Raw genomic sequence first — 57671 nt, 5'->3', positions numbered from 1 at the left:
GCGAATCGATCCGCGTTTTATGACTCACCAGATCGGAAAGCGCCAGCGCCAGCGCCAGGCTGACCAGGAAGCTCTCGCCGCCGGAGAGAGTGCGGGTATCGCGGACCGCATCCGCCTGCCAGGTATCGACCACTTCCAGCTCCAGCGCGTCACTGGCCTTACGCTGCAGCAGATAACGCCCGTGCAGACGGTTAAGCTGCTGGTTAGCAAGCCAGACAAGATTGTCCAGCGTCAGCCCCTGGGCGAACTTACGGAACTTGTCGCCGGTGCTGGAGCCGATCAGCGCGTTCAGGTACCCCCAGTCATCCGCCTGGCGCGCGGCCTCTTCAATTTGCTGCATCAACGCCAGCTGGTGCTGCCGGTTATCGCTGTCCTGCTTAAGCTGCTGACGGATCTCGCCCTGATGCGTGGTGTTCTCGCGAAGCTGTTGTGCCAGCTGCTGCAGCTGGCTTTGCAGCGTGGGTACATCGGCGTTGAGCCCTTGCGGCCTCTGCGCCAGATGAGACTGCAGCTGTTGGTTCGCTTGCCCGCACAGCGCCGCGGCCTGCTGTATCTGGTTTTCCAGCGACTGCTTTCGCTGTTCGAGATGGCGAATGGCATCGTCATCCAGCAGGGCGGCAAGAAACGCGTCCTGGTCGGCAAAGCAGCTTGCCGAGAGCGCCGCGGTGAACTGCGTCTGCGACTGCTGCAGGCGCTCTCGCTCCAGCGCTTCCTGCTGCTGTTGCGCGGTAAGCTGGCTTTGCAGCGACACGCATTCGTCGTGGATGGCGCGCCAGTTATCAGGAATAACCGGTTCGGCGTCTTCGCTGTTCGTTGCCGGAAGCGCGTCGAGCAGTGGCTTCAGGGCGTTTATACGTTCCTGAAGCACGCCGTGCTGCGTTTGTTTCTCCTGCCACTGCGCGAATTCAGCTTCACGGGCCTGAAGCCAGGCGGCTTCCTGACCCTCTTCAGGTGCGTTAAGTGAGAGCGCGAGCAGGGCATGCTCCAGCGCCTGCCGCGTGGCCGCCAGCTGCTGCTGATACTGCTGCTCCTGCGCTTCCTGTTCGCTCAGCTGGTTCTGCAGGGTCAGCCGCTGACTGAGCTGATAAAGCTGGCGCTCGTACTGTTCCTGCTCGTTCAGCCATGGCGCGATATCGTCCTGAATATTCAAAGTAATGTTCAGTGACGTGCAGGCCGCCACCCACTCTTTAGTGAGCGCTTGCTCTTCCTGAGAGAGCGTCTGAACTTCGTCTGTCTCGCGCTGGATCTGCTGAGTCAGGGCATTGACCTGTCCCAGCAGCAGCAGGCCTTCCTCTTTAAGGGCGGCAACCTCTTTTTCCAGGGCATCACGGCGGCGCTGGTTATCCGTCAGCTCAAGCGACTGATATTGCTCAACGGCCGGATGTTCGCAGGAACCGCACAGCGGACAGGGTTTGCCCGCCTCAAGCTGGGAGCGGTAATGCTCCAGCTTCTTAATTGTTGCTTCGGTTTCGCACAGGGCCTTCAGATCCTGATAGTGCTGGTTTTTCTCTTTGTACTGCTGGCGGCGCAGCGTCAGCGTTTCATTAAGCTTACTTTGTTCGGCCTGCGCCTTCTGCACGCTTTCACTGCTCTGGCGCAGGCGCTTTTGCAGCGGCTGATAGCGGGCATGCAGCGACGTCAGCTGCTGGCGCAGCGTGCGTAACCGGGACTGCTGCTCCATGGCCGCGCTGACTTCATCCGCCGTCAGCGTCAGCGCATTTTCCGGCATCGCAGTCAGCCTGTTGCGTAATTCACCTATCCGCGCAGCAAGCGAGGCTAACTGCGTTTTATCGCGGTTAAGCTGTGAGAACTGGGCACGCCAGCCTGCAATCTCCTGGCCTAACAGACGATAGCGCTCGTGCTCCGCCAGCCACTGCGCCAGCGCCGACAGCTCGGCCTGTCGCTGCTCGTGGTCACGCAGGGCGGTATTGCGGATACGCGAACGCAGCGCGGTTCTGGCCTGTAAGCGAGTATTTACTTCGATAATTCGCTGCTGGGTTTGCGTCAGGCGCGCGGTTTGCTCCTGCTGATGCTCCCAAAGCGGCCGAAGCTGGGCGGCGGGGAGAGCAAGCTGCAGTTTTGCCAGCTCAGGCGCAGCGTCCGTCAGCGCCTGTTGCGTCTGCTGCTGCATTGCGGTGACGCGCTGTTGCTCGCGCACGAGCTCATCATGGCGCGTAAGCCACTGAAAATCTTTCTGTTGATTTTGCTGCTGTTCCAGCAGGGTTTTCTCTTCGTCAGTAAGTGCCTGCAAACTTTGCTGTAACTGCTGCTGTTGTTCTTCGCTCAACAGCACGACGCCCGCCGCCTGCGCCTCGCACTTTTCAAGCACGCTGCGGGCGGCTTTGTGTTTCTCAAACACCATGGCGGAAATCTGGCCGTAGATCTCGGTACCGGTCAGCTCTTCCAGCAGCTCGGCGCGATCGCTCGGTTTGGCGTTGAGAAAGGCAGCAAACTGCCCCTGAGAAAGCAGCATGGAGCGGGTAAAGCGTCCGTAGTCCAGCCCGGTGAGCGCGGCGGTTTGCTCCAGCTTATCCGTCACTTTGTCGGCCAGGATTTTGCCATCTTCGCAGCGCGCCAGCTCCACGCGCGGCGCCTGCAGGTTCCCGTCCGGCTGGTTGCGCGCGCGGTTCTGGCTCCAGAAGGCGCGATAGGCGGTGCCTTTTACCTCGAACTCCACTTCCGCCAGGCACTCGGCGGTGTCGCGCGTCATCAGGTCGTTTTGCGCCTGGGAGACCTTCTGCAGTCGCGGCGTTTCGTGATAAAGCGCCAGACAGATGGCGTCGAGCAGGGTGGTTTTACCTGCCCCGGTCGCGCCAGTGATGGCAAACAGCCCGTTGCTGGCAAACGGCTCAGCGGTAAAATCAATTTTCCACTCGCCCTTGAGGGAGTTGAGGTTTTTCAGGCGCAGGCTCAAAATTTTCATGCGTTTTCTTCCTCATCATTGAGCGCATGCAGGGTATGGCTGAACAGCTCGCTGAGCCTTGCGCGCTTCGCCTCGTCGATTTCCTCCTGCGAGAGTCTGCGTTCAAACACCTCTTCGACCCCCAGTTCACTGAGCGTTTCGCGTTGAGCGCTTAACAGGATTTTCTCGCGCTGCTCGCGGCTGCGGCGCACCAGCAAGACCTCAACCGGCAAATCTTCGGTCAGCGCCTGGATTTTTCGCTGCATATCGTGCAGGTAGTCGTCGGTGGTGATTTCGATGTCCAGCCAGATGGGGGGATCTTGCTCGACGCCGCGCCACTGCTCCAGCTGGGCGGTGATGGCATTGAGATCGCCTTTCAGCACTGCCAGCGGCTGGGTGACGGGCACCTCCAGCGTCTCGACGGCGCTGAGTTTTCCGTCGGAGAAGGTCACCAGATGTACGGATTTGGCTTTGCCCGTTTCGTCAAAGCTGAGCGAAAGAGGCGAGCCGCAGTAGCGGATGTGCTCGCAGCCGCCGACGATCTGCGCCCGGTGAATGTGCCCGAGCGCAATGTAGTCGGCGGGCGGGAAGTGCTGCGCCGGAAAGGCGTCCAGCGTGCCGATATAGATGTCACGCACGGCGTCACTTTTACTGGCCCCGACGGTGGTGAGGTGCCCGGTCGCAATCACCGGAATCGACTGGTCACCGCGCAGGGCACAGGCTTCGGCGTGCTGCTGGTGGTAATAGTCGGTGATGGCCTGCAATAAATGTTGCTGCTTTTCCGCGCCCGACAGCCCCGCCTGGCTTTGCACGATGTCGCGCGGACGTAAAAACGGTATCGGACACAGCACCGCCCCCGGCGACCCGTCGCGCTTTTTCAGAATCTGCGGGGCGTGCCCGGCGCTGGCGACGACGGTGGTATTGAGAAACGCCAGGATGTCACGGGATTCATTCAGCGTTGCGACGGAATCATGGTTGCCGGCGACAATCACCAGATGACAGCCGGTTTGCTGCAGATTCACCACGAAGCGGTTATACAGCTCGCGTGCATAGCTCGGCGGCGAGCCGGTATCAAAGATGTCACCCGCCACAATAATCGCGTCCACCTCGTGCGTCCGGGCCGTTTCCAGCAGCCAGCCCAGGAACGCTTCATGTTCAGCCGCACGGCTTTTGCTGTAAAAATTTTGACCCAGATGCCAGTCCGAGGTGTGAAGTATGCGCATAGCTGATCCGTGGCAAAAAAGAGAAAGCGGGATTATAAACCTTCAGAGACGGGAAAATAACCGCTGTAATAAAACAACGGTTTGCCATTTATAGTGGTACTGTTTTTCATAAATCTGTCATAAATCTGACGCATAATGGCGCCGAATTACAAACTTGTAACGTAAATAAGATAAGACAGGGCAAAGTATGGCGAGACGTATTCTGGTCGTAGAAGATGAAGCTCCAATTCGTGAAATGGTGTGCTTCGTGCTCGAGCAAAACGGCTTCCAGCCGGTTGAAGCGGAAGATTATGACAGCGCAGTGAACCAGCTGAATGAACCTTGGCCCGATCTGATTCTGCTGGACTGGATGCTGCCCGGCGGCTCCGGACTGCAGTTTATCAAACACCTGAAGCGTGAAGCGCTGACCCGCGACATCCCGGTTGTGATGCTTACGGCGCGCGGAGAAGAAGAGGATCGTGTGCGCGGTCTGGAGACCGGCGCGGACGATTACATTACCAAACCGTTCTCCCCCAAAGAGCTGGTGGCCCGCATTAAAGCCGTGATGCGCCGTATTTCGCCGATGGCGGTGGAAGAGGTGATCGAAATGCAGGGGCTGAGCCTTGATCCGACTTCTCATCGCGTGATGACCGGTGAAAATCCCCTCGACATGGGGCCTACCGAATTTAAACTCCTGCACTTCTTTATGACCCACCCGGAGCGGGTTTACAGCCGCGAGCAGTTGCTGAATAACGTCTGGGGAACTAACGTGTATGTCGAAGACCGAACGGTTGACGTACATATCCGCCGCCTGCGAAAAGCACTGGAACTGAGCGGCCACGATCGCATGGTGCAGACGGTCCGCGGCACGGGTTATCGTTTTTCTACCCGTTTCTGAACAATGACAGGAGTGTGACGCGTGCTGGAACGTCTGTCATGGAAAAGGCTCGTCTTTGAACTGATCTTATGCTGTATTCCGGCCTTCATTCTGGGGGCCTTTCTTGGACACCTGCCGTGGTTTCTGCTGGCGTCGGTCACCGGGCTGCTCATCTGGCATTTCTGGAACCTGCTGCGCCTCTCCTGGTGGCTGTGGGTTGACCGAAGCATGACGCCGCCGCCGGGAAGCGGCAGCTGGGAGCCGCTGCTGTACGGTCTGCATCAGATGCAGATGCGTAATAAAAAGCGTCGCCGCGAGCTGGGAAGCCTGATTAAGCGTTTCCGCAGCGGTGCAGAGTCGCTGCCGGATGCCGTGATCCTGACGACCGAAGAAGGGACGATCTTCTGGTGTAACGGCCTGGCGCAGCAGCTGCTGGGCCTGCGCTGGCCGGATGACAATGGACAGAATATCCTCAACCTTCTGCGTTATCCCGAGTTCACGCTGTACCTGAAAAAGCGTGATTTCACCCGTCCGCACAATCTCAAGCTCAATAATGGTCGCCATCTGGAGATCCGCGTGATGCCCTACAGCGATAAGCAGTGGCTGATGGTGGCGCGCGATGTCACCCAGATGCACCAGCTGGAAGGAGCGCGTCGTAACTTCTTCGCCAACGTCAGCCACGAACTGCGAACCCCGTTGACCGTGCTGCAGGGCTACCTGGAGATGATGCAGGAGCAAACGTTAGAAGGTGCGCCGCGTGAAAAAGCGCTGCACACCATGCGCGAGCAAACGCACCGGATGGAAGGGCTGGTGAAGCAGCTGCTGACGCTCTCGAAGATTGAAGCGGCGCCAACGCTGGCGCTCAATGACACCATTGATGTCCCGATGATGCTGCGGGTCGTGGAGCGTGAAGCGCAGACGTTAAGCCACAAAAAGCATCACCTGACCTTTGAGGTCGACAACACGCTGAAGGTATTAGGCAGCGAAGATGAGCTGCGCAGCGCCATTTCCAACCTGGTGTATAACGCGGTGAATCATACGCCGGAGGGGACGGATATCGTGGTGCGCTGGCACCATACCCCAACGGGGGCCGAGTTTAGCGTGGAAGACAACGGGCCGGGGATCGCGCCGGAGCATATTCCGCGACTGACCGAGCGCTTCTACCGTGTGGATAAAGCGCGATCGCGCCAGACGGGCGGAAGCGGCCTCGGGCTGGCGATTGTGAAACACGCGGTCAACCACCATGAAAGCCGTCTCGATATTCAGAGTACCCTGGGCAAAGGAACCCGCTTCAGCTTCGTTATCCCGGAACGATTAATTGCCAAAAAGATCGCCTGACGGCGGGCGTGTCATCTTACCTTTCCACGGGTCAGCCATCGCTGGCCCGTTTGCTTTGCAGTCAAGCGAAACGCGGATGAATTTTATACGGCTGGCTGTTTTTTGTTCGCATGATTAGCCATGGGTTTTTCTTATAAACAGCGTATTGTGCTGGTGTGTATTTTCATGCTGGCATATTGTTCTGGTTTTACGATCCCACCTTGCCTTTAAACGTTATAAGCGTTTAAATTGCGCCCCAGATACTGTCAGACCGACTGTATTTGCGTGGTAAATCGAAAAACTATTCTTCTCCACGCCAGGACGGGAGCATTTCCCGCTGAAATTGAGCAAATTTTCGGCTGTATCGTCCCGTCAGGGATATCGAAAATCTCAATGTTTTCAACACCACATCCACAGGCAGTAAGGTTTTATGACCCATCACTTAAAATCGCGTGACATCATCGCGCTGGGCTTTATGACATTTGCGCTGTTCGTTGGCGCAGGCAACATCATTTTCCCTCCAATGGTTGGCTTACAGGCGGGTGAACACGTCTGGACCGCCGCGTTTGGCTTCCTGATTACTGCCGTGGGTCTGCCAGTGCTGACCGTGATCGCGCTGGCGAAAGTCGGCGGCGGTGTGGATAGCCTTAGTACCCCGATCGGCAAAGTGGCTGGCGTTCTGCTGGCAACCGTCTGCTATCTGGCCGTAGGGCCGCTGTTTGCCACCCCGCGTACCGCGACCGTTTCCTTTGAAGTGGGGATTGCTCCCCTGACCGGTGACGGCGCGATGCCGCTGTTCATCTACAGCCTGATCTACTTCGCGATCGTGATTCTGGTTTCCCTCTATCCTGGCAAGCTGCTGGATACCGTGGGTAACTTCCTGGCTCCGCTGAAAATTGTGGCGCTGATTGTCCTGGCGGTGGCGGCCATCGTCTGGCCCGCCGGCCCGATTAGCGACGCGATGGACGCCTATAAAAACGCTGCGTTCTCTAACGGCTTTGTGAACGGCTACCTGACGATGGATACGCTGGGCGCGATGGTGTTTGGTATCGTTATCGTTAACGCCGCGCGTTCCCGCGGCGTGACCGAAGCGCGTCTGCTGACCCGCTATACTATCTGGGCTGGTCTGATGGCCGGTGTGGGGCTGACGCTGCTGTATCTGGCGCTGTTCCGTCTGGGTTCCGACAGCGCCATGCTGGTCGATCAGAACGCCAACGGTGCGGCTATCCTGCACGCCTACGTTCAGCACACCTTCGGTGGTGCGGGCAGTATGCTGCTGGCGGCGCTCATCTTCCTGGCCTGTCTGGTTACAGCGGTTGGCCTGACCTGCGCCTGTGCTGAGTTCTTTGCGCAGTATCTGCCGCTCTCTTACCGTACCCTGGTGTTTATCCTTGGTATCTTCTCCATGGCGGTGTCCAACCTCGGTCTGAGCCACCTGATTCAGGTCTCTATTCCGGTACTGACGGCGATTTATCCGCCGTGCATCGTGCTGGTGGTGCTGAGCTTCACCCGCCCGTGGTGGAACAACTCCTCACGAATTATTGCGCCAGCCATGTTTATCAGCCTGATTTTTGGTATCCTTGACGGGATTAAAGCATCAGCGTTCGCGGAAGTTCTGCCAGCCTGGACACAGCGTCTGCCGCTGTCCGAGCAGGGTCTGGCCTGGCTGATGCCTACCGTTGTTGCGCTGGTTCTGGCGATTATCTGGGACCGTGCCGCAGGGCGTCAGGTCGCATCGAACGCCCATTAATCAACGGCAACAAACTGTTTAACCACGGGGCTTAAGGCCCCGTGGTTTTTTGTTTTTTCGTGTTGAATGGCAAGATTTAAATGGAAAGCACTAACAAACTTAAACGTGGATTGAGCACGCGCCACATCCGCTTTATGGCGCTGGGCTCGGCTATCGGCACCGGTCTTTTTTATGGCTCGGCAGATGCCATCAAAATGGCCGGTCCCAGCGTGCTGCTGGCGTACATCATCGGCGGCGTGGCGGCGTATATCATCATGCGCGCGCTGGGCGAAATGTCGGTTCATAACCCGTCTGCCAGCTCATTCTCCCGCTACGCGCAGGAAAACCTCGGCCCGCTGGCCGGGTTTATCACCGGCTGGACCTACTGCTTTGAAATCCTGATCGTGGCGATTGCCGACGTGACGGCGTTTGGCATCTATATGGGCGTCTGGTTCCCGGCGGTGCCGCACTGGATTTGGGTGCTGAGCGTGGTGCTGATCATTTGCGCCGTCAACCTGATGAGCGTGAAGGTGTTCGGCGAGCTGGAGTTCTGGTTCTCCTTCTTCAAGGTCGCCACCATCATCATCATGATTGTGGCCGGTTTCGGGATCATCATCTGGGGGATTGGCAACGGCGGGCAGCCGACCGGCATCCATAACCTCTGGAGCAACGGCGGCTTCTTCAGCAACGGCTGGCTCGGCATGGTCATGTCGCTCCAGATGGTCATGTTCGCCTACGGCGGTATCGAGATTATCGGTATTACCGCCGGGGAAGCGAAAGACCCGGAGAAATCCATTCCGCGTGCGATCAACTCGGTGCCGATGCGTATTCTGGTGTTTTACGTGGGTACGCTGTTCGTGATCATGTCCATTTACCCGTGGAATCAGGTGGGTACCAACGGTAGCCCGTTTGTCCTGACTTTCCAGCATATGGGTATTGCGTTTGCCGCCAGCATTCTCAACTTTGTGGTGCTGACCGCGTCGCTCTCCGCGATCAACAGCGACGTCTTTGGCGTGGGCCGTATGCTGCACGGCATGGCGGAGCAGGGCAGTGCCCCGAAGGTGTTCGCCAAAACCTCACGCCGCGGCACGCCGTGGGTGACCGTCGTGGTCATGACCGTAGCGCTGCTGTTCTCGGTGTACCTGAACTACATCATGCCGGAGAACGTCTTCCTGGTGATCGCATCGCTGGCGACCTTCGCGACCGTGTGGGTGTGGATCATGATTCTGCTGTCGCAGATTGCCTTCCGCCGTCGCCTGTCGCCGGATGAGGCGAAAGCGCTGAAGTTCAAAGTACCGGGCGGCGTTGCGACCACCGTCGTCGGGCTGATCTTCCTGGTGTTTATCATTGGCCTGATTGGCTACCATCCGGACACCCGCATTTCGCTCTACGTGGGCAGCGCGTGGATCGTGCTGCTGCTGGTGGGCTGGGTGTTTAAATGCCGCCGCGACCGTCAGTTGGCGGAAGCGCAGTAATATTTGTATTACTTGTTCCGTGGAAGGGGATTGCCAGGCAATTTTTAACCTGAAGCGATGCATGTGGTTTCAGGAAAGTGAATGGTTTACAGCGATGTCCTGGTCCGGCTGTAAATCGCCGAAGCGTTTCCGTAAGGCCGGGGCGAGGCGCAGGGATGCGCCGAGAGGGCGTGGCCTGCAGGGATGCAGGCTCATGCCCGACCCGATAGCCTGAAGGAATAAGCTGAGGGCACCGCGAAGCGGCGATTTACCGCCGGGAGCCCGGGTCGCCAGGGTGGTGGCGATTGAGCCACCCTGGCACGTTCACAGGCCATGGCATTACATAGTAGCAAGGAACATGAAGTGAACGGAATTACCCCAATAGCCGCATGTTTCCCCCTCACCCCAGCCCTCTCCCTCAAGGGAGAGGGAGCCGTCCGTGCGGGCATTATTACCTCCTCCCCCGTCCTCCTCCCCCAATAAATCCCATCATGGTGAGCTATCCTTAACCACCCTGTGGCAAGGTGACGTCAATTTCATCAAAGGGGATTCGTGATGTTAAACGCCTGGCACCTTCCGGTTGCCCCATTTGTTAAGCAAAACAAAGACAACCTTGTGATTACGCTCTGGCTGGCGGGGGAAAATCAGCCTGAACGCGTGACGCTCCGCGCCGAAATCGATAACGAAGAGACCGGGCTGAAAATGCACAAGCTGCGCAGCCAGCCGCAGCCGGGGATCACCGCCTGGCGGGCGAATATCGACCTGCGTAGCGGACAGCCGCGTCGCCGCTACAGCTTCAAGCTTTTGTGGAACAACCGTCAGCTGTGGTTTACCCCTCAGGGGTTTAGCCGTTTCCCGCCCGCACGGCTGGAGCAGTTTGCTGTGGATTACCCGGATAACGGCCCGCAGTGGGTTAACGATCAGGTCTTTTACCAGATTTTCCCGGACCGTTTTGCGCGCAGCGAAAAGCGCACTGCCGACCAGGATAAGGTCTACTACCACCATGCCGCGGGCCATGACATTATCCTGAAAGCGTGGGATGAGCCGCTGACCGCGCAGGCGGGCGGATCGACCTTCTACGGCGGCGATCTCGACGGCATCAGCGAAAAGCTGCCGTACCTGAAAAAACTGGGTGTGACGGCGCTGTATCTCAACCCGGTGTTTAAAGCGCCGAGCGTGCACAAATACGATACCGAAGATTATCGCCACGTTGATGAGCAGTTTGGCGGTGACGAGGCGCTGCTGCGCCTGCGTAAGAACACCCAAAACGAAGGCATGCGCCTCATTCTGGACGGCGTGTTCAACCACAGCGGAGATTCGCACGCCTGGTTTGACCGTCATAACCAGTCGATGGGCGGGGCATGTCATAACCCGGATTCGCCGCAGCGCGACTGGTACAGCTTTAATGAGGAGGGGCGTGCGCTGGACTGGCTGGGCTACCCGAGCCTGCCGAAGCTGGATTTCCAGTCGCCAACGCTTGTGAACGAGATTTACGGCGGGGAAGACAGCATCGTGCGCCACTGGCTGAAGGCGCCGTGGAATATTGACGGCTGGCGTCTGGACGTAGTGCATATGCTCGGCGAAGCGGGCGGGGCGCGGGAAAACCTTCAGCACGTCGCCGGGATTACGCGCTCGGCAAAAGCGGCCCAGCCGGAGGCGTTCGTCTTTGGCGAGCACTTTGGCGACGCGCGCCAGTGGCTGCAGAACGATGCGGAAGATGCGGCGATGAACTATCGCGGCTTTACCTTCCCGCTGTGGGGATTCCTCGCTAACACCGATATCTCCTACGATCCGAATCATATCGACGCTGAAACCTGCATGGCGTGGATGGAGAACTACCGCGCCGGTCTGTCGCATCAGCAGCAGCTGCGGATGTTTAACCAGCTCGATAGCCACGATACCGCGCGCTTTAAATCCCTGCTCGGCAAGGATGTGGCGCGTCTGCCGCTGGCGGTGACCTGGCTTTTCACCTGGCCGGGCGTACCGTGCATCTACTACGGAGACGAGGTGGGGCTGGACGGCAACAACGATCCGTTCTGTCGCAAAACCTTCCCGTGGGCGCCGGAGAGACAGGACAAGGTGCTGTTCAGCCTTTATCAGCGCCTGGCGAAGTTGCGTAAGCAGAGTCTCGCCCTGCGCTACGGCGGTTGTCAGGTGGTGTACGCCCACGATAACGTGGTGGTGTTTGCTCGCGTCTATAACCAGCAGCGCGTGCTGGTGGCGATCAACCGGGGCGAGGCCTGCGAAGTGGTGCTGGATGATTCACCGCTGCTGAAGGTGGCTGCGTGGAAGAGCAAAGAGGGCAAGGCGACGATACAGGACGGCGTGCTGGCGCTGCCTGCGGTATCCGCGACCATCTGGTTCGGCAGCTAATGCGCTAATGTTTCCACCTTTTAAGATGGCGCAAATGCAACGATTTGTGTCAATCTTAACGGATCGTTTACGGTGAAGGTGGAAACATGGACGAGCTTTACATCCTTGGCTGTTTATTCCTGGTTTTTGCGCTGCTGGTTGCGCCCGTGCTTGCGGTTATCGGGTTTAATCGCAGTACGGCAGCGCGGCAGGAGATTGCCCGGCTACGCCAGCGCATAGAGGCGCTTGAGCAGCGCGGCGTGCCTGAGAACGCGCCGGAGCCGATGCAGACCGCCGCGCCGGAGGCTATGACCGCGCCGGTGGTGGAGGACGCTCCCGCGCCTGTCGACCCCTGGCGACCCGATATTCCCGCAGCGGTGGCAGAACCCGCTCAGGCTCCTGCGCCAGTGGCAAAACCGCCTTCAGCCTTTGGCGGCATCCTGACGTCGCTGGCGCGCTGGTTCATGCAGGGCAATCCGCTGGCGAAGCTGGGGATCCTGCTGCTCTTCCTCGGCCTCTCTTTCCTGCTGCGCTATACCGTTGAGCATTCCCTGTTCCCGCTTGAGCTGCGCCTCGTGGCAACCGCGCTGTTTGCCATTGTTCTGCTGGCTGTCGGGTGGCGACTGCGGCACAGGCAGCGCGTCTATGCGCTGATCCTCCAGGGCGGGGCGACCGGCGTGCTCTACCTGACGGTGTTTGGCGCCTTCCGGCTCTGGCAAATGTTGCCGATGACGCTGGCCTTTGCGCTGCTGGTGGTGATTTGCGTGGCGAGCGTCGGGCTGGCGGTACTGCAGAAGGCGCTGAGCCTTGCCATGCTGGCGAGCCTCTGCGGCTATCTTGCGCCGCTGCTCTTATCTACCGGGGGCGGCAGCTTTGTCGCGCTGTTCTCTTTCTACCTCCTGCTGTCCATCGGCATTCTTGCTATCAGCATCTGGCAGCACTGGCGCGAGCTGAACCTGCTCGGGCTGCTGTTTACGTTTGGCGTGGGCGGCCTGTGGGGGCTGAATGACTACCAGCCTGAAGATTATTGGATTTGCCAGCTGTTCCTGATTGCCAATACGCTGATATTCGGCGTGCTGAGCGTGGCGCTGTCGCTGCGGGCGCAGGAGAAAGGGAAGCAGATCGTTGACGGCGTGCTGTTGTTTGCCCCGCCGCTGATCGGCTTCGGGATGCAGTACGGCATGACCCGGTACTGGGAATATGGTCCCGCGCTGAGTGCGCTGGGATACGGCGCATTTTATCTCACCCTCGCGTACCTCGCGCTGCGGCGCTATCCCTCCCTCGGACGGCCGCTGGTCATGGCGGCGCTGGCGATCGGCGGCGGGTTTGCCACGCTCGCCATTCCGCTGGCGCTGTCGGCGCGCTGGACGGCAATGGCCTGGGCGCTGGAGGGGCTGGGTATTCTCTGGCTGGGCGTGCAACAGCAGCAGCGGCGGATGAGCTATAGCGGGACGGCGCTGCTGGTGCTGGCGCTCGGCAGCGCGCTGTGGGCGCAAACAAACGGCGTTACGCCGCTGAGTCTGCTCCTTATCTTCGCCATCCTTAGCCTTTGCTGGCTGGCTGCGGCCTGGCTGTGGCGGACTCTCTTCCTGCCGGTCAGCTGGGCGCTGCAGGCAGGTGGTCTGTTGTTCTGGCTCGTGGCGCTATTGGGTGCATCGCGGCTGGCGCTGACGCAGGAATTACCGATTCTGGCGAGCGTGCTGGCGCTGACGGCGGCGTCGGTCTGGGGCTGGCGGCAGGTGGCTGCTCGTCTGGCGTGGCGGGAACTGGATGCCAGCAAATGGCTACTGTGGCCGATTATGCTGCTGATGGTGGGCTATCAGCTCTGGCACCAGCAGATCGTCTCCGCCGGCTGGTCAAACCTGGCCTGGTGCGTTGCGCTTCCTGCCGCGCTAATGCTGCTGCGGCGCGACGGTGAAAGACTCCTGCCGCGCATCGCGATGGGGCTGCATCTGTCGCTGTGCTGGATGATTTTACTGGCGCTGGCCACCGAGCTTTACTGGTTTGCCCGGTCCCTGCCGTGGGGCATGGCGGCCTGGGGCAGCGGACTGGCGATGGCCGCAGGCGGCGGGATTATTATGGCGCTTTCTGCAGCCGTACGGCGTCGCGTGTGGCCGTTCCGGGAGTGGCCTGCGCTCTACGCCTGCCTGGCACCGATTCCCGTAGTCGTGGCGCTGCTGGTATTGCTGGTGGTGACCAATTTCCAGGACGGCGTGGTCTATCGTCAGACCTGGCTGCCGCTGGTGAACCCGCTTGAGGAAGGTGCCGCGTTCGCGTTGCTGGGTCTGGTGGTCTTTTATCGGGCGGTGGATCGCTACTACCCGGCGTGGCTTGCGCAAGCGCGCCCGTGGCCTGCCGTTGCGCTCATGGCGTTTGGCTTCTGGTGGCTAAACGGTGCGTTGATGCGCGCCCTGGCCTGGTACGGCGACGTGGCCTGGAATATGGCATCGCTGTGGGATTCGCGGCTGATCCAGACCAGCTTCGCCCTGTTCTGGATGTTGAGCGCGCTGGTGGTCATGATCCATGCCACCCGTCGGGCTTCCCGGCAGGAGTGGCTCTGCGGTGCCGCGCTGCTGGGTGTGGTGATGGTGAAACTGATGCTGGTGGACAGCGCGGGCGGAGGCGGTCTGTCGCGCGCAGTGGCGTTTATCGGCGTGGCGATACTGGTGCTGATAGTGGGCTATTTCTCGCCGCTACCGCCCAAAACAGGAGATGAAAAATGAAATGGATGAAAGCGGTAGCGTGTACCGCGCTGCTGGCGCTTTCCGGCCCGGCGTTCTGCGACGAGGTACCCGTGGAATCGCCCCGGGACTATGCCTTTGGTCGTTCACTCGACACGTCCGTTCCTTCCCGGTGGTATCGGGTGATGCTGCCGCTTGCCGTCTATGAGCAGAGCACGTCAGCGGATCTGCATGATGTTCGCGTCTTTAACCAGTCGGGCGAGCCGGTTCCCTTTAGCCTGATCGCCGCAACGCGCCCGCAGGACACAGCGCACTCCACGGCGCTGCGTCTCTTTCCGCTGGACGCCTCGCCGCTCGCGGGTGGCTCAGATGCCGGTGACAGCGATAAGATCCTGCTCCGTTCCCGAAACGGCGTTGAGATTGTACTGGAGGGGCAAAAAGCCGCCGCAGCCGGACAACATTACCTGCTGACCTTGCCGGAGCAGACGACGGGTGAGTTGGCCATATCCCAGCTGCAGCTGCTCTGGAATACCCCGCAGTCGCCCTGGCAGGGAACGGCGTCGGTCTATTACAGCGAGGATCTTAAGCGCTGGTATACCCTGCGTGAGGATATGCCATTGCTGGACGTCGTCAGCGGCCAGGATCGTCTTAAGCTCGATCGGATCGATACCGATACGGTTTTATCTCCCGATGCGAATCGCTATCTCATGGTGGTGCTGAGTACGCAGAGCAAGGGGATAACGTTGACCGGCGTAAACGCAATCAGTGCACCTGCGCAGGCGGCTCCGGAAGAGATCAATCTTGAGGGAGAAGGGGAGCAGTTATCGACAAGCGAAGCGCAGTGGCGCTGGGCGCGCCCGCAGCCGCTGAGTGCTGTCAGCATTTCGCTGAACGGTGATGGTGTCCTTCCCGTGGAGATCGCGTGGCGCAGTACAGAAAAAGACGCATGGCACCCCCTGAAAAAAGAGGTGATTTACCGTCTGGAGGGAAAAACGTCGGGACCGGTTTCGCTTAGCGGGGGCCTGGTGCAGGCCGTGAAAATCACGACGCTGAATGCGCGTCTGCCAGAATACCTGCCAAGCGTCACGGGACATCGCGACCGCTATGACCTGGTGTTCAACGCGCAGGGTAAAGCGCCGTACGTGCTCGCCTGGGGCAACGGCGCCGCAAAGCCTGCACAGGTGGAACCTGACATGCTGATCCCCGCCGATCTGCGCAAGACCTATGATATGGCGAACCTGCCGCAGGCCGATATTCTGGATGATGTCGCGTTGGGCGGTGAGGGGCGGCTAAACGCCACCTCTGCAGGCGAGCGGGCGAGCTGGATGAACGCCCTGCTGGTGTGGGGCGTGCTGATCGCGGGCGTGCTCCTGCTGGTGGGCATGGCCTGGCGCATCTGGCGGGAAACGCAGCGCAAGGCATAAAAAAAGGCCCGCATAAGCGGGCCTTTCTCGTAAACCGTGCCGATTACAGGCTGGATACGTTCTCAGACAGGTATTTAGCCACGCCGTCTGGGGAAGCAGCCATACCTTCTTTACCTTTTTCCCACTGAGCCGGGCACACTTCGCCGTGCTCTTCGTGGAACTGCAGCGCGTCAACCATACGCAGCATTTCGTCGATGTTACGACCCAGCGGCAGATCGTTCACAACCTGGTGACGAACGATGCCGTTCGCGTCGATCAGGAAGGAACCGCGCAGCGCAACGCCAGCGTCCGGATGTTCGATACCGTAAGCCTGCTGGATTTCGCGTTTGATGTCCGCAACCATTGCGTATTTCACCGCACCGATGCCGCCTTTGTCGACAGGGGTGTTACGCCATGCGTTGTGTACAAACTCAGAGTCGAAGGAGACGCCAACCACTTCTACGCCACGCTTCTGGAATTCTTCATAACGTTTGTCGAACGCGATCAGCTCAGACGGGCAAACGAAAGTGAAGTCCATTGGCCAGAAGAACAGAACGGTCGCTTTACCGTTGGTGTGCTGTTTGAAGTTGAAGTTTTCAACGATTTCACCGTTGCCCAGAACTGCTGCAGCTGTAAAATCCGGAGCCGGACGAGTTACCAGAACCATATGATTCTCCTGTAGATACTAAGGTTATTTGGAACGCAACGCCGCCCAGTATAGAGAGTGTTCGTTGAGAAGACAAAGAGGCGCTGACAATCGTTCAACAAGCTTTCGCCTATCAAGGTGCATTCAGTCAGAGCTGTTTGTTTTTCGCCTGCGCCATCATGCGGGGATAGAACTGCCAGAAGCGGGTTTCCAGCGCATCATAATGTTCGTCCAGGTCATACCAGGAGTCGCGCAGCGCCTCAAGCCGTGGTCGACGGCTTGCCATCCCGTTCAGCACATTCTGGATGAAGTCCATCTCGCGATAGCGCTCCAGCCAGCGTTCCGACCACAGATAGTTGTTCAGATTCACAAAGCGCGGCGGCGAGTCGGGCAGAATGATCGACACCTGCTGGTGGGCATAGCGCACAAATTCGGGCAGGGATAGCTCCGGCGACAGCTGTTCCCAGTGGCGCGACAGGAAGTGATCCCACATTACGTCGAGTGTAATCGGCGCAACGCGGCGCGTTTCCGGGCGGAACCACGCTTTGGCTTCCGTCACTTCCGGAAGCTTATCCGTCAGCACGTCGATGCGGCGGTGCATAAAAATCCCGTCGACAACCTCGGGAGAATACGCTTCAGCGGGGTTGCCGCGCACGAAATCGGCCAGCAAATTGCCGGAAAGGGAGCTGTCAGCGAGGTGCGCGAGATGCAGGTGAGCGAGAAAATTCATGCGTTTTATTTGTCCAGTGGCGGCTAGTTGTTGCAGCAAAAGGGTGTGAGCACTAGACTATGCCGCCTGTTTTTAAGTCACGAGTATACGTCATGCGCGTCGCCGATTTCTCCTTTGAACTACCTGAATCCCTGATTGCTCACTATCCCATGCCTGAGCGCAGCAGCTGTCGCTTACTGTCACTGGATGGGCCAACGGGCGAGCTGACGCACGGTACTTTCACCGATTTGCTCGACAAGCTCAACCCTGGCGATCTGCTGGTATTTAACAATACCCGCGTGATCCCGGCGCGCCTGTTCGGCCGTAAGGCCAGCGGCGGCAAGATTGAAGTGCTGGTCGAACGTATGCTCGATGATAAACGTATTCTGGCACATATTCGCGCATCCAAAGCCCCGAAGCCGGGCGCGGAGTTGCTGCTGGGCGATGATGAGAGCATCAAGGCGACCATGACCGCGCGCCACGACGCGCTTTTCGAAGTGGCGTTTGACGACGAGCGCACGGTGCTTGATATCCTGAACGCCATCGGCCACATGCCGCTGCCGCCGTATATTGAGCGTCCGGACGAAGAGGCCGACCGCGAGCTATATCAGACCGTGTACAGCCAGAAGCCTGGCGCGGTCGCGGCCCCAACGGCAGGTCTGCACTTTGATGAGCCGCTGCTGGAAAAACTGCGTGCGAAAGGCATTGAGATGGCGTTCGTGACGCTGCACGTCGGCGCGGGTACCTTCCAGCCGGTGCGCGTGGACAGCATTGAAGATCACATCATGCACTCTGAATATGCTGAAGTGCCTCAGGACGTGGTGGACGCGGTGCTGGCGGCGAAAGCGCGCGGTAGCCGCGTCGTGGCGGTCGGTACGACGTCTGTGCGCTCGCTGGAGAGCGCCGCGCAGGCGGCGAAGAACGATCTTATTGAGCCATTCTTTGGCGATACGCAGATCTTTATCTACCCGGGCTACCAGTACAAAGTGATTGACGCGCTGGTGACCAACTTCCATCTGCCTGAATCGACGCTGATTATGCTGGTCTCCGCATTCGCGGGTTATCAGCATACGATGAATGCCTACAAGTCTGCGGTAGAACAAAAATATCGCTTTTTTAGCTACGGTGACGCGATGTTTATCACGTACAATCCGCAGGCTTTGAATGAGCGTGTCGGGGAATAAGTCCGCGGCACCGTGTTACAACGTTGGACTGTTTTTCTGACGTCGGAGAAAAAATGAAATTTGAACTCGATACCACCGACGGTCGCGCGCGTCGCGGTCGCCTGGTGTTTGATCGCGGCGTGGTGGAAACCCCCGCGTTTATGCCTGTGGGCACGTACGGTACCGTAAAAGGGATGACGCCGGAAGAAGTTGAAGCCACTGGCGCGCAGATTATCCTCGGCAACACCTTCCACCTCTGGCTGCGTCCGGGTCAGGAGATCATGAAGCTCCACGGCGACCTGCACGACTTCATGCAGTGGAAAGGCCCTATCCTGACCGACTCCGGCGGTTTCCAGGTCTTCAGCCTGGGCGATATCCGCAAGATCACCGAGGAGGGCGTTCACTTCCGTAACCCGATCAACGGCGATCCGATTTTCCTCGATCCCGAAAAATCAATGGAGATTCAGTACGATCTCGGCTCTGACATCGTGATGATCTTCGACGAATGCACGCCGTATCCGGCCGACTGGGACTACGCCAAGCGTTCTATGGAAATGTCTCTGCGCTGGGCGAAGCGTAGCCGTGACCGTTTTGACTCCCTGCAGAACAAAAATGCGCTGTTCGGCATTATTCAGGGCAGCGTTTACGAAGATTTACGCGATATCTCAGTTAAAGGTCTGGTAGAGATAGGTTTTGATGGCTACGCTGTCGGCGGTTTGGCTGTGGGTGAGCCGAAGGAAGACATGCACCGCATTCTGGAACATGTCTGCCCGCAAATCCCGGCGGATAAACCACGATACCTGATGGGCGTGGGCAAACCAGAAGATCTGGTTGAAGGCGTACGCCGCGGCATTGATATGTTCGACTGCGTCATGCCTACCCGCAACGCGCGTAACGGCCATCTGTTCGTTACCGATGGCGTGGTGAAAATCCGTAACGCGAAGCATAAGAGTGACACCAGCCCGCTCGATTCCGAGTGCGATTGCTATACCTGTCGCAATTATTCTCGCGCGTACCTGCATCATCTCGATCGTTGCAATGAGATTTTGGGCGCGCGTCTCAATACCATTCATAATCTTCGTTATTATCAGCGCTTAATGGCTGGTTTACGTAAGGCTATCGAAGAGGGTAAATTAGAGAGCTTCGTGACCGATTTCTACCAACGTCAGGGGCGGGATGTTCCACCGTTGAACGTTGATTAATTTTAATAATGAGGGAATTTGAATGAGCTTTTTTATTTCTGATGCGGTAGCGGCAACAGGTGCTCCAGCGCAGGGCAGCCCGATGTCTCTGATTCTGATGCTGGTTGTGTTCGGTCTGATCTTCTACTTCATGATCCTGCGTCCACAGCAGAAGCGCACCAAAGAGCACAAAAACCTGATGAACTCCATTGCGAAAGGCGATGAAGTGCTGACTAACGGTGGTCTGGTCGGTCGCGTAACCAAAGTGGCTGAAAACGGCTACATTGCTATCGCCCTGAACGACACCACTGAAGTGGTCATCAAACGTGACTTCGTAGCTGCCGTTCTGCCGAAAGGCACCATGAAGGCGCTGTAATCCCAACTTTTCCCAAAGGGAACTGCCGTGTTAAACCGTTATCCTTTGTGGAAGTACATCATGCTGGTCGTCGTGATTCTCGTCGGCCTGCTGTACGCGCTTCCCAACCTGTATGGTGAGGATCCGGCTGTTCAAATCACTGGCGCGCGCGGTGTCGCCGCCAGTGAGCAAACGCTGATCCAGGTCCAGAAAACGTTACAAGAAGAAAAAATTACCGCTAAGTCTGTGGCTCTGGAAGAGGGGGCAATTCTTGCTCGCTTCGACACCACCGACACGCAGCTCCGCGCACGTGAAGCGCTGATGGGCGTGCTGGGTGATAAATACGTCGTGGCGCTTAACCTTGCCCCTGCAACCCCGCGTTGGCTGGCTGCGATGAATGCAGAGCCAATGAAACTCGGTCTTGACCTGCGTGGCGGCGTTCACTTCCTGATGGAAGTGGATATGGATACCGCGCTCGGCAAGCTGCAGGAACAGAATATCGACAGCCTGCGCAGCGATCTGCGTGATAAAGGCATCGCTTACACCACCGTGCGTAAAGAAGATAACTACGGCATGAGCATCACGTTCCGCGACAGCGCGGCGCGCGATCAGGCTGTAGATTACCTGACCCAACGTCACCGTGACCTGGTGATCTCCTCGCAGGGCAGCAACCAGCTGCGCGCGGTGATGACCGATGCGCGTCTGAAAGAAGCGCGTGAATATGCCGTTCAGCAGAACATCAACATTCTGCGTAACCGTGTAAACCAGCTGGGTGTGGCTGAGCCGCTGGTGCAGCGCCAGGGTGCTGACCGTATCGTGGTTGAACTGCCGGGTATCCAGGATACCGCGCGTGCGAAAGAGATTCTGGGGGCGACCGCCACGCTGGAATTCCGTCTGGTCAATTCCAATGTCGATCAGTCCGCTGCCGCAGCAGGCCGTATTCCGGGTGATTCCGAAGTGAAACAGACTCGCGAAGGTCAGCCTGTTGTGCTGTACAAACGCGTGATCCTGACCGGTGACCATATCACCGATTCCACCTCGAGCCAGGACGAATACAACCAGCCGCAGGTTAACATCTCGCTTGATAGCGCGGGTGGTAACATCATGTCGAACTTCACCAAGGACAACATCGGCAAGCCGATGGCAACCCTGTTCGTGGAGTACAAAGACAGCGGTAAGAAAGATGCGAATGGTCGTGCGGTGCTGGTGAAAGAGGAAGAGGTGATTAACATCGCCAACATCCAGTCTCGTCTGGGTAACAGCTTCCGTATTACCGGTATTAGCAACCCGAACGAAGCGCGTCAGCTCTCTCTGCTGCTGCGTGCCGGTGCGCTGATTGCGCCAATTCAGATTGTTGAAGAACGTACCATTGGTCCAACGCTGGGGATGCAAAACATCCAGCAGGGCCTGGAAGCGTGTCTGGCCGGTCTGGTGGTCTCTATCCTCTTCATGATCTTCTTCTATAAGAAGTTTGGTCTGATTGCGACCTCCGCGCTGATCGCGAACCTGGTGCTGATTATCGGCATTATGTCCCTGCTGCCGGGGGCGACGCTGACCATGCCGGGGATTGCGGGTATCGTTCTGACCCTTGCGGTGGCGGTCGACGCCAACGTACTGATTAACGAACGTATCAAAGAAGAGTTGAGCAACGGTCGCTCTGTTCAGCAGGCGATTGATGAAGGTTATAAAGGCGCGTTCAGCTCCATCTTCGATGCGAACGTAACAACACTGATTAAGGTTCTTATCCTGTATGCAGTGGGTACTGGCGCGATCAAAGGCTTTGCGATTACAACCGGTATCGGTGTCGCAACGTCAATGTTTACCGCTATTGTCGGCACCCGTGCCATCGTGAACCTGCTGTACGGCGGCAAGCGCGTCAAAAAGCTGTCTATCTGAGGAGTGCGTTGTGGCACAGGAATATACTGTTGAACAATTGAACCACGGCCGTAAAGTCTGGGACTTTATGCGCTGGGACTACTGGGCCTTCGGCATTTCAGGTTTCCTGCTGATTCTGTCCATCATCATTATGGGCGTGAAAGGCTTTAACTGGGGTCTCGATTTCACCGGTGGTACGGTCATCGAGATCTCCCTGGAAAAACCGGTCGATATGGACCAGATGCGCGAATCGCTGCAGAAAGCGGGCTTTGAAGAGCCGCTGCTGCAGAACTTCGGCAGCAGCCGCGACATCATGGTACGTATGCCGCCGGTGCACGATGCCAACGGCAGCCAGGAGCTGGGCAGTAAAGTTGTTAGCGTGATTAACGAAACAACCAGCCAGAACGCAGCGGTTAAGCGTATTGAGTTCGTCGGCCCAAGCGTGGGTGCTGACCTGGCGCAGACCGGCGCAATGGCGCTGCTGGTGGCGCTGATTTCCATCCTGGTGTACGTCGGTTTCCGCTTTGAGTGGCGACTGGCGGCCGGTGTGGTTATCGCCCTGGCGCACGACGTGGTGATCACCATGGGCATACTGTCACTGTTCCACATTGAGATTGACCTGACGATTGTGGCATCCCTGATGTCCGTTATCGGTTACTCACTGAACGACAGTATCGTGGTATCTGACCGTATTCGTGAAAACTTCCGTAAGATCCGTCGCGGTACGCCGTACGAAATCTTTAACGTGTCGTTGACCCAGACGCTGCACCGTACCTTGATCACCTCCGGTACTACATTGATGGTGATCCTGATGCTGTTCCTCTTCGGTGGTCCGGTACTGGAAGGCTTCTCGCTGACCATGTTGATTGGTGTCACCATCGGTACGGCGTCGTCTATCTACGTCGCGTCTGCCCTGGCACTAAAACTCGGCATGAAGCGCGAGCACCTGCTCCAGCAGAAAGTCGAGAAAGAAGGGGCGGATCAGCCGTCCATTCTGCCGTAAGGCGACGTTTAGCGCGTTATCGAAATCCCGGTCGGTTGACCGGGATTTTTTTTATCTGCTCCTGACAAACACTCCTGACAGTATGCTGTCAGGAGCCCTGTCGTAGACTCCTTCTGAACCCAAACAACAGGCAGGAGGATGTATGAAAAGCGTCATTAACTGGTTTGAAATTCCGGTCTCGGATATGGATCGCGCGATTAAATTTTATGAGCCGGTCATGCAGCTTGCGCTGCGTCGCGAGAAAATGGACTGCGCGGAGCTGGCAGTTTTCCCGCATGAGGATCCCGCCACCGGAGGCGCACTGGCAAAATTTGACGGCGTTACACCGTCTTTGCAGGGCGCTATTATTTACCTGCATACTGACAATCTGGCGGCCACGCTCGATCGCATCGCCTCTGCGGGCGGCGAGTGCGTGTTTGGTCCGCTGGAACTGCCGCATGGCATTGGCACTATCGCCTTGTTTACCGACAGCGAGGGCAACCGCGTCGGGCTCCATCAACCTGCCTGAGAGCGGACTAAGATATGACCCGACGCGCTGACCGTTTGTTTCAGATTGTGCAGATCCTGCGGGGCAGGCGTCTGACAACGGCAGCGCATCTGGCGGACCGGCTTGGCGTGTCCGAGCGTACGGTCTATCGCGATATCCGCGACCTGTCGCTTTCCGGCGTGCCGGTGGAAGGTGAGGCGGGGAGCGGATATCGGCTCATGTCGGGCTTTGACCTGCCGCCGCTTATGCTGACTAATAAAGAATCTGAGGCGCTGATCGTCGCGATTCGCCTGCTCAAAACCTGGGGAGGGGAATCGCTGTCGCGCGAGCTGGAGTCGGCTCAGGAAAAGGTGTTGGCGATTCTGCCCGAGGAAAGTCGTCGAAAGGCGGAGCAGACGCGGATCTACGCCCCGGATTTTTGCATGCAAAGCCACTCCCGCAGCGACTTTGACAGAATTCATCAGGCGATATCCGCCCAGCAGGTGCTGGCACTGCATTACCGTGATGAAGCAGGACAGTTGTCTAATCGTGAGGTTCAGCCGCTGGGGCTGTTCTTCTGGGGAGAGCGCTGGCTGCTGGCCGCGTGGTGTGAACGGCGCGATGACTATCGCTGTTTCCGGCTCGACAGATGCCTCAATATTGTGACTACGGAAAGGCGGTTTAGCGAGAGTGCGGACAGGTCTTTGGCGGATTTTTTGCGGAAGGTGAGGCAGTAAAAAGCCAGCTTAAGAGCTGGCTTTTTTTGCCCGGCGGCGCTGCGCTTGCACGGGCCTACAGGTTTTGTAGGCCGGGTAAGGCGGAGCCGCCACCCGGCAACAACCACGAGATTAGAAGTTGTAACCCACAACCAGGTAACCACCCCAACCGGTAGAACGGACGTGTTCGTTCATCCATACCAGTTTAGCGTCGTCGTTCCACTGGCCGCCGTTGTGCCAGTAACGTGCCACAACAGAGTAGTGCCAGTGATCGTAGTTCAGCGCCAGGATGTGGCTGGAGGCGATGGAGTCATTGGTACGCTGCTTAATACCGTTCTCTGCGTAACCGCTCTTATCGCCCAGATCTGAACCCCAGTCGAAGTTGGTGAAGCCGATATAGCTCAGGTTACCGCCCCACAGCTGGGTGATTGGCACAAAGTATTTCACTTTGAAACGATAGCCATCCCATTCGTTCTGGTTTTCAGCGCCATAGTTCTGCCACTGATATTTGGCATAGACGTTCAGAGACAGGCTCATTGGCAGGCCGGTGTCGATGTCCGTACCCAGACCCATATACCAGGTGCTCTGACGACCGGACTCGTTGCGGCCCATGTCGTAAATGTAGTTGTTCGCGAAGTACCACTCTTTGAACGGGCCGAAGCTCAGATCGGTGCCGGTCAGCTTGTCGATGGAGAAGCGTGGTTCGATTTCCATGAACAGAGGGGAACCGTGGTTCCAGATACCTTTAGCCTGAGAGTTACCACCGAAGAAGACCGGTGCATCCATGTAGCCGTAGAAATCAAACCAGTCTTTCTTGGCGAATGCTTCATATTCCAGGTAGGTATCGTTACGAATCTGTGGTCCGAAACGCGTGTGGTAGCTGCCGACCACGTTAACGCTCTGGTGCCACCAGTCGGAGAGGTATTGTGGTTTATCGTTTTCCGCTGCGTTAACAGTGAAAGAGGAGGAGAGTGCCAGTACAGCACCCGCTGCGAGTAATGTTTTTTTCATAATCATGCCACTGATTGAAATTCCCTTCCGGGAGTGAAAAATGCGCGAATTGCGTTTCTAAATATTTCGTGTTTCTGCGGTGCCTATTATAGGAATCCCTGCTCACAAAAATATGTGTTGTTTCACATATCTCTCACACGCGTAATCGATTGCGTTCACGTTTGCGTACTTTAAACGGCCGGGATTGTAGCGGCAATCATTTATGTTGCCAATCCATATGAAATGTAAATGTTAGCGAAGTGACATTTCACTCCGCTAAAAAGAAGGGGATTAGTGCGCAGCGGGTTGAATGTCGTGAATGCGGATAAAGCCTAACTGTTCCGGCGCAAGGCCGCTTAACTGAAGCGGAATATCCACATCGCTTGGTGCTAAAACACTGGCCGGGGCGGTGAAGAGCTGATTCTTCACGTTCACCTCCTGGTAATTCTCCGTGGTGCCCTGGATCTGGCCCCACTCGACGGTGCCGCTGAAGGCCGGAAGCGGATCGTTGGACTCTCCCTGGATGCGTAATGTTGCGCGAGTACCATCTGCATTCGCCGCCACATTCACCAGAGACATTTTTAGCGTGCCGATCTGACTATTGAGACGCGCAGGCGTATTCGCGCCCGGCAGCAGATAAACCCCGCTGCTGGATTTGGCATTCAGCGCGTTTTGCTGGGTGATTTTCACCGTTTCTTTGTTCAGCTTGTCCATCGACGTATTGAGCGTATTGACGCTCTGTTTCAACTGACGGACTTCGGTTTGCTGTGCACAGGCGCTAAGGGTGAAGAGGCTCCCCACCAGCAATATTTTCAGGTAACGTCTTGTCATTGCGTTTATTTCCTTGAAATAACGGATCGTCCTAATGGTAGCCAGCATCATTGTGTCAGACATAGATCCTTTGTCTCAAAAAGCTCTTCCTTTGTTGTCAGGCCAGATCAGGGTAAAATGAAAATCAGTTAACCAGATAACAGGGATACCGTATGCATTGCCCATTCTGCTCCGCTGTGGATACCAAAGTCATCGACTCTCGCCTGGTGGGCGAAGGGTCATCCGTACGCCGTCGTCGGCAGTGTCTGGTGTGCAACGAGCGTTTTACGACCTTTGAGGTGGCAGAGCTGGTCATGCCGCGCGTGGTAAAAAGTAACGACGTGCGCGAGCCGTTTAACGAAGAGAAACTGCGCAGCGGAATGCTGAAGGCCCTCGAGAAACGTCCTGTCAGCGCGGATGACGTGGAGATGGCGTTAAACCACATAAAATCTTACCTTCGTGGTTTGGGTGAGCGTGAAGTGCCGAGCAAAATGATCGGCAACCTGGTGATGGAGCAGTTGAAAAAGCTCGATAAGGTCGCCTATATCCGCTTCGCCTCGGTCTACCGCAGCTTCGAAGATATCAAAGAGTTTGGCGAAGAGATCGCCCGCTTACAGGATTAAGCTCATGCAGGATGAGATTTACATGGCGAGAGCCATGAAGCTGGCGCAGCGCGGTCGTTTTACGACCCATCCTAACCCGAACGTCGGGTGCGTTATCGTCAAAGATGGCGAGATCGTGGGGGAGGGGTTTCACTATCGTGCCGGTGAACCGCATGCTGAGGTTCATGCGTTGCGCATGGCCGGCGAGAAGGCGCGCGGCGCGACGGCCTACGTCACGCTGGAGCCCTGCAGCCATCACGGGCGTACGCCGCCGTGCTGCGAAGCGCTGATCGCGGCAGGTATTTCGCGCGTGGTCGCATCGATGCAGGATCCGAATCCGCAGGTAGCCGGACGCGGTCTGTATCGCCTGCAGCAGGAAGGCATTGACGTCAGCCATGGCTTGATGATGCAGGATGCGGAAGCGCTCAACAAAGGTTTCCTGAAGCGCATGCGTACCGGGTTCCCGTATATCCAGCTTAAGCTAGGCGCCTCGCTGGACGGTCGTACGGCGATGGCAAACGGCGAGAGTCAGTGGATCACCTCGCCACAGGCAAGGCGCGATGTGCAACGTCTGCGCGCGCAAAGCCATGCTATTCTCACCAGCAGTGAAACCGTTCTGGCTGACGATCCGGCCATGACCGTGCGCTGGGACGAGCTGAATGCCGATACCCAGGCCCTGTACCCGCAGGAGAACCTGCGTCAGCCGCTGCGTATTATTATTGATAGCCAGAACCGCGTGACCCCGGCGCACCGCATCGTGCAGCAGCCGGGTGAAACCTGGATTGCGCGCACCAAAGAAGATACGCGCGAATGGCCGGAAGGCGTGCGCAGCATTATGGTGCCGGAGCATAACGGACATCTGGATCTCGTGGTGCTGATGATGTTGCTCGGCAAGCAGCAGGTGAACAGCATCTGGGTCGAAGCCGGTCCGACGCTCGCCGGTGCGCTGTTACAGGCAGGACTGGTGGATGAACTGCTTGTTTACGTTGCGCCTAAACTGTTAGGTCACGACGCGCGCGGCCTGTTTGTGCTGCCCGGCCTTGAAAAACTGGCTGATGCACCACAACTCAAATTCAGCGAGATTCGTCCGGTAGGTCCGGATGTCTGCCTCCACTTAACGACAGCGTAATTGCTCCCGAAATAGGGAAGCAGTGCGCAAAGTATTATGATAAAATCCGCCCCCCTGCGGGGCCAAATGAACCCGTAAAGGAAGAGTATGAACATTATTGAAGCTGCTGTAGCTACCCCGGACGCTCGCGTCGCCATCACCATTGCGCGTTTCAACAACTTCATCAACGACAGCCTGCTGGAAGGTGCCATTGACGCCCTGAAACGTATCGGCCAGGTTAAAGATGACAACATTACCGTTGTTTGGGTTCCAGGCGCTTACGAACTGCCACTGGCGGCGGGCGCGCTGGCGAAAACCGGTAAATACGACGCGGTGATTGCGCTGGGTACTGTTATTCGTGGCGGCACTGCGCACTTCGAATACGTTGCGGGCGGTGCAAGCAACGGTCTGGCACACGTTGCGCAGGATGCTGAAATTCCTGTCGCGTTCGGCGTGCTGACTACCGAAAGTATTGAACAAGCCATCGAACGTGCTGGCACCAAAGCCGGTAACAAAGGTGCAGAAGCTGCACTGACCGCGCTTGAAATGATCAATGTATTGAAAGCCATCAAGGCCTGATTTTTTTGTAAGGGGAATTCCGTGAAACCTGCTGCTCGTCGCCGCGCCCGTGAATGTGCCGTCCAGGCACTTTACTCCTGGCAGTTGTCCCAGAACGACATCGCTGATGTTGAATACCAGTTCCTGTCAGAACAGGACGTGAAAGACGTTGACGTTCTGTACTTCCGTGAACTGCTGTCGGGAGTGGCGACTAATAGCGCGTATCTCGATGGTCTGATGAAGCCTTATCTGTCCCGTCTGCTCGAAGAGCTGGGCCAGGTAGAAAAAGCAGTGTTGCGTATCGCGCTGTTTGAGCTGTCTAAACGTGATGATGTGCCGTATAAAGTGGCCATTAATGAAGCGATCGAACTGGCGAAAACCTTCGGTGCTGAAGACAGCCACAAGTTTGTAAACGGCGTACTTGATAAAGCAGCACCTGCGATCCGTCCCCACAAAAAGTGATCCGCAAACCGGAGCTCTGCATTGCCTGACGGGCAGTGCGGCTCCGGTTTTTTCTTTTATTTGCTGAGGCATAACGTATGGCATGCGGCGAATTTTCCCTGATTGCCCGTTATTTCGACCGTGTCAGAACCTCTCGTCTTGATGTTGAAACCGGCATCGGCGATGACTGTGCACTTCTCAATATTCCCGAAAAACAGACGCTGGCCATCAGCACCGACACTCTGGTGTGCGGCCGTCATTTTTTACCGGATATCGATCCTGCCGATCTGGCGTATAAGGCGCTGGCGGTTAACGTCAGCGATCTGGCGGCGATGGGGGCCGATCCCGCGTGGTTAACCCTGGCGCTGACGCTGCCTGAGGTAGACGAAGCCTGGCTTGAAGCATTCAGCGATGCGCTGTTTGAACAGCTGAACTACTACGATATGCAGCTGATTGGCGGCGATACGACTGCCGGGCCGCTTTCGATGACGCTGGCGATCCACGGGTATGTGCCGCTTGGCCGCGCGCTGAAGCGCTCAGGCGCAAAACCCGGCGACTGGATTTACGTGACCGGTACGCCGGGCGACAGCGCCGCGGGCCTGGCGATTCTTCAGGATCGCTTAACCGTGAAGAACGCTGACGATGCGGCGTATCTGGTGAAACGCCACCTGCGCCCGACGCCGCGTATTCTGCACGGTCAGGCGCTGCGCGAGCGGGCAAGCTCGGCTATCGATCTCTCTGACGGGCTGATCTCCGACCTCGGCCATATTCTGAAGGCCAGCGGTGTCGGCGCGCGCGTCGATCTGGACCTGTTCCCGCTGTCAGAGGAGCTGCTTCGCCATGTCGAACCTGAGCAGGCGCTGCGCTGGGCGCTGTCCGGTGGCGAAGATTATGAGTTGTGCTTTACCGTTCCGGAGCTGAACCGCGGAACGCTCGACGTGGCGTTAGCGCACCTCGGCGCGAAATTCACCTGTATCGGGCAGATCATGCCGGAGAGTGAAGGGCTGAAGTTTGTGAAAGACGGTGCGCCGGTTACGCTGGACTGGAAAGGGTACGATCACTTCGCGTGATGTTGTACGCTCTGTATTGCCGGGCGGCGGCTCCGCCTTACCCGGCCTACAAAAGATGGGGCTTACTTAAATTCCACCACCGGATGCTGCTGATACGGCGTCTCCAGCTCGGCAACCTGTTCGGGCGTCAGCGTGATATCCACCGCGTTTAACAGTTCGTCCAACTGCTCTTCCCGGGACGTGCCGATAATCGGCGCCGCGACGCCGCGTTTACCCAGCAGCCAGGCCAGCGCCACCTGGGCGCGGGTTGCCCCGGTATCGTCGGCAATTCCGGCTAAGCGTTCGGCAATTAGCGCATCGCTGGCTTCTGTACCGCCATACAGATTTTTTCCCACTTCATCCGACACCAGACGGGCCGTGGTTTCTCCCCACGGACGGGTCAGGCGGCCGCGGGCCAGCGGGCTCCATGGGATGACCGCCACGCCCTCCTGATTGCACAACGGCAGCATCTCACGTTCTTCTTCACGGTAGATCAGATTGTAGTGGTCCTGCATGGTGACAAAGCGCGCCCAGCCGTGCTGCGCCTGCAGATCCAGCGCCTGAGCAAATTGCGAGGCATGCATAGACGACGCGCCGATATAGCGCGCTTTACCGGCTTTGACGACGTCGTTGAGTGCTTCCAGCGTCTCTTCAATGGGCGTGTTGTAATCCCAGCGGTGAATTTGCAGCAGGTCGACGTAATCCATTTTCAGGCGCCTGAGGCTGTCGTCAATGGAACGCAGGATCTGCGCGCGAGAAAGGCCCTCAGCCAGGTCGCCCACCGGATAGTAGACCTTGGTGGCGACAACGATGTCATCACGACGGGCAAAATCACGCAGGGCGCGGCCGACAATCTCCTCGCTGCTGCCGTCGGAATAGCTGTTGGCGGTGTCAAAGAAGTTAATGCCGCCTTCGATGGCGCGTTTGATAATCGGACGGCTGCTCTCTTCCGGTAGCGTCCAGGCGTGGTTTCCCCGATCGGGTTCGCCAAAGGTCATGCATCCCAGACAAAGTCGGGAAACCTTAAGGTCCGTTTTTCCTAACGAAGTGTATTGCACGGTTCCGCTCCTGCTGTTTAAACACCAGGTTTAAGCATAGCAGGAGCGGAAAAGGGGGAAGGGGTCAGTCCAGCCAGCGGCGGATTTTAGCTTCGATACCGGCAGCGTCCAGGCCAATCGCCGCGCGGGCTTCGTCCTGGGTACCTTGCGGGATGAAATGGTCCGGCAGGCCGAGGTTCAGCACCGGAACGGCTTTACGGTTTGCCATCAGCACCTCGTTCACGCCGCTGCCCGCACCGCCCATAATCGCGTTCTCTTCCAGCGTGACCAGCACGTCATGCGCCTCAGCCATACTCAGGATCAGGGATTCGTCGAGTGGCTTCACAAAGCGCATATCCACCAGGGTGGCGTTCAGCGTTTCAGCCACTTTCGCCGCCTCTGGCATCAGCGTGCCGAAGTTCAGGATCGCCACTTTTTCACCGCGACGTTTGACCAGACCTTTACCGATCGCCAGCTTCTCCAGCGGCTGCAGCTCAACGCCCACCGCATTGCCGCGCGGGTAGCGAACGGCGCTTGGGCCATCCTGATAGTGGTAGCCGGTAAACAGCATCTGACGGCATTCGTTCTCGTCGCTCGGCGTCATGATCACCATGTCCGGGATGCAGCGCAGGAAAGAGAGATCAAATGCGCCCTGGTGCGTCTGACCGTCGGCACCCACAATGCCCGCGCGGTCGATAGCAAACAGCACCGGCAGCTTCTGGATCGCCACGTCGTGGATCACCTGATCGTAGGCGCGCTGGAGGAAGGTGGAATAGATAGCGACAACCGGTTTGTAGCCGCCAATCGCCAGGCCCGCGGCAAACGTCACCGCGTGCTGCTCGGCAATGGCCACGTCGAAATACTGGTCAGGGTATTTTCTGGAGAACTCCACCATGCCGGAGCCTTCGCGCATGGCCGGGGTGATCGCCATCAGCTTGTTGTCTTTTGCGGCGGTTTCGCACAACCAGTCGCCGAAGATTTTTGAATAGCTCGGCATGCCGCCGCTGCTTTTTGGCAGACAGCCGCTGGACGGGTCAAATTTCGGTACCGCGTGGAAGGTAATCGGATCTTTTTCCGCCGGTTCGTAGCCACGCCCTTTTTTGGTCATGATGTGCAGGAACTGCGGGCCTTTCAGGTCGCGCATGTTCTTGAGCGTGGTCACCAGACCCAGCACGTCATGGCCGTCAACCGGGCCGATATAGTTAAAGCCCAGCTCTTCAAACAGGGTTCCCGGCACGACCATGCCTTTGATGTGCTCTTCGGTACGCTTGAGCAGCTCTTTGATCGGCGGTACGCCGGAGAAGACTTTCTTACCGCCTTCACGCAGCGAGGAGTAAAGCTTGCCGGAGAGCAGCTGCGCCAGATGGTTGTTCAGCGCGCCAACGTTTTCGGAAATCGACATTTCGTTATCGTTAAGCACAACCAGCATGTCCGGCTTGATGTCGCCCGCGTGGTTCATGGCCTCAAAGGCCATACCGGCAGTGATGGCGCCGTCGCCAATCACGCAGACGGTGCGGCGCTGCTTGTTCTCTTTTTCGGCGGCAACGGCAATCCCGATGCCCGCAGAAATGGAGGTGGAGGAGTGACCGACGCTCAGCACGTCATACTCGCTCTCACCGCGCCACGGGAACGGGTGCAGACCGCCTTTCTGACGAATGGTGCCAATTTTATCGCGACGTCCGGTCAGAATTTTGTGCGGATAAGCCTGGTGACCCACGTCCCAGATCAGCTGATCGAACGGCGTGTTATAGACATAGTGAAGCGCCACGGTCAGCTCTACCGTGCCAAGCCCGGAGGCGAAATGGCCGCTGGAGCGGCTTACGCTGTCGAGCAGGTAGCGACGCAGCTCGTCGCACAGCTTCGGCAGGCTCTCTTTCGGCAACAGACGTAACTCCTGGGTGGAGTCAACTAACGCCAGTGTCGGGTATTTGGCAATATCAAAACTCATCAAAGGCTCATCGAGATATATAGTTTATTTATCACGCTGGATTATGTAGTCCGCTAGCGCTTCCAGTGCCGAGGTATCCAGCGATTGCGCGGCCAGCTGATTCAGCGACTGGCGGGCATCGTCAATCAGATCCCGGGCTTTACGTTGGGCTTGCTCAAGACCCAGCAGGGCGGGGTAGGTACTTTTGCCAAGCTGCTGGTCCGCACCCTGACGTTTACCCAATGTTGCAGTATCGCCCACCACATCCAGAATGTCATCCTGAACCTGGAATGCCAGACCGATACTTTCTGCGTATCTGTCCAGAATCGGCAGGGCTTTGCGCCCTTGCTCACCCGCGCTCAGCGCGCCCAGGCGAACGGCTGCACGAATGAGCGCACCCGTCTTATGACGGTGAATGCGCTCCAGCTGTTCCAGATTAACCTGACGACCTTCCGCCTCTAAATCCAGCGCCTGACCGCCGCACATCCCGGCGACGCCGCTGGCCATTGCCAGTTCGGAGACCATCGCCAGACGGTCGCGATCGGCCACTTCCGCCATCGGTGCATCGCTTAAAATCGAGAATGCCAGCGTTTGCAGGGCATCACCCGCCAGAATGGCATTCGCCTCGCCAAACTTAATGTGGCAGGTTGGCTGACCGCGACGCAGATCGTCGTCGTCCATGGCCGGGAGATCGTCGTGGATCAGCGAATAGGCGTGGATGCACTCCACGGCGGCTGCCGGGGCGTCCAGGGTGTTATCGCTGATACCAAACATATTCCCCGTGGCGTACACCAGGAACGGGCGCAGGCGCTTTCCACCCAAGAGTGCGCCATAGTGCATGGCTTCAACCAGTGGAGTGTTCTGAAAAGGCTGCGGTTCAATGAAACGGCGCAGGGCATCATTGGCGCGAACAACGCGCGCCTGAAGCGCGTTAGCAAAATCCATTTACTCGGCGTCCGGTGTGAAAGGCGTGGTTTTCGCCTCTTCGCTGTCGGACAGCAGGATCTGCACGCGCTGTTCGGCCTGCTGCAGCTTGACCTGACCCTGACGCGCCAGCTGGACGCCGCGCTCGAATTCGTTGAGTGCCTCTTCCAGCGGGAGATCGCCGCTCTCAAGGCGGGTAACAATTTGCTCCAGTTCACTCAGCGCAGTTTCGAAACTGGCCGGTGCGTCGTTCTTCTTCGGCATAGTGAATTGACTCTTATATTCTTCGCCCCGACATGGTAACGGACTCGGGCGGATAAGCAAATAACGCGCAATGTGCACAGGAGCGGCGCGATGGTGGTATACTTGCGCGCCTGGATGCAGCCACGGGTGTGGGCTGCTGTACTCTTTTCCATTACAAGCCTTAACAGGCTTGCCTAAGAAACATTGCCGCCATGAAGTTTATCATTAAATTGTTCCCTGAAATCACCATCAAAAGCCAATCTGTGCGTTTGCGCTTTATTAAAATTCTCACCGGGAACATTCGTAACGTATTAAAGCACTACGACGAAACCCTCGCCGTGGTGCGCCACTGGGACCACGTTGAGGTCCGTGCCAAAGACGAAAACAAACGTCAGGATATTCGCGACGCCCTGACCCGTATTCCGGGGATCCACCATATCCTGGAAGTGGAAGATGTCCCGTTTAGCGATATGCACGACATCTTCGAGAAAGCGCTGGTCCAGTACCGCGACCAGATCGAAGGCAAAACCTTCTGCGTGCGCGTGAAGCGTCGTGGCAAGCACGAGTTCAGCTCCATTGAAGTGGAGCGTTACGTCGGCGGCGGTCTGAACCAGCACGTCGAGTCTGCGCGCGTGCGCCTGACCAACCCGGACGTAACCGTTAATCTGGAGATCGAAAACGATCGCCTGCTGCTGGTGAAAGGCCGCTATGAAGGCATCGGTGGCTTCCCTATCGGTACCCAGGAAGATGTTCTGTCCCTGATCTCCGGCGGCTTCGACTCCGGCGTCTCCAGCTATATGCTGATGCGCCGCGGCTGCCGCGTACACTACTGCTTCTTCAACCTGGGCGGCGCGGCGCACGAAATCGGCGTTCGTCAGGTGGCGCATTACCTGTGGAACCGCTTCGGCAGCTCCCACCGCGTGCGTTTCGTGGCAATCAATTTCGAACCGGTGGTCGGCGAGATTCTGGAGAAAGTGGACGACGGCCAGATGGGCGTTGTCCTCAAGCGCATGATGGTGCGTGCGGCATCCAAAGTGGCTGAACGCTACGGCGTGCAGGCGCTGGTTACCGGCGAAGCGCTGGGCCAGGTCTCCAGCCAGACGCTGACGAACCTGCGCCTGATCGACAACGTGTCTGATACGCTGATCCTGCGTCCGCTGATCTCTCACGATAAAGAACACATCATCGATCTGGCGCGCGAAATCGGCACCGAAGATTTTGCCCGCACTATGCCGGAATACTGTGGCGTGATCTCAAAAAGCCCAACGGTGAAAGCGGTGAAGGCGAAGATCGAAGCGGAAGAAGAGAACTTCGATTTCAGCATCCTGGATAAAGTGGTGGAAGAAGCGTCCAACATTGATATCCGTGAGATTGCCCAGCAGACCGAACAGGAAGTGGTTGAAGTGGAGACCGTGAGCGGTTTCGGCGCGAACGACGCGATTCTGGATATCCGCTCCATTGACGAGCAGGATGACAAACCGCTGCAGGTGGATGGCGTGGAGGTGGTTTCTCTGCCGTTCTACAAGCTGAGCACGAAGTTTGGCGACCTCGACCAGAGCAAAACGTACCTGCTGTGGTGTGAGCGCGGGGTGATGAGCCGCCTGCAGGCGCTGTATCTGCGCGAGCAGGGCTTTGCAAATGTGAAGGTGTATCGTCCGTAGCGTGCGGCCTGATGCCCTCACCCGACCCTCTCCCACAGGGCTGAGGGATCCCCAGTAATTTTTTTCCTGAAGCGATGAACATTGCTTCAGAGAAATGAATCACTTACAGCGATGTCCTCGTCCGGCTGTAAATCGCTGAGGCGTTTCCTGTAGGCCGGGGCGAGGCGCATGGATGCGCCGAGAGGGCGGCTTTACAGGGATGTTACCTCCGCCCGTCCCCGACAAGCCGGAAGGAATAAGCCGAAGGCACCGCGAAGCGGCGATTTACCGCCGGGAGCCCGGGTCGCCAGGGCGGCGGCGATTGAGCCGCCCTGGCACGTTCACAGGTCATGTCCTTACAGAGTAGCAAGCAACATAAAGTGAACGGAATGACCACCAGAGCCGTATATTCCCCCTCACCCCAGCCCTCTCCCTCAAGGGAGAGGGGGTCGTCCGTGCTGGTATTATTTTGTGGGGATTCCTCAGCCCACAGGGAGAGGGCGCAAACATTAAAAACAACCTTTGGTTGCCGTTTTGCTTTTACCTCGCGCCACCCGGCTTTTTTTATGCACTACTCTTCATAATAATTATAAATCCCCGCCGGCATCACCAGTGATGACGCCACTTCGTACGCCTTCTCGCGCCCGACCAGCAGATCAATAATCTTTAAGCCAAAATCAATCGCGGTGCCGGGCCCCTGGCTGGTCAACAGGTTGACGCGCGGATCCCAGACGACGCGTTTGTCCACCCACTGATCTTCCGGAATGGTGTCTTTCAGCCCCGGGAAGCCGGTCATATTGCCGATGGGGAAGATGTCATGGGGAACCAGCACCGTGCCGGCGGCGGCGCAGATTGCCGCGACAATGCGCCCGGATAAATGAAACTGACGCACGGTCTCAACCAGCAGCGGGCTGTCGCGAAAATACTCCGCGCCCTTCAGGCCACCGGGCAGGACGATGATGTCGTAATCCCCGTCGGCCACCTGCACGAGCGGAGCATCGGCCAGCAGCTTCACGCCGCGCGAGCAGGTAATCGCCAGGCTGCCATCGCTGGCGACGCTGGCGGTTGTCACGTTAATGCCGCCACGCACCATCAGATCAATGGTGGTAACCGCTTCCATCTCTTCGCTACCAGGGGCGAGGCAGATCAGTGCCGACGCGCTCATATTCACTCTCCTTACGTTTAACCAGGTCATACAGACGGGCGTTTTCCGGCACCGCGATGCCGTGCGCGCGGGCGCGTTTTAGCAAATAACCGGTGATATAGTCGATCTCCGTGTGGCGTAATGCCCGAACATCCTGCAGCATCGAGGAGATGTTCTCAGCCGTACTCTCAATAACCTGCTCGACATAACAGCGCAAATCGTCTGCCGAGGTATGCAGGCCTTCCCGCTCAACGACCGCCGCGACTTCCGCACAGAGCAGTGCAACCTCCTGAGGATGATTTTTCAGCTCTCCGTTCGGACAGTTCCACAGCGCCGTCAGCGGATTGATCACGCAGTTTACGGCCAGCTTGCGCCAGAGTTGTGGACGAATATGGTTATGCCAGGCCACGTCCGGGAGCACCTTCTGCAGCACATCGGCAAGATAGCTGTAGTCCCCATCCTGCGTTCTGGCAGGCCCGATGTGTGTCACGCCGCTGGCGACATGCACGATGATGTTGCCGTCGCGGCGCGCAGCGTGGGTGGTTGTTGCCATCAGCAGGGGCTGCGGAACGCTTTTCAGCTCATCCAGGGTCCCCATGCCGTTATGCAGCAGAAGTATGGGCGAAGTGGGGGGGAGCTGGGCGGCCAGTGTCTTGACCGCGTCTGAAACCTGCCACGCTTTGAGCGTCACCAGTAAAAGGTCGCTTTGCGCCAGGAAATCAGGATCGTTCGCGGTGAGGGATTCGTTAAAGATGCTTCCGTCTTCGCCAATCAGGTTTACACTGCAATAGGGCTGGGGCACGCGCAGCCAGCCCTGAACCTCATGTCCGTGCTTGCACAGCGCGGTCAGCCATAGCTGACCAAGGGCTCCACATCCGAGCACTGTAATTTTCATTGTTCCTCCTCACCTGCAACTGCGCCAGGTGTTACAGCTTAATTATACAGCTAAGCTTCTGTTGAGTTATGCCTCGTAGCGGGTATTATGCAACGCAACAAAAGTGAAGGGAGAAGAAAAGATGCCATCTTTCGATATTGTTTCCGAAGTTGATATCCAGGAAGTTCGCAACGGCGTTGAGAACGCAACCCGCGAAGTTGAGTCACGTTTCGATTTTCGTGGCGTTGAGGCGTCGTTTGAGCTGAACGACGCAAATAAGACCATTAAGGTGCTGAGCGAGTCTGATTTCCAGGTAAATCAGCTGCTCGACATTCTGCGCGCCAAGCTGTTAAAGCGCGGCATCGAAGGAACGTCTCTGGATGTGCCAGAAGAGTTTGTGCACAGCGGTAAAAACTGGTTTGTAGAAGCCAAGCTGAAGCAGGGCATCGAGAGCGCGGTGCAGAAGAAGATTGTGAAGCTCATCAAAGACAGCAAGCTGAAGGTGCAGGCGCAGATCCAGGGCGAAGAGATTCGCGTGACCGGTAAGTCCCGCGATGACCTCCAGTCGGTGATGGCGCTGGTGCGCGGCGGCGATCTGGGGCAGCCGTTCCAGTTTAAAAACTTCCGCGATTAATATAAAAAGCCCGGTTTAACCGGGCTTTTTATCACGCCTTGAGCGCCTGCTCGACCTCGAAGCGGTTGGTCACCTTGCTGTCAATTTTGACGTAAGCGCTGCGCTCTTCGGGAACAATCAGCACCTCTGTGACCCCGTCTTTAGCTTCCAGACGCTGTTTCAGCGCATCGCTCATCTCCACATCATCCGGAATTTCTACGCGCAGGCTGCTCACGTAGCGCGGCTCTTTCATGGTACCGGCGACCAGCAGCCAGACTGTCGCCAGCAGCGCCCCCACGAGAAACACGGTTTGTGAATCAAAGAGTCCGTCCACCCAGCCGCCGAGCGAGCCGCCGATCGCCACACCGAGAAACTGGCTGGTGGAGTAGATGCCCATTGCGGTGCCTTTATATCCGGCGGGGGACTCTTTGCTGATAAGCGAAGGCAACAGCGCTTCCATCAGGTTAAAGGCCAGGAAGAACAGCTGCACGCCGGCAATCAGCTCCCAGAAGTGCGGGCCGGCACCCCAGAGCACGATCTCGGCAATCAGCAGGACCGCCACGCAGCCCACGAAGACGCGCTTCATTTTGCGCTTCACTTCAGCGTAGATGATGAACGGCACGACGGAGACAAACGAAATCAGCATCGTAACCAGATAGATTTTCCAGTGCTCAGCCGCCGGGAAACCCGCTGCGGCAAGCTGGCCGGGCAGGGCAACAAAGGTCGACATCAGCAGAATGTGCAGACACATAATGCCAAAATTCAGCTTAAGCAGGCGCGGCTCGACAATCACTTTGCTGAAGCAGCCTTTTACCATCCCCGACTCACGGTTGAGGACGTGGTTTTTGCTGTCCGGAACCACCCACAAGGTTAAGGCTATACCGATGGTTGCCAGCACGGCAATCATCCAGAACAGGGCGTGCAGACCCAACGTGTGCGTAATGATGGGGCCGAGCACCATCGCAATCGCAAACGTCACGCCAAAGCTCACGCCGATGAACGCCATCGCTTTAGTGCGGTTCTGCTCGCGGGTTAAGTCTGACAGCAGCGCCATCACCGCAGCGGCAATCGCGCCGGAACCCTGCAGGGCGCGGCCGAGAATAATTCCCCAGATGGAATGGGAGAGGGCGGCAATTACGCTTCCGAGCACAAAGACCAGCAGCCCGCCGACAATCAGCGGCTTGCGGCCCACCCGGTCAGAGAGCAGGCCAAACGGGATCTGGAACACCGCCTGCGCCAGACCATAAATGCCAATGGCGAGGCCAATCAGCGCCTCGCTGGCCCCCTGCAGCGCCATACCGTACGTGGTCAGAACAGGCAGGACCATAAACATGCCAAGCATCCGTAGCGAGAAGACAGTCCCTAAGCCCCAGGTCGCGCGTAGCTCGCCTGGCGTCATTTTATAATCGTTCATTACCACCTCAGTTCAAAAGCAGGCCATAGTGTAGTGCGGGGAAGGGGCGGGGTAAATAAAGGGTTATTTAACAAATATTACATGCGTTATTAATGGATTTTATGAATAAAAAAGGGTGCCGAAGCACCCCTTTATTCACCTGTTGTGGCTTACCAGACGTAAGTCAGCAGGTTGTGTGAATCTGGCACCATGAAGTCCACGGACATCATCACGGACAGTGAAGTAATGGCCACAATCGAGAACACAAACAGCTTGCGCGCCCAGACTTTGTCATCTTCCACTTTGTAACCACGCAGCGCCATGCCGAGCCACCAGACGCTCACCGCAGCCGCTACCGCCAGATATTTGTATCCAGCGTAACCACCCAGAGAGAGCATCAGCGTTGCCACGGCAAAGGCGATGATGTACAGCGTGATGTGGTTCTTGGCAACGGAGATGCCTTTCACGACCGGCAGAACCGGGATGTTCGCTGCCTGATAATCCTTAAAGCGGAAAATCGCGATGGCATAGGAGTGCGGCATCTGCCACAGGCTAAAGATAGCCAGCAGGATCAGCGCACCGCTGTCGAACTCGTTCGTGACCGCGCAGTAGCCAATCACCGGCGGCGCTGCGCCGGAGAGAGAACCAATCAGCGTGCCGTAGACGGAGTGACGCTTCATATACAGGCTGTAGACGCCCACATACACCACGAACCCCATCACCCCCAGCCAGCAAGCCAGCGGGTTAGCACCAAACCACAGCAGCATAAAGCCAGCAATACCCAGCAAGGTGGCGTACACCAGCGAGACGGAAGGGGCGATCAGGCCTTTCACCAGCACCCGATTTTTGGTCCTTTCCATCTTCTTGTCGATATCCATGTCGATGTAGTTGTTAAATACACAACCGGACGCAACAACCAGTGACACACCGACCAGCGTGTAGATAAAGAGGGTGTAATCAATGCTGCCTTTGGAGGCCAGCAGGAACCCTCCGATCACGGAGATCAGGTTGCCAAAGATGATGCCTGGTTTCGTTACTTGCAGGTATTGCTTAAACATACTCGCCGCTCTTAGTGAACCATCATGTTGTAGTTGAGGTTCCACATAATCCAGATGGAACCGACTACCAGGATAGCGATGATAATCACGGTAAAGATAAAGGCGGTCATGTTCCAGCCTTCATCGGACTTGGTGTTCATGTGCAGGAAGCAAACCAGATGCACCAGAATCTGAATCACCGCGGTCACCAGGATTGCACCCAGGATAACCGGCTTAGACGCAGAACCGCTCATCACCATCCAGAACGGGATCACCGTCAGGATGATCGACAGGATGAAACCTGTCATGTAGGTTTTTACGCTGCCGTGGGAAGCGCCATGATCGTTAGAATGACTCATTACATCGCCCCCATCAGATAGACAACAGAGAACACACAAATCCATACCACGTCCAGGAAGTGCCAGAACAGGCTCAGGCACAGGATACGGGTACGGTTAGTACTGGTCAGGCCGCGACGGGAGATCTGGAACATCAGTACTGCCATCCAGATCAGACCGGAGGTCACGTGCAGACCGTGGGTGCCGACCAGCGCGAAGAACGCGGACAGGAAGCCACTGCGATCCGGGCCGAAGCCTTCCATGATCAGGTGATGGAATTCATAGATTTCCATCCCGATAAATCCAGCACCAAACAGCCAGGTCAACGCCAGCCAGGACACAACCTGGCTCTTGTTGTTTTTGTACATGGCGATAGCCGCCATGCCGTAGGTGATGGAGCTGAATAACAGCAGTGCGGTTTCAACCAGAACGAACGGCAGTTCAAAGATGTCCTTGCCGGTCGGGCCGCCCGCTGTGCCGTTCACCAGAACGGCATAGGTCGCGAACAGACAGCAGAACAGAATGCAGTCGCTCATCAGGTAGATCCAGAAACCGAAGACTTTGGTCGGTCCTGTATCGTGGTGCGCATGCTCATGCGCGTGGGCAGTTGAGTGCGCCAGAGTATCAGTTGCCATTTTTCAGCCCCGCTTTAGAAATCTCGTCGAAATGCTGATTTTCCAGCTTCTCAACTTCACGGACTGGTACGTAGTAGTCCACGTCCTCGTCAAAGCTCTTCACAATCCAGCTGATTACGATGCCAGCGAAGCCAACAATCGCCATCCACCAGATGTGCCAGATCATTGCGAAACCAAATACCGTCGCGAAAGCGGCAATCACAATGCCCGCACCGCTGTTTTTCGGCATGTGGATCTCTTCGTAATGAGCAGGTTGCTTGTACGCTTCACCTTTTTCTTTCATTTCCCAGAATGCGTCGCGTTCATGAACCTGCGGCACGATGGCAAAGTTATAGAAAGGCGGTGGAGAAGAGGTCGCCCACTCCAGCGTACGGCCACCCCATGGGTCACCGGTCAGGTCACGGTTCTGGTCGCGGTCGCGAATAGACACGTAGAACTGAATCAGCTGAGATGCGATACCACAGGCAATCAGCACGGCACCGCCCGCTGCAACCATCAGCATTGGGTGGAACTGCGGATCGATCTGCTGGCTCAGACGACGGGTCATACCCATGAAGCCCAGCACGTACAGCGGCATAAATGCTACGAAGAAGCCGATGATCCAGAACCAGAACGCGCGTTTACCCCATTTCTCATTCAGCGTGAAGCCGAACGCTTTTGGCCACCAGTAGGTTACGCCAGCGAAGCAGCCGAAGACCACGCCACCGATGATAACGTTATGGAAGTGCGCAATCAGGAACAGACTGTTGTGCAGAACGAAGTCAGCACCCGGTACCGCCAGCAGTACGCCGGTCATCCCACCTACGGAGAAGGTCACGATGAAGCCGATGGTCCACAGCATTGCTGAGTGGAACACGATACGGCCCTGGTACATGGTGAACAGCCAGTTGAAGATCTTCACCCCGGTCGGGATGGCGATAATCATGGTGGTAATACCGAAGAAGGCGTTTACGTTCGCGCCCGCACCCATGGTGAAGAAGTGGTGCAGCCAAACGATGAACGACAGAACGGTAATACACACAGTTGCCCACACCAGAGAGGTGTAACCAAACAGACGTTTACGCGAGAAGGTTGCTGCGATTTCGGAGAACACACCGAACACAGGCAGAACCAGGATGTACACTTCCGGGTGACCCCAGGCCCAAATCAGGTTGATGTACATCATCATGTTGCCACCCATATCATTCGTGAAGAAATGGGTGCCCAGGTAGCGGTCCAGGGTCAGCAGCGCGATGGTGACGGTCAGGATTGGGAAGGAGGCAATAATCAGGATGTTGGCGCACAGAGATGCCCAGGTAAATACCGGCATCTTGAACATGGTCATGCCAGGGGCACGCATCTTGATAATGGTCACGAAGAAGTTGATACCGGTCAGGGTTGTACCGACACCGGAGAGCTGAAGCGCCCAAATCCAGTAGTCGACGCCAACGCCCGGACTGTACTCAATTCCTGACAGCGGTGGGTAAGCCAGCCAGCCGGTCTGCGCGAATTCGCCCACACCCAGTGACAGGTTAACCAGGATAACGCCGACAACCGTGAACCAGAAGCTCAGGTTGTTCAGGAACGGGAACGCCACGTCGCGCGCGCCGATTTGCAGCGGAACGACCACGTTCATCAGACCGATAACCAGCGGCATCGCCACGAAGAAGATCATGATAACGCCGTGAGCGGTAAAGATCTGATCGTAGTGGTGCGGCGGCAGGAAGCCGGCTTCACCCGCAGAGGCGAGTGCCTGCTGGCTACGCATCATGATTGCATCCGCAAAGCCACGAATTAACATGACGATACCGACGATGCAGTACATGATACCGAGTTTTTTGTGGTCAACCGAAGTCAGCCACTCGTTCCACAGGTAGCTCCACTTACCGAAGTAAGTGATCAGGGCCAGTAAGGCCGCGCCACCAATGATAATTGCAGCCACCGTAACCACGATAATCGGTTCATGGTAGGGCACTGCATCCAGTGTCAATTTTCCGAACATTTTCTTCCTCGGCCCCTTAGTGAGCGGTTTCCGCGTGGCTCATGTCCATGCCTTCCATACCTTCGTGCGCGCTGTGCTCGCCTTCAGGCTGGGTCATGTCCATGCTCTTGCCGTGATCCATAAATTTGCCAATCACATCTTTGAACAAATCGGGTTTCACGTTAGAGAAGTACTCCACCTTGTTGTATTCGCTAGGTGCAGCCACTTTTTCGAACGCCGCCATGTCAGACATGGTGTTTGGAGACTGCTTCGCTTTTTCAACCCACTGGTCGAAAGCGGCACGGTCTGGCGTTGCAATAGCTTTGAACTTCATACCTGAGAAGCCCGGGCCGCTATAGCTGGCGGAGATACCATCATAGGTGCCTGCTTCATTCGCGATCAGGTGCAGGTTAGTCTGCATACCGGCCATCGCGTAAATCTGGCTACCCAGACGCGGGATGAAGAAGGAGTTCATTACGGAGTTGGAGGTCACTTTGAACTGAACCGGAGTGTTCGCCGGGAAGGCGATTTCATTCACGGTAGCAATACCCTGCTCTGGATAGATGAAGAACCATTTCCAGTCCATGGAGACCACTTCGATGGTAATAGGTTTTTCATCGTGAACCAGCGGCTTGCTCGGCTCAAGTGCGTGAGTGGTTTTCCAGGTCAGTACGGCAAGGAACAGGATGATCAGGATAGGGACCGTCCAGACCACAGCTTCCACTTTATTGGAGTGTGACCAGTTCGGGCTATACTTCGCATCTTTATTGCTCGCACGATACTTCCAGGCGAAACCAACAGCCATCAAAATGGCTGGAATAACCACAATCAACATCAGGCCAAAAGCCGTCAATATCAGTGAACGTTGTTCCAGTCCAATCTGTCCTTTGGGGTCTAGTAGTGCAGAATCACAGCCACTGAGTAATACAGTGCCTGCGAATAATGACAACCATCCCAAACTTTTATTGTATTTCCTGAGTCTCATTTAACGACCTCAATTCCACGGGAGTCTGGTGGCGTTTAAAGTGTGCGGGCATTTTACGGGAAGGTTACATTACTGTAAACATCATTAGGCCTGTGTCAGGAAGGTGTTACCGGGTTCTGCCGCACGTGTCACAAGTGTTGCAAATTATGTCGATTTTTATGACCGAAGCCGCATGAGATGGGCTTTATAACGAAAGGACCCCCAAGCATACCCTAAAAGGGGCAATTGGTATAACCATTGTTAAAAATAAACAAAAAATTAACAATTAATTATCAATAAAAAGACATCTAAAAAACGAAAAATCAAACTATCACATGCTGAATCGTTTAATGAAAAATAGCGTTTTGGAACCGGAGCCAATAATTTCCAAATCCTATCCCGCACAAAACAACAAATATTTTTTTTCGTCGCTGGTGGCTATTTCACCGTTATAATTTCGGTTGGTGACTACAACGGGAAATAACCTTTCGTATTTTTCTTCAGGTCAGCTGCGTTTTACGCAACGCCATGAAATCGAGCAGACCCCCGGTCAGGATCCCAACGATAGCCAGCAGGGCACCGGCGTCCAGCAGAAGGGCCCCGAAGGGGAGTGCCAGAGACGTGCTGGCATTAATAATGAGCACCACAAGCCAGAGTGCCAGCGCAATGCAGCCCACCATTAACAGTCGTAACGCAAAACGGTAGGCGCGGTGATATTCGGTGCGCGGCATAAAGTGTTCGGTCCGCTGGGTATATTCCAGCGTCTGGCGACACACCAGCAGCAATAAAATCCCCGGCACGGCAGCCACGACCGAGAAGAGATAAAATGTTGGCCAACCGTGGGCTTCCACGAACCAGCCGGCAATTGGGCCTACATAAACGCGGCCTACGGCAGAGAGCGCCGAGAGCAGTGCGAACTGCGTAGCGGAAAATGACTTGTTGCACAGGGTCATCAGCAGGGCGACAAAGGCCGCAGTCCCCATACCGCCGCAGAGATTTTCAAAAAATACCGCCGCAGCCATGCTGATCATATGTTTGTCGGTAATCGACAGCAGCCAATAGCCTGCGTTAGAGGCGCCTTGCAGAATACCGAAGATCAGCAGCGCGCGGAACAGCGTCAGGCGCTGCATCAGCACGCCGCCATACAGTGCTCCGACAATGGTCGCAAACAGCCCCAGCGTTTTATTCACCACGCCCACTTCACCGGCGTCAAAGCCGACACCCCTGATCAGGAAGGTGGTGGTCAGGCTCATGGCAAAAGCGTCACCCAGCTTATAAAGGACGATAAGCAGCAGGATCAGCCAGGCGTTGTTGCGGCCAAAGAAGTCACGCAGCGGTTCGGCGACGGCCTGCTCCAGCGAGCGGGGAACCGGGATAACGTCACTCGGTTCAGGCGCCAATAGCGTCGCGATAATGCAGGGGATCAGCAGAGCAGCCATCAGCCAGTACATCCCCTGCCAGCCTAAGTAACGGTCTGCCAGCCACAGCGCCAGCCCGCCGGAGACCAGCATCCCGAGGCGATAGCCCAGCACGCTGATGGCCGCACCGGCACCGCGCTCTTCCGCAGGTAACACGTCCGTCTTCCAGGCGTCGAACACGATATCCTGAGAGGCGGAACAGAAGGCAATCACCACCGCAAGCGCGGCCATCCAGCGCAGCTGCGTGGTGGGTTCAAGAAACCCCATCGCCGCAATGGCCAGCAGCAGCAGGAGCTGCGTCATCACCAGCCAGCCGCGACGACGCCCGAGGAAAGGCGGCGTGTAGCGATCCATGACCGGAGACCACAGAAACTTGAATACATAGGCCTGACCCACAAGCGAGAAGAAGCCAATGGTTTTCAGATCGATGTTCTCGACCGTCATCCACGCCTGAAGGGTGCCGGAGGTGAGCGCGAGGGGTAAACCCGAGGCAAAGCCGAGGATCAGCAGAATCGCTGATTTCGGTTGCTGGAAAATGCGTAAGTAATGGCTGGACATGTTCTTATAAAACTGACCCGGCGATAGACCGGGTCAGCGGGCAGGATTAACGCGCGTTCTGCTTGATGAAGTCGTGAATGCTGGTGTCCTGCGCCATGTCGGAAATGGTATCCGTCAGCACGCTGTTAACCGCATCAGCAATATTTTTATTCGATGCCTGGAACGCGCCTTCTACAGAGTAGCTCGCACGATAGTTCTTGGTCATCTTGTTACCGTTCTTCGCGGTCGCGATGATGGCGATATCCGCTTTGGTGGCGATGTTGTAGCGCACGTTGCCCTGAGACACATCAGCGTACAGGTTGTTCACGATGATCTGCAGATCCACCGCGCCGCTTGGGCCAACCATATAACCACGGGAGGTCATCTGTTTCTCCAGCACTTCCTGCAGCAGGAAGCGCAGGTCGCGGGAGGCGGTGAGCGTCACCTGCTGGTTATCGCGGGTCACTTTTGCCAGGGCCTGATCCTGACGCTGATCGGCGCCGTTAATGCTCACGGTGACGCCCATCAGGCTTGGATCCTGCTGAGGCAGGGTGATTTTCGGTGAGACATCAATGGTGGTCGGCGGGGTAGCGCAGCCTGCCAGCATAAAAAGGGCTACCAATGGAAAGAAGAGTTTTTTTAACATTTTAAGGTTCTCACGAATCGTAAGCATAATAGAGAGAAAAATTGCCGCCATCATAACATCGCCAACGGTCAGGGGAAGTGGTCAACGCATGTAAATTCATCGCCTTGTCCGAAAACTGACCAGCTCACCCATTTTCTCCTTCCACGGATGACAAAAGGTATGAGCCTCACAGTGAACTTCATTCGTTTGAATGAGAAAATCAGACGAAAGCTAAATATTTGTTGTCAAGGTGTAATGGAAACGGTAAAAGCGGCTAACATTTAAAGGGATGGGTGACATCCTGGCGTTGTCGGAGGAGTAATTTCATGATGATACGTGAGCATATAGAAGATAAATTAAGGGCAGCGTTCAACCCTGTGTTCCTCGAAGTCGTCGACGAAAGCTATCGTCATAACGTACCGGCAGGTTCTGAAAGCCACTTTAAAGTGGTTCTGGTTAGCGATCGCTTCACGGGAGAACGTTTCCTGAACCGACATCGCTTGATCTACAGCACCTTGACGGAAGAGCTCTCCACGACCGTGCATGCGCTGGCACTGCATACCTACACCATTAAGGAATGGGAAGGCTTGCAGGATACGGTTTTCGCATCGCCGCCCTGTCGCGGTGCAGGCACTATCGCCTGATAAATCGGATTTGCAACGGCTGGAGCTTTTCCAGTATGTTGCTTACAGATTTCCTCAAAACGGCCTCCGGGCCGTTTTGTTTTGTCTGAGTTTTGAGCGGATGGTGCGATTTTAAGGCTAAAAATAGCCTTAAAGTGTGAAAAAAGCCGCAGCAACATGCCCCAACCGTTCTCGACTCACCTAAGTGATGCCGCTATAATGCCGCGTCTTATTGAATGTCTTCGGGATGATTCTGGCGACAGGGAATGTGAATCTGCACTAAGAGAGCATCCCGGTATAACAGACAGATTCAGAGTTGACCGAGCACTGTGATTTTTTTGAGGTAACAAGATGCAAGTTTCAGTTGAAACCACTCAAGGCCTTGGCCGCCGTGTAACGATTACTATCGCTGCTGACAGCATCGAAACTGCTGTGAAAAGCGAGCTGGTCAACGTAGCAAAAAAAGTACGTATTGACGGCTTCCGTAAGGGCAAAGTACCAATGAATGTTGTTGCTCAGCGTTATGGCGCTTCCGTGCGTCAGGATGTGCTGGGTGAACTGATGAGCCGCAACTTTATCGATGCGATCATCAAAGAAAAAATCAATCCGGCCGGTGCGCCAAACTACGTTCCAGGCGAATACAAACTGGGCGAAGACTTCACCTACTCCGTAGAGTTCGAAGTGTACCCGGAAGTTGAGCTGAAAGGTCTGGAATCTATCGAAGTTGAAAAACCGATTGTCTCCGTGACTGACGAAGACGTTGACGGCATGCTGGACACCCTGCGTAAGCAGCAGGCGAACTGGAAAGAGAAAGAAGGCGCTGTTGACGCGGAAGACCGTGTGACCATCGACTTCACCGGTTCTGTAGACGGCGAAGAGTTCGAAGGCGGCAAAGCGTCTGACTTCGTACTGGCAATGGGCCAGGGTCGTATGATCCCAGGCTTCGAAGACGGTATCAAAGGCCACAAAGCGGGCGAAGAATTCACCATCGACGTGACCTTCCCTGAAGAGTACCACGCTGAAAACCTGAAGGGTAAAGCAGCGAAGTTCGTCATCAACCTGAAGAAAGTGGAAGAGCGCGAACTGCCAGAACTGACTGAAGAGTTCATCAAGCGTTTCGGCGTGGAAGACGGTTCTGTTGCTGGCCTGCGTACCGAAGTGCGTAAAAACATGGAGCGCGAGCTGAACGGTGCTGTGCGCAACCGCGTGAAGTCTCAGGCGATCGAAGGTCTGGTGAAAGCCAACGAAATCGACGTTCCTGCTGCCCTGATCGACAGCGAAATCGACGTTCTGCGCCGTCAGGCTGCACAGCGTTTCGGTGGCAACCAGCAGCAAGCGATGGAACTGCCACGCGAGCTGTTCGAAGAGCAAGCGAAACGTCGCGTTGTGGTTGGCCTGCTGCTGGGCGAAGTGATTCGTACCCACGAGCTGAAAGCTGACGAAGAGCGTGTCAAAGGCCTGATCGAAGAGATGGCTTCTGCATACGAAGATCCATCAGAAGTGATCGAGTTCTACGGTAAGAACAAAGAGCTGATGGACAACATGCGCAACGTAGCCCTGGAAGAGCAGGCGGTTGAAGCGGTACTGGCGAAAGCGAAAGTGACCGAAAAAGCGACCTCTTTCAACGAACTGATGAACCAGCAGGCGTAATTTCGCCCCAACGGTTTAAAGTTTGAACAGAAAACCCGTTGCCTTGCGGCAGCGGGTTTTTTTTATCGCAGCCAGAGCCCAGGAAGAGTGCTAAAACGCCCTTTCGGTGTTAGCGTAACAACAAAAGGTTGTTATGCTTGAAATAGGGCACTGTGAACCCCATAAGTACGTAATCATGATGAATGAGACTGGCTGATAATCCGTCCGTAAGGTTACAATCAGTACAGCAGGTGTTTTCAATTTTGATCCAGGAGACGGAAATGTCATACAGTGGCGAACGAGATAACTTTGCACCCCATATGGCTCTGGTGCCAATGGTTATTGAACAGACCTCACGTGGTGAGCGTTCTTTTGATATCTATTCCCGTCTGCTCAAGGAACGCGTTATCTTTCTGACCGGCCAGGTGGAAGACCACATGGCTAACCTGATCGTGGCGCAGATGCTGTTTCTGGAAGCGGAAAACCCGGAAAAAGACATTTACCTGTACATTAACTCCCCGGGTGGCGTGATTACAGCAGGGATGTCCATTTATGACACCATGCAATTCATCAAACCGGATGTCAGCACGATCTGTATGGGTCAGGCAGCATCTATGGGCGCGTTCCTGTTAACCGCAGGGGCGAAGGGTAAGCGTTTCTGCTTGCCAAATTCCCGCGTGATGATTCACCAGCCGCTGGGCGGTTACCAGGGGCAGGCGACGGATATCGAAATCCACGCCCGCGAAATTCTGAAAGTAAAAGCGCGCATGAATGAACTTATGGCGCAGCATACGGGTCAACCTCTCGAGCAGATCGAGCGCGATACCGAGCGCGATCGCTTCCTCTCTGCTTCAGAGGCAGTTGAGTACGGCTTAGTCGACTCCGTGTTGACCCATCGTAATTGATGCCCGCGACGCGAGTGTGCCGCTATACTAAGGTAGGGCGGCACGCTGCTTGATGCAGCTTGCGTCTTAGAATGGCATTTGCGTCGTCATGTGCGGCACAAAGAACTTAAAAAGAGGTTTGGACTCATGACAGATAAACGCAAAGATGGTTCGGGCAAACTGCTGTACTGCTCTTTTTGCGGCAAAAGCCAGCATGAAGTGCGTAAACTGATTGCCGGGCCGTCCGTGTATATCTGCGACGAATGTGTCGATTTATGTAACGACATCATTCGCGAAGAGATTAAAGAAGTCGCACCGCACCGTGAGCGCAGCGCGCTGCCAACGCCGCATGAAATTCGTCATCACCTTGACGACTATGTCATCGGTCAGGAGCAGGCCAAGAAAGTGCTGGCGGTAGCGGTCTATAACCACTACAAACGCCTGCGTAACGGCGACACCAGCAACGGCGTTGAACTGGGTAAAAGTAACATTCTGCTGATCGGCCCAACCGGTTCCGGTAAAACGCTGCTGGCTGAAACCCTGGCGCGTCTGCTTGATGTTCCGTTCACCATGGCGGATGCCACCACCCTGACCGAGGCCGGTTACGTGGGTGAGGACGTCGAAAACATCATCCAGAAACTGCTGCAGAAGTGCGATTACGACGTACAGAAAGCCCAGCGCGGGATTGTTTACATCGATGAGATTGACAAGATCTCCCGTAAATCCGACAACCCGTCCATCACCCGTGACGTATCGGGTGAAGGCGTACAGCAGGCACTGCTGAAGCTGATTGAAGGTACGGTAGCCGCCGTTCCACCACAGGGTGGGCGTAAACATCCTCAGCAGGAGTTCCTGCAGGTTGATACCTCCAAGATCCTGTTCATCTGTGGCGGTGCGTTTGCCGGTCTGGATAAAGTCATCTCCCACCGTGTTGAAACCGGCTCCGGCATTGGTTTTGGCGCAACGGTGAAATCGACGGCTGAAAAACCGAACGAAGGCGAGTTGCTGTCTCAGGTTGAACCGGAAGACCTGATCAAATTTGGTCTGATCCCTGAGTTCATCGGTCGTCTGCCGGTTGTGGCAACGCTGAATGAGCTGAGTGAAGACGCGCTGATCCAGATCCTGAAAGAGCCAAAAAATGCGCTGACCAAGCAGTATCAGGCGCTGTTCAATCTGGAAGGCGTTGACCTGGAATTCCGCGACGAAGCGCTGGATGCCATTGCCAAGAAAGCGATGGTCCGTAAAACCGGTGCTCGTGGTCTGCGTTCTATCGTTGAAGCGGCACTGCTCGACACCATGTACGATCTGCCGTCGATGGAAGACGTTGAGAAAGTGGTGATTGACGAGTCCGTCATCAGCGGTCAAACCAAGCCGCTGCTGATTTACGGTAAACCGGAAGCCCAGCAGGCATCTGGCGAATAATTCACCAAATCATACAAGCAGTTAATCAAAAAGGGGGGATTTTATCTCCCCTTTACTTTTTCCGTATTCATAGCGTTGAATGTGTGGGAAACATCCCCATATACTGGATACATGTTAATGGTTATGTGAAGCACAGTGACATGACCAGCTTACCTGGCGGACACTAACTAAGAGAGAGCTCTATGAATCCTGAGCGTTCTGAACGCATTGAAATCCCCGTATTGCCGTTGCGCGATGTGGTGGTTTATCCGCACATGGTCATACCCTTATTTGTAGGGCGGGAAAAATCTATCCGTTGCCTCGAAGCCGCTATGGATCATGATAAAAAAATCATGCTGGTGGCGCAGAAAGAAGCATCAACGGATGAGCCGGGTGTAAACGATCTTTTCACCGTCGGGACCGTGGCCTCTATTTTGCAGATGCTGAAGCTACCTGACGGCACCGTGAAGGTGCTGGTTGAAGGCCTGCAGCGTGCGCGTATTACCACTCTGTCAGACGACGGCGAACATTTCTCTGCCAAGGCAGAGTACCTTGATTCGCCTGAACTTGATGAGCGCGAGCAGGAAGTACTGGTTCGCACCGCGATTAGCCAGTTCGAAGGCTATATCAAGCTGAACAAGAAAATCCCACCAGAAGTGCTGACGTCGCTGAACAGCATCGACGATCCTGCACGTCTGGCGGACACCATCGCTGCACATATGCCGCTGAAGCTGGCTGACAAACAGTCTGTGCTGGAAATGTCCGACGTTAACGAACGTCTGGAATACCTGATGGCGATGATGGAGTCTGAAATCGATCTGCTGCAGGTTGAGAAGCGTATTCGCAACCGCGTGAAAAAGCAGATGGAAAAATCTCAGCGTGAGTACTATCTGAATGAGCAAATGAAGGCCATTCAGAAAGAGCTGGGCGAGATGGACGACGCGCCGGACGAAAACGAAGCGCTGAAGCGTAAGATCGACGCGGCGAAGATGCCGAAAGAGGCGAAAGAGAAAGCCGAAGCCGAGTTGCAGAAGCTGAAAATGATGTCTCCAATGTCGGCTGAAGCGACCGTCGTACGCGGCTACATTGAGTGGATGGTGCAGGTTCCGTGGAACGCCCGCAGCAAGGTCAAAAAAGACCTGCGTCAGGCGCAGGAAATCCTCGATACCGACCACTATGGCCTGGAACGCGTGAAAGACCGCATTCTTGAGTACCTCGCGGTACAAAGCCGTGTAAACAAAATCAAAGGCCCAATTCTGTGCCTGGTAGGACCGCCAGGGGTGGGTAAAACCTCTCTGGGTCAGTCCATCGCCAAAGCGACCGGACGTAAGTATATCCGTATGGCGCTGGGTGGCGTACGCGATGAGGCGGAAATCCGCGGTCACCGCCGTACCTACATCGGTTCTATGCCGGGTAAATTGATCCAGAAGATGGCGAAAGTGGGCGTTAAAAACCCGCTGTTCCTGCTGGATGAGATCGACAAGATGTCGTCGGACATGCGTGGCGATCCGGCGTCAGCCCTGCTGGAAGTGCTTGATCCAGAACAGAACGTGGCGTTCAGCGATCACTACCTGGAAGTGGACTACGACCTGAGCGACGTCATGTTCGTGGCGACGTCGAACTCCATGAACATTCCGGCTCCGCTGCTGGACCGTATGGAAGTGATCCGTCTCTCCGGTTACACCGAAGACGAGAAGCTGAACATTGCTAAACAGCACCTGCTGCCGAAACAGATTGAGCGTAACGCGCTGAAATCCAACGAGCTGACCGTCGAGGACAGCGCGATTATTGGCATCATTCGCTACTACACCCGTGAAGCGGGCGTGCGTAGCCTTGAGCGTGAAATCTCTAAACTGTGCCGTAAGGCGGTGAAACAGTTGCTGCTGGATAAGAGCCTGAAACACATTGTGATTGACGGCGATAACCTGCATGCCTATCTCGGTGTTCAGCGCTTCGACTACGGTCGCGCGGACAACGAAAACCGCGTGGGCCAGGTGACCGGTCTGGCATGGACGGAAGTGGGCGGCGATCTGCTGACCATCGAAACCGCCTGTGTACCGGGTAAAGGCAAACTGACCTACACCGGCTCGCTGGGTGAAGTGATGCAGGAGTCCATTCAGGCGGCGCTGACCGTGGTGCGCGCGCGCGCGGAGAAACTGGGGATCAACCCTGATTTCTACGAAAAACGCGACATCCACGTGCACGTACCTGAAGGGGCGACGCCGAAAGATGGTCCAAGCGCGGGTATTGCCATGTGTACCGCTCTGGTTTCTTGCCTGACAGGGAACCCGGTGCGTGCCGATGTGGCGATGACCGGTGAGATTACGTTGCGTGGTCAGGTTCTGCCGATTGGCGGCTTAAAAGAAAAACTGCTGGCGGCACACCGCGGTGGGATCAAAACCGTATTGATCCCTTACGAAAATAAACGCGATCTGGAAGAGATTCCGGACAACGTGATTGCCGACCTGCAGATTCATCCTGTTAAGCGAATTGAGGAAGTTCTTAGTCTCGCATTGCAGAATGAACCGTCAGGAATGCAGGTTGTAACCGCAAAATAGTGACCTCGCGCAAAGAGCGTCAATAAAAACAAGGCTGGTAAGTCATTTCGCACTTGCCAGCCTTTTTTTGTATAGCTAATTTAGATTGCTGATTAGGTCAGCCATCAACAACGGGTGTTGTAAGGTCATGGCAGGCCTGATATAACTGCTGCGCGGTCGCGTTGTGAAGGATTCAGGCGCGATATAAATTATAAAGAGAGGAAGAGAACAGTGAATAAATCTCAACTGATTGACAAAATTGCTGCTGGTGCTGATATTTCTAAAGCTGCAGCTGGACGTGCGTTAGATGCATTAATTGCTTCTGTTACTGAATCTCTGCAGGCTGGGGACGACGTTGCACTGGTAGGCTTCGGTACTTTTGCTGTTAAAGAGCGTGCTGCCCGTACTGGCCGCAACCCTCAGACCGGTAAAGAGATCACCATTGCTGCCGCTAAAGTGCCGGGTTTCCGTGCAGGTAAAGCGCTGAAAGACGCAGTAAACTGATTGCTTTCCCGTTTCAGGGAAGCCGGATAGTACAAGGGCGCATCGTTTGATGTGCCTTTTTTGTTTGTCCAGACCTGATTTGTGCGAGTTTATGCGAGTTGTGGGCTGACAATCGCCCCGTTTTCTTGTCACAATACGACTTTACGCGCGACGGGCAGGATTTTCCGTCAGCGTCAGGTAACCAGTCACCTACAGCGGAGTGTTGTTACACCATGATGGACAGCTTACGCACGGCTGCTAACAGTCTCGTGCTCAAGATTATTTTCGGTATCATTATCGTGTCGTTCATATTGACCGGCGTGAGCAGTTACCTTATTGGCGGTGGCGCGAACTATGCCGCAAAAGTGAATGGCCAGGAGATCAGCCGCGGTCAGTTCGAGAATGCTTTTGCCGGTGAACGTAACCGTATGCAGCAACAGCTGGGCGACCAATTCTCTGAACTGGCAGCGAACGAAGGGTACATGAAGACCCTGCGCCAACAGACTCTGAACCGTCTTATCGACGAAGCGCTGCTGGATCAGTATGCCAAAAAACTGGGCCTTGGCATCAGCGATGAGCAGGTGAAAAAAGCCATTTTCTCCACGCAAGCCTTCCAGTCTAACGGTAAATTCGACAACGCGCGTTACAACAGCATCGTTAACCAGATGGGAATGACGGCCGATCAGTACGCGCAGGCGCTGCGTAACCAGCTGACCACTCAGCAGCTCATCAATGCCGTTGTCGGCACTGATTTCATGCTCAAAGGTGAAACGGATGAACTGGCCGCGCTGGTGGCACAGCAGCGCGTTGTACGTGAAGCGACTATTGATGTGAACGCCCTTGCCGCGAAACAGCAGGTGAGCGCCGCTGACGTTAACGCTTACTACGAGCAGAACAAGAATTCCTTTGTTTCTCCAGAGCAGTTCCGCGTGAGCTACATCAAGCTGGATGCGGCTGCGCTGCAGGAAAGCGCGTCTGACGCGGAAATCCAGTCTTACTACGACCAGCATCAGGATCAGTTCACACAGCCGCAGCGTAATCGCTACAGCGTGATTCAGACCAAAACCGAGGCGGATGCCAAAGCGGTACTGGATGAGCTGAACAAAGGCGCTGATTTTGCGACCATCGCGAAAGCGAAATCCACCGACATTATCTCTGCGAAAAACGGCGGCGATATGGGCTGGCTGGAAGACGCGACCACGCCGGATGAGCTGAAAAATGCTGGTCTGAAAGAGAAAGGCCAACTGTCTGGCGTCATTAAATCATCCGTAGGTTTCCTGGTCGTGCGTCTGGACGACATCACCGCGGCGAAAACCAAGCCGCTGGCTGAGGTTCGTGACGATATCGCGGCAAAAGTGAAGCAGGAAAAAGCGCTGGATGCCTACTATGCGCTGCAGCAGAAGGTGAGCGATGCGGCGAGCAACGACAACGAATCTCTGGCGGGTGCCGAGCAAGCGGCTGGGGTGAAAGCGGTTGAGACGGGCTGGTTTGGTCGTGACAACCTGCCGGAAGAGCTGAACTTCAAACCGGTTTCTGATGCCATTTTCAATGGTGGTCTGGTGGGCGAGAACGGCACGCCGGGCAGTAACTCAGACATCATTACCGTCGATGGCGATCGTGCGTTTGTGCTGCGCGTCAGCGAGCACAAGCCAGAAGCGGTCAAACCGCTGGCGGAAGTGAAGGATCAGGTCGTCGCTCAGGTTAAGCACAACAAAGCGGAACAGCAGGCGAAGCTGGATGCTGAGAAGATTCTGGCCGATCTGAAAGCGGGTAAAGAGGATGCGCTGAAAGCGGCTGGCCTGAGCTTCGGTGAAGCGAAAACGCTGAGCCGTACCGGTCAGGATCCAATCAGCCAGGCGGCGTTTGGCCTGACTCTGCCTGCGAAGGACAAGCCAAGCTTCGGTACTACCACCGATGCGCAGGGTAACGTCGTTCTGCTGGCGCTGGATGAAGTGAAAGCCGGTACCCTGCCTGACGCGCAGAAGAAGGCAATGGTCCAGGGGATTACCCAGAACAATGCTCAGATTGCTTTCGAAGCCATGATGAGCAACCTGCGTAAAGATGCCAAAATTAAGCTGGGTGACATCATCACTCAGCAGCAATAATTACGTATCTGCTCGCAGATTTTCGTAACGCTCTGCAATAACTAAAGGCCGCTTTCGCGGCCTTTTCCATTTCTGCACTCTGCTGTTTGTGCCTCTTTTATCGGGCGGCTATCGTGACGTGGCTGTCTACAAACAAGGAGATAACAGCATGAAATGTGGAATCAAAGCACTGTTAATTACGCTGGCTATTGCCACCAGCGGGCTGAGCGCGGGCGCAATGGCGGCGACACCTGCCGCTAAATCACAGGCGGTACAGAGTAAGACCGACACCGCAGCGCCGGGGCAGGGGCAAACCAAAGCGACTGACGTCGGTAAAAACGTGGATGATGACGGTACGCGAGTCAGCATCAATTCAGCCTCTGCCGAGGATCTCGCCCGCGTGATGAATGGCGTCGGTCTGAAAAAAGCGCAGGCCATCGTCAGCTATCGTGAAGAGTATGGTCCTTTCAAAACGGTCGACGATCTCAAACAGGTTCCGGGCATGGGGAGCGCGCTGGTTGAGCGCAACCTCTCACACCTGACGTTGTAATCACGCAATTTCTTGCACTGCGGCAAAAATTTGCCAGGATAAAGAGGTCATACCAGTTATGACCTCTCATCCTACAATAACAGTAAAGGCTATTGCGCTATGCAGACAAAAATCAAAGTACGCGGTTTTCACCTCGATGTTTACCAGCATGTGAACAATGCCCGCTACCTGGAGTTTCTTGAGGAAGCGCGCTGGGACGGGCTGGAAAACAGCGAAAGCTTTCAATGGCTGACCGCGCACAACATCGCGTTCGTGGTCGTCAATATCAACATTAACTACCGTCGTCCGGCCGTGCTGGGCGATGTGCTCACGGTGACCAGCCAGGTTCAGCAGATCAATGGCAAGAGCGGCGTGTTAAGCCAGGTGGTGACGCTCGATCCAGAAGGGCAGGTGGTGGCTGATGCACTGATCACCTTTGTCTGTATCGATCTTAAAACTCAGAAAGCGCTGCCGCTGGAAGGGGAATTGCGCGAAAAGCTGGAGTTGATGATCGTTTAGATATTTTGTCTTTTATAAAAGACAAAAGGAATTTTCAGGGATAGAATAATGGGCAGGGACTACGTTGTTGAACGTTACCGTACC

Annotated in this window: 51 protein-coding genes (2 of these 51 cut by a window edge); 31 read left to right on the top strand and 20 right to left on the bottom strand. The window is 56.1% G+C overall.

The window, feature by feature from the left end; translation table 11 throughout:
- Both sbcC and sbcD read right to left on the bottom strand, forming a co-directional pair.
- Window positions 1-2923, bottom strand: partial view of an exonuclease subunit SbcC gene (sbcC, locus tag CWR52_RS07430; protein WP_104949279.1) — the 5' portion only. 209 nt of this gene lie to the left of the window's left edge; 2923 of the gene's 3132 nt are visible here — the first part of the coding sequence; its start codon is at window positions 2921-2923; the stop codon falls past the left edge of the window.
- Window positions 2920-4125: an exonuclease subunit SbcD gene (gene sbcD, locus CWR52_RS07425; RefSeq protein ID WP_104949278.1), complete on the bottom strand. Its 1206-nt coding sequence runs from the start codon at window positions 4123-4125 to the stop codon at window positions 2920-2922. Before sbcD ends, sbcC begins: the two co-directional genes overlap by 4 nt.
- Window positions 4126-4312: 187 nt before the next feature.
- Between sbcD and phoB the strand changes: the two genes are divergently transcribed.
- The 7 genes from phoB to CWR52_RS07390 all read left to right on the top strand — a co-directional run bounded on the left by phoB (window position 4313) and on the right by CWR52_RS07390 (window position 15938).
- On the top strand, window positions 4313-5002 hold the full coding sequence (phoB, locus tag CWR52_RS07420; RefSeq protein WP_008503265.1) for a phosphate response regulator transcription factor PhoB: 690 nt from the start codon (window positions 4313-4315) through the stop codon (window positions 5000-5002).
- A gap of 21 nt (window positions 5003-5023) precedes the next feature.
- A complete protein-coding gene (phoR, locus tag CWR52_RS07415) occupies window positions 5024-6319 on the top strand; it encodes a phosphate regulon sensor histidine kinase PhoR (RefSeq protein ID WP_104949277.1) in 1296 nt (431 codons plus the stop codon).
- Window positions 6320-6728: 409 nt separating this feature from the next.
- A complete protein-coding gene (gene brnQ, locus CWR52_RS07410) occupies window positions 6729-8048 on the top strand; it encodes a branched-chain amino acid transporter carrier protein BrnQ (protein ID WP_104949276.1) in 1320 nt (439 codons plus the stop codon).
- A gap of 80 nt (window positions 8049-8128) precedes the next feature.
- On the top strand, window positions 8129-9502 hold the full coding sequence (gene proY / locus CWR52_RS07405; protein ID WP_104949275.1) for a proline-specific permease ProY: 1374 nt from the start codon (window positions 8129-8131) through the stop codon (window positions 9500-9502).
- A 534-nt stretch (window positions 9503-10036) separates the two neighbouring features.
- On the top strand, window positions 10037-11854 hold the full coding sequence (gene malZ / locus CWR52_RS07400; protein WP_104949274.1) for a maltodextrin glucosidase: 1818 nt from the start codon (window positions 10037-10039) through the stop codon (window positions 11852-11854).
- 86 nt (window positions 11855-11940) lie between these two features.
- Window positions 11941-14556, top strand: a complete 2616-nt coding sequence (locus CWR52_RS07395) for a DUF2339 domain-containing protein (protein ID WP_104949273.1) — start codon at window positions 11941-11943, stop codon at window positions 14554-14556.
- Window positions 14553-15938: a DUF3999 domain-containing protein gene (locus CWR52_RS07390; protein ID WP_104949272.1), complete on the top strand. Its 1386-nt coding sequence runs from the start codon at window positions 14553-14555 to the stop codon at window positions 15936-15938. The genes CWR52_RS07395 and CWR52_RS07390 overlap by 4 nt, the downstream gene beginning before the upstream one ends.
- A 43-nt stretch (window positions 15939-15981) precedes the next feature.
- Here the strand turns inward: CWR52_RS07390 and CWR52_RS07385 are convergent, their stop codons facing one another.
- Window positions 15982-16584 (bottom strand): peroxiredoxin, encoded by a 603-nt coding sequence (locus CWR52_RS07385; RefSeq protein ID WP_008503347.1) that lies wholly within the window; start codon window positions 16582-16584, stop codon window positions 15982-15984.
- Between the two features lie 127 nt (window positions 16585-16711).
- Complete coding sequence (gene acpH / locus CWR52_RS07380) at window positions 16712-17293, bottom strand: ACP phosphodiesterase (protein ID WP_104949271.1); 582 nt, start codon at window positions 17291-17293, stop codon at window positions 16712-16714.
- Window positions 17294-17385: 92 nt separating this feature from the next.
- Between acpH and queA the strand changes: the two genes are divergently transcribed.
- The 7 genes from queA (at window position 17386) to CWR52_RS07345 (ending at window position 24052) form a co-directional block, all read left to right on the top strand.
- Complete coding sequence (queA, locus tag CWR52_RS07375; RefSeq protein ID WP_104949270.1) at window positions 17386-18456, top strand: tRNA preQ1(34) S-adenosylmethionine ribosyltransferase-isomerase QueA; 1071 nt, start codon at window positions 17386-17388, stop codon at window positions 18454-18456.
- Between the two features lie 53 nt (window positions 18457-18509).
- Entirely contained in the window at window positions 18510-19637 is a 1128-nt protein-coding gene (gene tgt, locus CWR52_RS07370) for a tRNA guanosine(34) transglycosylase Tgt (RefSeq protein WP_023334687.1), read from the top strand.
- A gap of 22 nt (window positions 19638-19659) precedes the next feature.
- Complete coding sequence (yajC, locus tag CWR52_RS07365; RefSeq protein WP_003859109.1) at window positions 19660-19992, top strand: preprotein translocase subunit YajC; 333 nt, start codon at window positions 19660-19662, stop codon at window positions 19990-19992.
- A gap of 27 nt (window positions 19993-20019) precedes the next feature.
- Window positions 20020-21867 (top strand): protein translocase subunit SecD, encoded by a 1848-nt coding sequence (gene secD, locus CWR52_RS07360; protein WP_072052285.1) that lies wholly within the window; start codon window positions 20020-20022, stop codon window positions 21865-21867.
- 10 nt (window positions 21868-21877) lie between these two features.
- The gene (secF, locus tag CWR52_RS07355; RefSeq protein ID WP_048225871.1) at window positions 21878-22849 is read left to right on the top strand and encodes a protein translocase subunit SecF; all 972 of its coding nucleotides are present in this window, start codon (window positions 21878-21880) and stop codon (window positions 22847-22849) included.
- 142 nt (window positions 22850-22991) lie between these two features.
- Window positions 22992-23357: a VOC family protein gene (locus tag CWR52_RS07350; protein ID WP_008503341.1), complete on the top strand. Its 366-nt coding sequence runs from the start codon at window positions 22992-22994 to the stop codon at window positions 23355-23357.
- A 14-nt stretch (window positions 23358-23371) separates the two neighbouring features.
- Complete coding sequence (locus tag CWR52_RS07345) at window positions 23372-24052, top strand: helix-turn-helix transcriptional regulator (protein ID WP_032646151.1); 681 nt, start codon at window positions 23372-23374, stop codon at window positions 24050-24052.
- Window positions 24053-24163: 111 nt separating this feature from the next.
- On the opposite strand, the gene CWR52_RS07340 is transcribed toward CWR52_RS07345, so the two are convergent.
- The gene (locus CWR52_RS07340; RefSeq protein WP_025912622.1) at window positions 24164-25042 is read right to left on the bottom strand and encodes a nucleoside-specific channel-forming protein Tsx; all 879 of its coding nucleotides are present in this window, start codon (window positions 25040-25042) and stop codon (window positions 24164-24166) included.
- Window positions 25043-25312: 270 nt separating this feature from the next.
- Window positions 25313-25852, bottom strand: a complete 540-nt coding sequence (locus CWR52_RS07335) for a DUF3251 domain-containing protein (protein WP_104949269.1) — start codon at window positions 25850-25852, stop codon at window positions 25313-25315.
- A gap of 152 nt (window positions 25853-26004) precedes the next feature.
- Here CWR52_RS07335 and nrdR point away from each other — a divergent pair, with 152 nt between their 5' ends.
- The 5 genes from nrdR (at window position 26005) to thiL (ending at window position 29610) form a co-directional block, all read left to right on the top strand.
- Window positions 26005-26454 (top strand): transcriptional regulator NrdR, encoded by a 450-nt coding sequence (gene nrdR, locus CWR52_RS07330; protein WP_008503337.1) that lies wholly within the window; start codon window positions 26005-26007, stop codon window positions 26452-26454.
- Between the two features lie 4 nt (window positions 26455-26458).
- Window positions 26459-27562: a bifunctional diaminohydroxyphosphoribosylaminopyrimidine deaminase/5-amino-6-(5-phosphoribosylamino)uracil reductase RibD gene (gene ribD, locus CWR52_RS07325; RefSeq protein WP_104949268.1), complete on the top strand. Its 1104-nt coding sequence runs from the start codon at window positions 26459-26461 to the stop codon at window positions 27560-27562.
- Window positions 27563-27649: 87 nt separating this feature from the next.
- Entirely contained in the window at window positions 27650-28120 is a 471-nt protein-coding gene (gene ribE, locus CWR52_RS07320) for a 6,7-dimethyl-8-ribityllumazine synthase (protein ID WP_006176874.1), read from the top strand.
- A gap of 21 nt (window positions 28121-28141) precedes the next feature.
- Window positions 28142-28561: a transcription antitermination factor NusB gene (gene nusB, locus CWR52_RS07315; RefSeq protein WP_006809908.1), complete on the top strand. Its 420-nt coding sequence runs from the start codon at window positions 28142-28144 to the stop codon at window positions 28559-28561.
- 77 nt (window positions 28562-28638) lie between these two features.
- Window positions 28639-29610, top strand: a complete 972-nt coding sequence (thiL, locus tag CWR52_RS07310; protein WP_021241664.1) for a thiamine-phosphate kinase — start codon at window positions 28639-28641, stop codon at window positions 29608-29610.
- Between the two features lie 62 nt (window positions 29611-29672).
- On the opposite strand, the gene CWR52_RS07305 is transcribed toward thiL, so the two are convergent.
- From CWR52_RS07305 to xseB, 4 genes are all read right to left on the bottom strand, one after another.
- Window positions 29673-30647, bottom strand: a complete 975-nt coding sequence (locus tag CWR52_RS07305; RefSeq protein ID WP_104949267.1) for an aldo/keto reductase — start codon at window positions 30645-30647, stop codon at window positions 29673-29675.
- Between the two features lie 64 nt (window positions 30648-30711).
- Entirely contained in the window at window positions 30712-32574 is a 1863-nt protein-coding gene (dxs, locus tag CWR52_RS07300; RefSeq protein WP_104949266.1) for a 1-deoxy-D-xylulose-5-phosphate synthase, read from the bottom strand.
- 24 nt (window positions 32575-32598) lie between these two features.
- Window positions 32599-33498 (bottom strand): (2E,6E)-farnesyl diphosphate synthase, encoded by a 900-nt coding sequence (ispA, locus tag CWR52_RS07295; protein ID WP_104949265.1) that lies wholly within the window; start codon window positions 33496-33498, stop codon window positions 32599-32601.
- Entirely contained in the window at window positions 33499-33741 is a 243-nt protein-coding gene (xseB, locus tag CWR52_RS07290) for an exodeoxyribonuclease VII small subunit (RefSeq protein WP_045909783.1), read from the bottom strand.
- Window positions 33742-33932: 191 nt separating this feature from the next.
- Between xseB and thiI the strand changes: the two genes are divergently transcribed.
- The gene (gene thiI / locus CWR52_RS07285) at window positions 33933-35381 is read left to right on the top strand and encodes a tRNA uracil 4-sulfurtransferase ThiI (RefSeq protein ID WP_104949264.1); all 1449 of its coding nucleotides are present in this window, start codon (window positions 33933-33935) and stop codon (window positions 35379-35381) included.
- Window positions 35382-35931: 550 nt separating this feature from the next.
- On the opposite strand, the gene yajL is transcribed toward thiI, so the two are convergent.
- Complete coding sequence (gene yajL, locus CWR52_RS07280) at window positions 35932-36525, bottom strand: protein deglycase YajL (protein WP_048030086.1); 594 nt, start codon at window positions 36523-36525, stop codon at window positions 35932-35934.
- Window positions 36488-37399, bottom strand: coding sequence for a 2-dehydropantoate 2-reductase (gene panE / locus CWR52_RS07275; protein ID WP_023616113.1), 912 nt, complete (start codon window positions 37397-37399; stop codon window positions 36488-36490). Before panE ends, yajL begins: the two co-directional genes overlap by 38 nt.
- Window positions 37400-37520: 121 nt before the next feature.
- Here panE and CWR52_RS07270 point away from each other — a divergent pair, with 121 nt between their 5' ends.
- The gene (locus tag CWR52_RS07270; RefSeq protein WP_023334701.1) at window positions 37521-38012 is read left to right on the top strand and encodes a YajQ family cyclic di-GMP-binding protein; all 492 of its coding nucleotides are present in this window, start codon (window positions 37521-37523) and stop codon (window positions 38010-38012) included.
- A 31-nt stretch (window positions 38013-38043) separates the two neighbouring features.
- Here the strand turns inward: CWR52_RS07270 and CWR52_RS07265 are convergent, their stop codons facing one another.
- The 8 genes from CWR52_RS07265 to CWR52_RS07230 all read right to left on the bottom strand — a co-directional run bounded on the left by CWR52_RS07265 (window position 38044) and on the right by CWR52_RS07230 (window position 46919).
- Window positions 38044-39405, bottom strand: a complete 1362-nt coding sequence (locus CWR52_RS07265) for an MFS transporter (protein ID WP_104949263.1) — start codon at window positions 39403-39405, stop codon at window positions 38044-38046.
- A gap of 149 nt (window positions 39406-39554) precedes the next feature.
- On the bottom strand, window positions 39555-40442 hold the full coding sequence (cyoE, locus tag CWR52_RS07260; protein ID WP_013095848.1) for a heme o synthase: 888 nt from the start codon (window positions 40440-40442) through the stop codon (window positions 39555-39557).
- Window positions 40443-40453: 11 nt separating this feature from the next.
- The gene (locus CWR52_RS07255) at window positions 40454-40780 is read right to left on the bottom strand and encodes a cytochrome o ubiquinol oxidase subunit IV (protein WP_006176899.1); all 327 of its coding nucleotides are present in this window, start codon (window positions 40778-40780) and stop codon (window positions 40454-40456) included.
- The gene (locus tag CWR52_RS07250; RefSeq protein ID WP_008503324.1) at window positions 40780-41394 is read right to left on the bottom strand and encodes a cytochrome o ubiquinol oxidase subunit III; all 615 of its coding nucleotides are present in this window, start codon (window positions 41392-41394) and stop codon (window positions 40780-40782) included. The genes CWR52_RS07255 and CWR52_RS07250 overlap by 1 nt, the downstream gene beginning before the upstream one ends.
- The gene (gene cyoB / locus CWR52_RS07245; RefSeq protein WP_014168864.1) at window positions 41384-43375 is read right to left on the bottom strand and encodes a cytochrome o ubiquinol oxidase subunit I; all 1992 of its coding nucleotides are present in this window, start codon (window positions 43373-43375) and stop codon (window positions 41384-41386) included. Before cyoB ends, CWR52_RS07250 begins: the two co-directional genes overlap by 11 nt.
- Window positions 43376-43391: 16 nt before the next feature.
- On the bottom strand, window positions 43392-44339 hold the full coding sequence (gene cyoA, locus CWR52_RS07240; RefSeq protein ID WP_008503322.1) for a cytochrome o ubiquinol oxidase subunit II: 948 nt from the start codon (window positions 44337-44339) through the stop codon (window positions 43392-43394).
- Between the two features lie 479 nt (window positions 44340-44818).
- Complete coding sequence (gene ampG / locus CWR52_RS07235) at window positions 44819-46294, bottom strand: muropeptide MFS transporter AmpG (RefSeq protein WP_104949262.1); 1476 nt, start codon at window positions 46292-46294, stop codon at window positions 44819-44821.
- Window positions 46295-46340: 46 nt separating this feature from the next.
- Entirely contained in the window at window positions 46341-46919 is a 579-nt protein-coding gene (locus tag CWR52_RS07230; RefSeq protein WP_028017643.1) for a lipoprotein, read from the bottom strand.
- Window positions 46920-47224: 305 nt separating this feature from the next.
- On the opposite strand from CWR52_RS07230, the gene bolA reads away from it, so the two are divergent.
- The 10 genes from bolA to CWR52_RS07175 all read left to right on the top strand — a co-directional run.
- On the top strand, window positions 47225-47542 hold the full coding sequence (gene bolA, locus CWR52_RS07225) for a transcriptional regulator BolA (RefSeq protein WP_021241655.1): 318 nt from the start codon (window positions 47225-47227) through the stop codon (window positions 47540-47542).
- Between the two features lie 330 nt (window positions 47543-47872).
- Entirely contained in the window at window positions 47873-49171 is a 1299-nt protein-coding gene (gene tig / locus CWR52_RS07220) for a trigger factor (RefSeq protein ID WP_008503318.1), read from the top strand.
- Window positions 49172-49431: 260 nt separating this feature from the next.
- Window positions 49432-50055, top strand: coding sequence for an ATP-dependent Clp endopeptidase proteolytic subunit ClpP (gene clpP / locus CWR52_RS07215; protein ID WP_008503317.1), 624 nt, complete (start codon window positions 49432-49434; stop codon window positions 50053-50055).
- A gap of 126 nt (window positions 50056-50181) precedes the next feature.
- Window positions 50182-51456, top strand: coding sequence for an ATP-dependent protease ATP-binding subunit ClpX (gene clpX / locus CWR52_RS07210; RefSeq protein WP_045909778.1), 1275 nt, complete (start codon window positions 50182-50184; stop codon window positions 51454-51456).
- A 182-nt stretch (window positions 51457-51638) separates the two neighbouring features.
- On the top strand, window positions 51639-53993 hold the full coding sequence (gene lon / locus CWR52_RS07205; protein ID WP_104949261.1) for an endopeptidase La: 2355 nt from the start codon (window positions 51639-51641) through the stop codon (window positions 53991-53993).
- Window positions 53994-54203: 210 nt separating this feature from the next.
- Window positions 54204-54476, top strand: a complete 273-nt coding sequence (gene hupB, locus CWR52_RS07200) for a nucleoid-associated protein HU-beta (RefSeq protein ID WP_002444653.1) — start codon at window positions 54204-54206, stop codon at window positions 54474-54476.
- A gap of 212 nt (window positions 54477-54688) precedes the next feature.
- Entirely contained in the window at window positions 54689-56560 is a 1872-nt protein-coding gene (ppiD, locus tag CWR52_RS07195; RefSeq protein ID WP_104949260.1) for a peptidylprolyl isomerase, read from the top strand.
- 148 nt (window positions 56561-56708) lie between these two features.
- Window positions 56709-57089 (top strand): helix-hairpin-helix domain-containing protein, encoded by a 381-nt coding sequence (locus tag CWR52_RS07185; protein WP_104949259.1) that lies wholly within the window; start codon window positions 56709-56711, stop codon window positions 57087-57089.
- 99 nt (window positions 57090-57188) lie between these two features.
- Window positions 57189-57587 (top strand): YbgC/FadM family acyl-CoA thioesterase, encoded by a 399-nt coding sequence (locus tag CWR52_RS07180; RefSeq protein WP_032646165.1) that lies wholly within the window; start codon window positions 57189-57191, stop codon window positions 57585-57587.
- Window positions 57588-57635: 48 nt separating this feature from the next.
- Window positions 57636-57671, top strand: the start of a protein-coding gene (locus CWR52_RS07175) for a type II toxin-antitoxin system RelE/ParE family toxin (RefSeq protein WP_104949258.1). The gene runs 330 nt beyond the window's last position; the window shows 36 of its 366 coding nt (coding positions 1-36); the start codon lies at window positions 57636-57638; the stop codon falls past the right edge of the window.

Origin of the sequence: Enterobacter sp. SGAir0187, assembly GCF_002952735.2 — a bacterium.
Taxonomy (GTDB): Bacteria; Pseudomonadota; Gammaproteobacteria; order Enterobacterales; family Enterobacteriaceae; genus Enterobacter; species Enterobacter quasiroggenkampii.
Note: the sequence above shows the minus strand (reverse complement) of the source record. Positions and strands in the feature narration are given on the sequence as shown.

Coding starts and splice junctions, on each gene's coding strand:
- sbcD (WP_104949278.1), bottom strand. CDS start 4,125: ATGCGCATACTTCACACCTCGGACTGGCATCTGGGTCAAAATTTTTAC.
- phoB (WP_008503265.1), top strand. CDS start 4,313: ATGGCGAGACGTATTCTGGTCGTAGAAGATGAAGCTCCAATTCGTGAA.
- brnQ (WP_104949276.1), top strand. CDS start 6,729: ATGACCCATCACTTAAAATCGCGTGACATCATCGCGCTGGGCTTTATG.
- proY (WP_104949275.1), top strand. CDS start 8,129: ATGGAAAGCACTAACAAACTTAAACGTGGATTGAGCACGCGCCACATC.
- malZ (WP_104949274.1), top strand. CDS start 10,037: ATGTTAAACGCCTGGCACCTTCCGGTTGCCCCATTTGTTAAGCAAAAC.
- CWR52_RS07395 (WP_104949273.1), top strand. CDS start 11,941: ATGGACGAGCTTTACATCCTTGGCTGTTTATTCCTGGTTTTTGCGCTG.
- CWR52_RS07390 (WP_104949272.1), top strand. CDS start 14,553: ATGAAATGGATGAAAGCGGTAGCGTGTACCGCGCTGCTGGCGCTTTCC.
- CWR52_RS07385 (WP_008503347.1), bottom strand. CDS start 16,584: ATGGTTCTGGTAACTCGTCCGGCTCCGGATTTTACAGCTGCAGCAGTT.
- acpH (WP_104949271.1), bottom strand. CDS start 17,293: ATGAATTTTCTCGCTCACCTGCATCTCGCGCACCTCGCTGACAGCTCC.
- queA (WP_104949270.1), top strand. CDS start 17,386: ATGCGCGTCGCCGATTTCTCCTTTGAACTACCTGAATCCCTGATTGCT.
- tgt (WP_023334687.1), top strand. CDS start 18,510: ATGAAATTTGAACTCGATACCACCGACGGTCGCGCGCGTCGCGGTCGC.
- yajC (WP_003859109.1), top strand. CDS start 19,660: ATGAGCTTTTTTATTTCTGATGCGGTAGCGGCAACAGGTGCTCCAGCG.
- CWR52_RS07350 (WP_008503341.1), top strand. CDS start 22,992: ATGAAAAGCGTCATTAACTGGTTTGAAATTCCGGTCTCGGATATGGAT.
- CWR52_RS07345 (WP_032646151.1), top strand. CDS start 23,372: ATGACCCGACGCGCTGACCGTTTGTTTCAGATTGTGCAGATCCTGCGG.
- CWR52_RS07340 (WP_025912622.1), bottom strand. CDS start 25,042: ATGAAAAAAACATTACTCGCAGCGGGTGCTGTACTGGCACTCTCCTCC.
- CWR52_RS07335 (WP_104949269.1), bottom strand. CDS start 25,852: ATGACAAGACGTTACCTGAAAATATTGCTGGTGGGGAGCCTCTTCACC.
- nrdR (WP_008503337.1), top strand. CDS start 26,005: ATGCATTGCCCATTCTGCTCCGCTGTGGATACCAAAGTCATCGACTCT.
- ribD (WP_104949268.1), top strand. CDS start 26,459: ATGCAGGATGAGATTTACATGGCGAGAGCCATGAAGCTGGCGCAGCGC.
- ribE (WP_006176874.1), top strand. CDS start 27,650: ATGAACATTATTGAAGCTGCTGTAGCTACCCCGGACGCTCGCGTCGCC.
- thiL (WP_021241664.1), top strand. CDS start 28,639: ATGGCATGCGGCGAATTTTCCCTGATTGCCCGTTATTTCGACCGTGTC.
- dxs (WP_104949266.1), bottom strand. CDS start 32,574: ATGAGTTTTGATATTGCCAAATACCCGACACTGGCGTTAGTTGACTCC.
- ispA (WP_104949265.1), bottom strand. CDS start 33,498: ATGGATTTTGCTAACGCGCTTCAGGCGCGCGTTGTTCGCGCCAATGAT.
- xseB (WP_045909783.1), bottom strand. CDS start 33,741: ATGCCGAAGAAGAACGACGCACCGGCCAGTTTCGAAACTGCGCTGAGT.
- thiI (WP_104949264.1), top strand. CDS start 33,933: ATGAAGTTTATCATTAAATTGTTCCCTGAAATCACCATCAAAAGCCAA.
- yajL (WP_048030086.1), bottom strand. CDS start 36,525: ATGAGCGCGTCGGCACTGATCTGCCTCGCCCCTGGTAGCGAAGAGATG.
- panE (WP_023616113.1), bottom strand. CDS start 37,399: ATGAAAATTACAGTGCTCGGATGTGGAGCCCTTGGTCAGCTATGGCTG.
- CWR52_RS07270 (WP_023334701.1), top strand. CDS start 37,521: ATGCCATCTTTCGATATTGTTTCCGAAGTTGATATCCAGGAAGTTCGC.
- CWR52_RS07265 (WP_104949263.1), bottom strand. CDS start 39,405: ATGAACGATTATAAAATGACGCCAGGCGAGCTACGCGCGACCTGGGGC.
- cyoE (WP_013095848.1), bottom strand. CDS start 40,442: ATGTTTAAGCAATACCTGCAAGTAACGAAACCAGGCATCATCTTTGGC.
- CWR52_RS07255 (WP_006176899.1), bottom strand. CDS start 40,780: ATGAGTCATTCTAACGATCATGGCGCTTCCCACGGCAGCGTAAAAACC.
- CWR52_RS07250 (WP_008503324.1), bottom strand. CDS start 41,394: ATGGCAACTGATACTCTGGCGCACTCAACTGCCCACGCGCATGAGCAT.
- cyoB (WP_014168864.1), bottom strand. CDS start 43,375: ATGTTCGGAAAATTGACACTGGATGCAGTGCCCTACCATGAACCGATT.
- cyoA (WP_008503322.1), bottom strand. CDS start 44,339: ATGAGACTCAGGAAATACAATAAAAGTTTGGGATGGTTGTCATTATTC.
- ampG (WP_104949262.1), bottom strand. CDS start 46,294: ATGTCCAGCCATTACTTACGCATTTTCCAGCAACCGAAATCAGCGATT.
- CWR52_RS07230 (WP_028017643.1), bottom strand. CDS start 46,919: ATGTTAAAAAAACTCTTCTTTCCATTGGTAGCCCTTTTTATGCTGGCA.
- bolA (WP_021241655.1), top strand. CDS start 47,225: ATGATGATACGTGAGCATATAGAAGATAAATTAAGGGCAGCGTTCAAC.
- tig (WP_008503318.1), top strand. CDS start 47,873: ATGCAAGTTTCAGTTGAAACCACTCAAGGCCTTGGCCGCCGTGTAACG.
- clpP (WP_008503317.1), top strand. CDS start 49,432: ATGTCATACAGTGGCGAACGAGATAACTTTGCACCCCATATGGCTCTG.
- clpX (WP_045909778.1), top strand. CDS start 50,182: ATGACAGATAAACGCAAAGATGGTTCGGGCAAACTGCTGTACTGCTCT.
- lon (WP_104949261.1), top strand. CDS start 51,639: ATGAATCCTGAGCGTTCTGAACGCATTGAAATCCCCGTATTGCCGTTG.
- ppiD (WP_104949260.1), top strand. CDS start 54,689: ATGATGGACAGCTTACGCACGGCTGCTAACAGTCTCGTGCTCAAGATT.
- CWR52_RS07185 (WP_104949259.1), top strand. CDS start 56,709: ATGAAATGTGGAATCAAAGCACTGTTAATTACGCTGGCTATTGCCACC.
- CWR52_RS07180 (WP_032646165.1), top strand. CDS start 57,189: ATGCAGACAAAAATCAAAGTACGCGGTTTTCACCTCGATGTTTACCAG.